Origin of the sequence: Martinezella lusitana (assembly GCF_010668395.1) — a bacterium.
Taxonomy (GTDB): Bacteria; Pseudomonadota; Alphaproteobacteria; order Rhizobiales; family Rhizobiaceae; genus Rhizobium; species Rhizobium lusitanum_A.
Map to the genome: position 1 here is coordinate 56,359 of NZ_WUEY01000021.1, position 51,542 is coordinate 107,900.

General features: G+C 61.4%; 46 protein-coding genes (1 of these 46 running past the window's edge). 27 read left to right on the top strand and 19 right to left on the bottom strand.

Annotated features, from left to right (window positions below; genetic code table 11):
• The 5 genes from benB to GR212_RS29770 all read right to left on the bottom strand — a co-directional run.
• Positions 1–270, bottom strand: the 5' portion of a protein-coding gene (gene benB, locus GR212_RS29750) for a benzoate 1,2-dioxygenase small subunit (RefSeq protein ID WP_163992343.1). Its footprint begins 219 nt before the window's first position; the window shows 270 of its 489 coding nt (coding positions 1–270); it begins with the start codon at positions 268–270; the stop codon falls past the left edge of the window.
• Positions 267–1,625 (bottom strand): Rieske 2Fe-2S domain-containing protein, encoded by a 1,359-nt coding sequence (locus GR212_RS29755; RefSeq protein WP_163992345.1) that lies wholly within the window; start codon positions 1,623–1,625, stop codon positions 267–269. The genes benB and GR212_RS29755 overlap by 4 nt, the downstream gene beginning before the upstream one ends.
• A 104-nt stretch (positions 1,626–1,729) precedes the next feature.
• Positions 1,730–2,668, bottom strand: coding sequence for a catechol 1,2-dioxygenase (gene catA / locus GR212_RS29760; protein ID WP_163992347.1), 939 nt, complete (start codon positions 2,666–2,668; stop codon positions 1,730–1,732).
• 84 nt (positions 2,669–2,752) lie between these two features.
• Positions 2,753–3,043 carry a muconolactone Delta-isomerase gene (gene catC / locus GR212_RS29765; RefSeq protein WP_163992349.1) on the bottom strand — a complete coding sequence of 97 codons (291 nt, stop codon included), beginning with the start codon at positions 3,041–3,043 and terminating at the stop codon, positions 2,753–2,755.
• 11 nt (positions 3,044–3,054) lie between these two features.
• Positions 3,055–4,236: a muconate/chloromuconate family cycloisomerase gene (locus tag GR212_RS29770; protein WP_163992352.1), complete on the bottom strand. Its 1,182-nt coding sequence runs from the start codon at positions 4,234–4,236 to the stop codon at positions 3,055–3,057.
• Positions 4,237–4,403: 167 nt separating this feature from the next.
• Between GR212_RS29770 and GR212_RS29775 the strand changes: the two genes are divergently transcribed.
• From GR212_RS29775 to GR212_RS29810, 8 genes are all read left to right on the top strand, one after another.
• The gene (locus GR212_RS29775) at positions 4,404–5,345 is read left to right on the top strand and encodes a LysR family transcriptional regulator (protein WP_163992354.1); all 942 of its coding nucleotides are present in this window, start codon (positions 4,404–4,406) and stop codon (positions 5,343–5,345) included.
• 295 nt (positions 5,346–5,640) lie between these two features.
• Complete coding sequence (locus GR212_RS29780; protein WP_432444420.1) at positions 5,641–6,363, top strand: L,D-transpeptidase family protein; 723 nt, start codon at positions 5,641–5,643, stop codon at positions 6,361–6,363.
• Between the two features lie 239 nt (positions 6,364–6,602).
• Positions 6,603–6,878, top strand: a complete 276-nt coding sequence (locus GR212_RS29785) for a type II toxin-antitoxin system ParD family antitoxin (protein WP_163992359.1) — start codon at positions 6,603–6,605, stop codon at positions 6,876–6,878.
• Positions 6,865–7,209: a type II toxin-antitoxin system RelE/ParE family toxin gene (locus GR212_RS29790; RefSeq protein WP_163992361.1), complete on the top strand. Its 345-nt coding sequence runs from the start codon at positions 6,865–6,867 to the stop codon at positions 7,207–7,209. Before GR212_RS29785 ends, GR212_RS29790 begins: the two co-directional genes overlap by 14 nt.
• A 150-nt stretch (positions 7,210–7,359) precedes the next feature.
• Positions 7,360–8,034 (top strand): response regulator transcription factor, encoded by a 675-nt coding sequence (locus GR212_RS29795; protein WP_163992363.1) that lies wholly within the window; start codon positions 7,360–7,362, stop codon positions 8,032–8,034.
• Positions 8,031–9,482 (top strand): sensor histidine kinase, encoded by a 1,452-nt coding sequence (locus tag GR212_RS29800; protein ID WP_163992365.1) that lies wholly within the window; start codon positions 8,031–8,033, stop codon positions 9,480–9,482. The genes GR212_RS29795 and GR212_RS29800 overlap by 4 nt, the downstream gene beginning before the upstream one ends.
• Before the next feature lie 184 nt (positions 9,483–9,666).
• The gene (locus tag GR212_RS29805; RefSeq protein WP_246726062.1) at positions 9,667–9,894 is read left to right on the top strand and encodes a hypothetical protein; all 228 of its coding nucleotides are present in this window, start codon (positions 9,667–9,669) and stop codon (positions 9,892–9,894) included.
• Positions 9,895–9,981: 87 nt separating this feature from the next.
• Positions 9,982–10,818: a bifunctional allantoicase/(S)-ureidoglycine aminohydrolase gene (locus GR212_RS29810; RefSeq protein WP_163992367.1), complete on the top strand. Its 837-nt coding sequence runs from the start codon at positions 9,982–9,984 to the stop codon at positions 10,816–10,818.
• A gap of 138 nt (positions 10,819–10,956) precedes the next feature.
• Here GR212_RS29810 and GR212_RS29815 read toward each other — a convergent pair whose 3' ends face one another.
• Positions 10,957–11,913 (bottom strand): TadE/TadG family type IV pilus assembly protein, encoded by a 957-nt coding sequence (locus GR212_RS29815; RefSeq protein ID WP_163992368.1) that lies wholly within the window; start codon positions 11,911–11,913, stop codon positions 10,957–10,959.
• 218 nt (positions 11,914–12,131) lie between these two features.
• The gene (locus GR212_RS29820; RefSeq protein ID WP_204326819.1) at positions 12,132–13,904 is read right to left on the bottom strand and encodes a tetratricopeptide repeat protein; all 1,773 of its coding nucleotides are present in this window, start codon (positions 13,902–13,904) and stop codon (positions 12,132–12,134) included.
• A gap of 416 nt (positions 13,905–14,320) precedes the next feature.
• Between GR212_RS29820 and GR212_RS29825 the strand changes: the two genes are divergently transcribed.
• Positions 14,321–15,286: a hypothetical protein gene (locus GR212_RS29825; protein WP_163992370.1), complete on the top strand. Its 966-nt coding sequence runs from the start codon at positions 14,321–14,323 to the stop codon at positions 15,284–15,286.
• Between the two features lie 125 nt (positions 15,287–15,411).
• Here GR212_RS29825 and GR212_RS29830 read toward each other — a convergent pair whose 3' ends face one another.
• Complete coding sequence (locus tag GR212_RS29830; protein WP_163992372.1) at positions 15,412–16,362, bottom strand: LysR family transcriptional regulator; 951 nt, start codon at positions 16,360–16,362, stop codon at positions 15,412–15,414.
• A 96-nt stretch (positions 16,363–16,458) separates the two neighbouring features.
• On the opposite strand from GR212_RS29830, the gene GR212_RS29835 reads away from it, so the two are divergent.
• From GR212_RS29835 to GR212_RS29875, 9 genes are read left to right on the top strand one after another with little or no spacing between them, the layout of a single operon-like run.
• Entirely contained in the window at positions 16,459–17,334 is an 876-nt protein-coding gene (locus tag GR212_RS29835) for a dioxygenase (RefSeq protein WP_163992374.1), read from the top strand.
• Positions 17,331–18,392, top strand: coding sequence for a maleylacetate reductase (locus GR212_RS29840; RefSeq protein ID WP_163992376.1), 1,062 nt, complete (start codon positions 17,331–17,333; stop codon positions 18,390–18,392). Before GR212_RS29835 ends, GR212_RS29840 begins: the two co-directional genes overlap by 4 nt.
• 56 nt (positions 18,393–18,448) lie before the next feature.
• Positions 18,449–19,729 (top strand): ABC transporter substrate-binding protein, encoded by a 1,281-nt coding sequence (locus GR212_RS29845; RefSeq protein WP_163992378.1) that lies wholly within the window; start codon positions 18,449–18,451, stop codon positions 19,727–19,729.
• Positions 19,730–19,779: 50 nt separating this feature from the next.
• Positions 19,780–20,499, top strand: a complete 720-nt coding sequence (locus tag GR212_RS29850; RefSeq protein ID WP_163992380.1) for an ABC transporter ATP-binding protein — start codon at positions 19,780–19,782, stop codon at positions 20,497–20,499.
• A complete protein-coding gene (locus tag GR212_RS29855) occupies positions 20,499–21,221 on the top strand; it encodes an ABC transporter ATP-binding protein (protein ID WP_163992382.1) in 723 nt (240 codons plus the stop codon). Before GR212_RS29850 ends, GR212_RS29855 begins: the two co-directional genes overlap by 1 nt.
• Positions 21,208–22,071, top strand: coding sequence for a branched-chain amino acid ABC transporter permease (locus GR212_RS29860; RefSeq protein ID WP_163992384.1), 864 nt, complete (start codon positions 21,208–21,210; stop codon positions 22,069–22,071). Before GR212_RS29855 ends, GR212_RS29860 begins: the two co-directional genes overlap by 14 nt.
• A gap of 7 nt (positions 22,072–22,078) precedes the next feature.
• Entirely contained in the window at positions 22,079–23,194 is a 1,116-nt protein-coding gene (locus tag GR212_RS29865) for a branched-chain amino acid ABC transporter permease (protein ID WP_163992386.1), read from the top strand.
• Positions 23,187–24,941 carry an FAD-dependent monooxygenase gene (locus tag GR212_RS29870; protein WP_163992388.1) on the top strand — a complete coding sequence of 585 codons (1,755 nt, stop codon included), beginning with the start codon at positions 23,187–23,189 and terminating at the stop codon, positions 24,939–24,941. Before GR212_RS29865 ends, GR212_RS29870 begins: the two co-directional genes overlap by 8 nt.
• Positions 24,942–24,948: 7 nt before the next feature.
• Entirely contained in the window at positions 24,949–25,833 is an 885-nt protein-coding gene (locus tag GR212_RS29875) for an intradiol ring-cleavage dioxygenase (protein WP_163992389.1), read from the top strand.
• 57 nt (positions 25,834–25,890) lie between these two features.
• Here GR212_RS29875 and GR212_RS29880 read toward each other — a convergent pair whose 3' ends face one another.
• Both GR212_RS29880 and GR212_RS29885 read right to left on the bottom strand, forming a co-directional pair.
• Positions 25,891–26,877: a LacI family DNA-binding transcriptional regulator gene (locus GR212_RS29880; protein WP_163992391.1), complete on the bottom strand. Its 987-nt coding sequence runs from the start codon at positions 26,875–26,877 to the stop codon at positions 25,891–25,893.
• 12 nt (positions 26,878–26,889) lie between these two features.
• On the bottom strand, positions 26,890–27,906 hold the full coding sequence (locus GR212_RS29885) for a Gfo/Idh/MocA family protein (protein WP_163992394.1): 1,017 nt from the start codon (positions 27,904–27,906) through the stop codon (positions 26,890–26,892).
• 174 nt (positions 27,907–28,080) lie between these two features.
• Between GR212_RS29885 and GR212_RS29890 the strand changes: the two genes are divergently transcribed.
• Entirely contained in the window at positions 28,081–28,827 is a 747-nt protein-coding gene (locus GR212_RS29890) for a ThuA domain-containing protein (RefSeq protein WP_163992396.1), read from the top strand.
• Between the two features lie 214 nt (positions 28,828–29,041).
• The gene (locus GR212_RS29895; protein ID WP_163992398.1) at positions 29,042–30,511 is read left to right on the top strand and encodes a glucosamine inositolphosphorylceramide transferase family protein; all 1,470 of its coding nucleotides are present in this window, start codon (positions 29,042–29,044) and stop codon (positions 30,509–30,511) included.
• Here the strand turns inward: GR212_RS29895 and GR212_RS29900 are convergent.
• Positions 30,464–31,606: a glycosyltransferase family 4 protein gene (locus GR212_RS29900; RefSeq protein WP_163992401.1), complete on the bottom strand. Its 1,143-nt coding sequence runs from the start codon at positions 31,604–31,606 to the stop codon at positions 30,464–30,466. The two genes, GR212_RS29895 and GR212_RS29900, sit on opposite strands and share 48 nt — an antisense overlap.
• Positions 31,603–33,015 (bottom strand): lipopolysaccharide biosynthesis protein, encoded by a 1,413-nt coding sequence (locus tag GR212_RS29905; protein WP_204326820.1) that lies wholly within the window; start codon positions 33,013–33,015, stop codon positions 31,603–31,605. The genes GR212_RS29900 and GR212_RS29905 overlap by 4 nt, the downstream gene beginning before the upstream one ends.
• 244 nt (positions 33,016–33,259) lie before the next feature.
• Between GR212_RS29905 and GR212_RS29910 the strand changes: the two genes are divergently transcribed.
• The 4 genes from GR212_RS29910 to GR212_RS29925 all read left to right on the top strand — a co-directional run bounded on the left by GR212_RS29910 (position 33,260) and on the right by GR212_RS29925 (position 39,218).
• Positions 33,260–35,422, top strand: a complete 2,163-nt coding sequence (locus GR212_RS29910; protein WP_163992403.1) for a GumC family protein — start codon at positions 33,260–33,262, stop codon at positions 35,420–35,422.
• A gap of 26 nt (positions 35,423–35,448) precedes the next feature.
• Positions 35,449–36,555 carry a glycoside hydrolase family 5 protein gene (locus GR212_RS29915; RefSeq protein WP_246726064.1) on the top strand — a complete coding sequence of 369 codons (1,107 nt, stop codon included), beginning with the start codon at positions 35,449–35,451 and terminating at the stop codon, positions 36,553–36,555.
• Between the two features lie 59 nt (positions 36,556–36,614).
• A complete protein-coding gene (locus tag GR212_RS29920; protein ID WP_163992407.1) occupies positions 36,615–38,171 on the top strand; it encodes a hypothetical protein in 1,557 nt (518 codons plus the stop codon).
• Positions 38,172–38,333: 162 nt separating this feature from the next.
• Positions 38,334–39,218: a GNAT family N-acetyltransferase gene (locus GR212_RS29925; RefSeq protein ID WP_246726066.1), complete on the top strand. Its 885-nt coding sequence runs from the start codon at positions 38,334–38,336 to the stop codon at positions 39,216–39,218.
• A 63-nt stretch (positions 39,219–39,281) separates the two neighbouring features.
• Here GR212_RS29925 and GR212_RS29930 read toward each other — a convergent pair whose 3' ends face one another.
• From GR212_RS29930 to mtnK, 7 genes are all read right to left on the bottom strand, one after another.
• A complete protein-coding gene (locus GR212_RS29930; protein ID WP_163992409.1) occupies positions 39,282–40,535 on the bottom strand; it encodes an FAD-dependent oxidoreductase in 1,254 nt (417 codons plus the stop codon).
• Positions 40,532–41,341: a WecB/TagA/CpsF family glycosyltransferase gene (locus GR212_RS29935; protein ID WP_163992412.1), complete on the bottom strand. Its 810-nt coding sequence runs from the start codon at positions 41,339–41,341 to the stop codon at positions 40,532–40,534. Before GR212_RS29935 ends, GR212_RS29930 begins: the two co-directional genes overlap by 4 nt.
• Positions 41,342–42,134: 793 nt before the next feature.
• Positions 42,135–43,253 (bottom strand): RuBisCO large subunit C-terminal-like domain-containing protein, encoded by a 1,119-nt coding sequence (locus GR212_RS29940; protein ID WP_163992414.1) that lies wholly within the window; start codon positions 43,251–43,253, stop codon positions 42,135–42,137.
• Positions 43,253–44,254, bottom strand: coding sequence for a transketolase family protein (locus GR212_RS29945; protein ID WP_163992416.1), 1,002 nt, complete (start codon positions 44,252–44,254; stop codon positions 43,253–43,255). The genes GR212_RS29940 and GR212_RS29945 overlap by 1 nt, the downstream gene beginning before the upstream one ends.
• Positions 44,255–44,256: 2 nt before the next feature.
• The gene (locus GR212_RS29950) at positions 44,257–45,192 is read right to left on the bottom strand and encodes a transketolase (protein WP_163992418.1); all 936 of its coding nucleotides are present in this window, start codon (positions 45,190–45,192) and stop codon (positions 44,257–44,259) included.
• A gap of 4 nt (positions 45,193–45,196) precedes the next feature.
• The gene (gene mtnA, locus GR212_RS29955; protein ID WP_163992420.1) at positions 45,197–46,291 is read right to left on the bottom strand and encodes an S-methyl-5-thioribose-1-phosphate isomerase; all 1,095 of its coding nucleotides are present in this window, start codon (positions 46,289–46,291) and stop codon (positions 45,197–45,199) included.
• The gene (gene mtnK, locus GR212_RS29960; RefSeq protein ID WP_163992422.1) at positions 46,288–47,559 is read right to left on the bottom strand and encodes an S-methyl-5-thioribose kinase; all 1,272 of its coding nucleotides are present in this window, start codon (positions 47,557–47,559) and stop codon (positions 46,288–46,290) included. The genes mtnA and mtnK overlap by 4 nt, the downstream gene beginning before the upstream one ends.
• A gap of 145 nt (positions 47,560–47,704) precedes the next feature.
• Here mtnK and GR212_RS29965 point away from each other — a divergent pair, with 145 nt between their 5' ends.
• From GR212_RS29965 to GR212_RS29975, 3 genes are read left to right on the top strand one after another with little or no spacing between them, the layout of a single operon-like run.
• Positions 47,705–49,222 carry a sugar ABC transporter ATP-binding protein gene (locus tag GR212_RS29965; protein WP_163992424.1) on the top strand — a complete coding sequence of 506 codons (1,518 nt, stop codon included), beginning with the start codon at positions 47,705–47,707 and terminating at the stop codon, positions 49,220–49,222.
• Positions 49,219–50,268 (top strand): ABC transporter permease, encoded by a 1,050-nt coding sequence (locus tag GR212_RS29970; protein ID WP_204326822.1) that lies wholly within the window; start codon positions 49,219–49,221, stop codon positions 50,266–50,268. Before GR212_RS29965 ends, GR212_RS29970 begins: the two co-directional genes overlap by 4 nt.
• Before the next feature lie 52 nt (positions 50,269–50,320).
• Positions 50,321–51,373, top strand: coding sequence for a substrate-binding domain-containing protein (locus tag GR212_RS29975; protein ID WP_163992425.1), 1,053 nt, complete (start codon positions 50,321–50,323; stop codon positions 51,371–51,373).
• The last annotated feature ends 169 nt before the right edge of the window (positions 51,374–51,542 follow it).

Sequence of the window (51,542 nt, forward strand, 5' to 3'; positions counted from 1 at the left end):
GTGGCTCGTCCGCGGCTCCGGCGTCGATGCGCCGGAGCGTTCGGTCTTGATGCGGAACACCCGGTCTTCCAGGCCGTCGCGGCTGGGATAGAAGATCAGGGATATCTGCGCATGCGGATCCTCTGTCAGCTGGTCGTCATCGTCCCAGGCCGGCATCCAGTAGGTTACATCCGGCGCATAACAAGTGAGCCATTCATCCCATTCGCGGTCATCGAGCAGGCGCGCCTCGCGATAGAGGAAGGCGCGAATCTCGTCGTCGGAAATGCTCATGACAGAACACCCTCCTTTTCGGCGGCGAGCGCCTCCCGCATCACCTTCGCCCAATATTCGTGCTGGCGGACGAACAATCCCTCGTCCTCGCTGCGCTCGCCCGATAGCAGCGGCTCGAGGCCCATCCTCCTGGCGTTTTCGTCGGGGCCGTCGATCCAGAGCGGCGCACCGCGCGACAGATCGTTCCAGAGCGCTGTCGTTCCGGCATAGCCGGCCTGGCAGGCGCGAAACTCCTCGAGGTCATCGGCCGTGCCCATGCCGGATACGTTGAAAAAATCCTCATATTGCCGGATACGGAGGGCTCGATCCGCTTCGCTTTCGCCCTTCGGCGCGAAGCAGAAGATGCTGATTTCGGTCTTGTCGACGCTGATGGGACGGGTGACGCGGATCTGCGTGCTGAACTGATCCATCAGGAACACGTTCGGATAGAGACAGAGGTTGCGGGTCTGGTTGATGATGAAATCCGCCTTGTCGGAGCCGACGCGGGCCTCGATCTCGTCGCGGCGATTGTAGACCGGCCTGACTTCCGGGTTCATTGCCCGCGTCCACAACAGGATGTGGCCGTTTTCGAAACCGTAGACGCCGGCGATGGACTTGCTCCAGCCGTTGGCATCGACCGCCTTCGTACCGTCCTCGTTGCGCCGGCCCATGGTCGCGGCATAATTCCAATGGACGGAGCTGACATGATAGCCGTCGCAGCCGTTCTCCATCTGGAGTTTCCAGTTTCCGTCGTAGATGTAGGACGAGTTGCCGCGCAGCACTTCCAGGCCTTCAGGCGCCTGATCGACGATCTGGTCGACGATGATTTTCGCTTCGCCGAGATAATCCTCGAGGGAGGCGACGTCTTCGTTCAGGCTGCCGAAGAGAAAGCCGCGGTAGCTCTGGAAGCGCGGCACCCGTTTGAGATCGTGCGAGCCGTTCTGGGCAAACTGCTGGGGATACTGGGTGGTCTTCTCGTCCTTGACCTTCAGCAGCTTGCCGGTGTTGGAGAAGGTCCAGCCGTGGAAGGGGCAGGTGAAGCTGCCCTTGTTGCCGTGCTTGCGCCGGCACAGCATGGCGCCGCGATGGGCGCAGGCATTGATGACCGCATGCAATTCTCCCGTCTTGTCGCGGGTGATGACCACGGGCTGGCGGCCGATATAGGTCGTGTAATAGTCGTTTTTGTCCGGAATCTGGCTTTCATGCGCCAGGTAGACCCAGTTGCTCTCGAAGATATGCTTCATCTCCAGCTCGAACAGGTCTTCATCGGTGAAGATGTCGCGGCGACAACGGAATATGCCGGCCTCCTTGTCATCCTGTACCGCAGTCGTCAGCAGATGATCGAGGTCTCGGGCCTTATCTATGATCGCGGACATGGTTTCTCTCCCGCTGCGGCGCCTCGGCGCAGCACAGCAACAATGTCGATGATGAAGGGTGATGAAGAAGGGGCGGTGGCCCCAGGGGCCACCGCGTCAATCGGTTACGCCGCCGCGCGCTTGCGCTGCTCGTTGACCTGATTGTCCACGCCGTTGACGAGGGCAGTGAGATGGAAGTCGAACTCGATCTCTGCAAACGGGCCGCTGAGATTGTTGGCCTTGATGCTGGCTTCGTCGCTCCGTTCCGTCACAGCCGGAACCAGGCCGTCCCGCGTGGCATAGGCGAAATCGTCGTTCACAAGCGGATCGCCGGCGATGTTGATCTGGGTCGTCAGCTTGCGATGATCGTCGGCGCCGATGAAGAAATGGATGTGAGCCGGGCGCTGGCCATGGCGGCCGAGGGCCGACAGGAGTTGTTCGGTCGGGCTGCCTGGAGGAACGCCATAGCCATGCGGCACGATGCTCTGGAACTTGTAACAGCCGTCGGCATCGGCGATGATCGTGCGGCGCATGTTGAACGGCGCCTGTTTCCCGGTGGGATCGAAATGGGAGTAAAACCCGCGCGTATCACAGTGCCAGACCTCGACGGATGCGCCGGGCAGCGGCTTGCCCCCGGCCCCATAGACGGTGCCATGCATGATGAGCGTATGACCGTTGGCATCGGTGCCGTCGTCGAGACGGGCAAAGCCCTGCGATACCGGCGCGCCGGCCACATAGAGCGGCCCCTCGATCGTGCGCGGTGTCTCGTTCTTGATGCCGAGCGCATCATCGATGGCATCGAGGCGTTCGTCGATAAAATGGTCGAGCCCAAGGCCGGGCGAGATGAGGCCCGCCTGCCCGGCGGCGCCGATTTCATTGAGCCACGCAATGGCAGTCCAGTATTCGTCGGGGGTAATGTCGAGGTCGTCGATGGCCTTGAACAGGTCGGACATCAGCCGATGGATAACCTGTTTGACGCGGGGATTGCCGCCATTGTTGGTCAGGCCGCTCAGAACTTTCAGGAAATCCTGCACGTCGGGTCTGTCAAAAATCCTCACACTCATGTCTTATTCCTCCTCTTTTCCGGTTGTTGCGAACATCGTTTCGAAAACCCGGCCAGCGGCAAGGTCCTCTTCCACGCCGTCGCCTCAGGTGTCGTCGTCGCGGATCGACGACGGATGCCGCAAAAGCGGCGTGACTTTGATGGTCATGAACTTGAACAGCGGCAGTCCCGTCAGGATCGCATGCAGCTCTTCGTTGTCCTTCACGTCGAAAATGCTGTAGTTCGCGTACTCGCCGGCAATTCTCCAGATATGCCGCCATTTTCCGCTGCGCTGCAGCTCCTGCGAATAGGCCTTCTCTCGGGCGATGATCTCGCCCGCTTCCGCCTGAGGCAGATCCCGGGGAATGTTGACGTCCATTCGCACATGAAAAAGCATATTCTACTCCTCTACCTGGCGGCGCTCACGGTTTTGCGCGGTCCGTCGCGCAGGAAGAATTTCACCCGATCATCGTCCAGTGCGATGCCGAGGCCGGGCCCTTCGGGAACGGCCAGCTCGAAGTCGCCATACTCCAACGGCGTTGCGAGGATTTCCTCGGTCAGCAGCAACGGGCCGAAGAGCTCCGTTCCCCATTGCAGGTTGGCGAAGGTGGAAAAGGCGTGGGCGGATGCGGCGGTGCCGACGGCACCTTCGAGCATGGTGCCGCCATAGAGCTCGATCCCGGCTGCATCGGCGATTGCCGCGACGCGCTGCGCGTTGAAGAGACCGCCGCTCTGCTCGATCTTGATTGCGAAGACATCCGCGCCGCTGACCTTCGCAAGCTCGAAGGCGGTCTCCGGGCCTTGCAGGGATTCATCGGCCATGAGGGCGATGGGGAAGCGACGCACGAGCCGCGTCAGCGCCGCCGCCGAAGCGACGGGCTGTTCCACCAGCTCGCAGCCCGCATCGGCGAGCGCCGCCATGCCGTAGGCTGCTTCCGTTTCGCTCCAGGCCATGTTGACATCGACGCGAACCGCGCCGCGGTCGCCGAGCGCGCGTTTGATGGCGGCGACATGCGCGATGTCCTCGCGCGGCGCCCTGGCGCCGATCTTCAGTTTGAAGATCCTGTGGCGGCGAAGGTCGAGCATCTTCTCGGCTTCGGCGATGTCCGTCGCCGTGTCGCCGGAGGCCAGCGTCCATGCCACGGACAGGCGGCTGCGCACCCGCCCTCCCAACAGTTCGCTGACGGGCAGGCCGAGACGCTTGCCATGTGCATCGAGCAATGCCGTCTCGATGGCGCATTTAGCGAAGCGGTTTTCCTTGATCCTCTTGCCGATGCGCGCCATCAGGATCTGGATGCGGGTTGCATCCTGTCCGACCATCGCCGGCTGGAAATAGGTGTCTATCGCAAGCTTCATGCCCTCCGGGCTTTCTGCGCCATAGGAAAGGCCGCCGATCGTCGTTCCCTCGCCGATGCCGACAATGCCGTCGCTGCAGTGAACCTTGACCAGCATCAGGGTCTGGCCGTTCATCGTCGCGACGGAGAGCTTGTGCGGGCGGATAGTCGGCACGTCGATCAGCAGCGTTTCCACCCGTTCGATAACGGGGGCGGTCGTTGCGTTCGGCGCAAGGGGTACAAAGGTCGTGTTCATGACTGAACTCTGCGCCGGGCAGGCGGCATACGTCCAACACCATTTGTATCTCAAACGATACCTTTAAGGTATGATAAGGAGAAAAATGGTAATATCTATAGACTTATCGCATCGCAGCATATCGAATGACGACGTTGAATGGCGTGCCAACCGGTAGGATATGGAGAATGGATCTTCGTCAGCTTCGCTATTTCGTGGCGGTCGCCCAGGAGCGAAATTTTACGCGTGCTGCCGAATTGCTGCATATCGCGCAGCCGCCTCTGAGCCGGCAGATCCAGCTCCTGGAGGAGGAGTTGGGAGTATCGCTGCTCATTCGCAAAAGCCGCCCCGTGCGTCTCACCGATGCCGGCCGGCTCTTCTACGAGCAGGCGCTGCAGGTTCTCGGCCGCGTCGAGCAGATGCGGGATGCGACGCGCCGTATCGGCCTCAATCAGAACAGCGTCTTCTCCATCGGTTTCGTCGCATCGACGCTCTACGGCGGACTTCCCTCGCTGGTCCGCAAGATGCGCCAGCATGCGCCCGAGCTGGATATCCAGCTGCTGGAACTGGTGTCGGTCCAGCAAATTCCCGCACTCAAGGAGGGGCGCATAGATGTCGGCTTCGGCCGGCTACGCCATAGTGATCCCAATGTGGTGGGGACTGTCCTGCGCGAGGAGCGCCTCGTGGCCGCCGTGCCCATGGGGACGGCACTTGCAGGGGCTTCCACCCCGTTGTCGGTGAAGAGTCTGCGCGGGCAGAAGCTGATCGTCTATCCGAAGGAGCCGCGGCCAAGCTATGCCGATCAGGTCTTGGGGCTGCTGCAGCGCCATGATGTTCGCCCGGCGGAAGTGCATGAGGTGCGGGAAATCCAGACCGCCCTCGGCCTGGTGGCTGCCGATGCCGGGGTATGCGTCATCCCTTCATCCGCGCGGCAGATGCGGTCCGATGTGCACTATCGGCTGATCGAGGAGGAGGCGATGACATCTCCGGTGATCCTCAACCATCGCGTCGGCGACAATTCCGTCTATATCGATCTCATCAAACGGCTGATTGAGGAAATGTACCGGGAAAACCCGCCATGGCTGGACATGGAACACAATGTCTTGCCCGGCCACTCGTTCGACAGCTAGGCGGCGCCCGTCGCGGGTAAGACTGCGAATTGTCGTTACGAGGCCGGAGATGGTGGTGGAAACGCAAAATCTCTGTGGGTTCAGGCCCGGCTCGGCCAAGAGGCCGCTCGGTCATGATGTCAGCAAACTTGCCATCATGGCGCGCAACTGGCTATGAGCTTATCACCACATAATGATTAGACATGTTTCATTTTTTGTCCTTCATCGGCCGAAGATGGGACACGGATTTGCGAGGCTCGTTAGGATAGGAATGCGCTTGACCAGGAACGAAAAGACTCTGTCCCGACGAGCTTTCATGCTCGGGTCTATCTCTGTGACGGCGGCGCTTGCGGGGTGTGCCACGACGGCCCCCGTTCCAACTCCGATTGCGGCTCCCGCCCGCTTGCCGCCGGTCGTTCCCGTCGCGTCCACCGCGGAGAGCGAAGCTGCGCCGAATGCCGAACTTGAGGCTCGCTATGCGTCGGCTGTCGATGGCGGTCACGTTCTTCCCGCCATACCTTATCGAAAGATGGACCCGAAATACTACCGGCAGCGCGTGACGGACCCGACCGGCGAACCGCCCGGGACGGTGGTTGTCGATACCGCGTCACGATTTCTCTACGTCGTCGAACGCGGCGGTACAGCCATGCGATATGGCGTCGGCATCGGCCGCGACGGCTTTGCCTGGGAGGGCGAGGGGGTTATCCACTGGAGGCAGCATTGGCCGCGCTGGAAGCCGCCGAACGACATGATCGCCCGGAAACCGGAACTTGCGAAATATTCCGTGGCAAACGGCGGAATGGATCCGGGCGTCAAAAACCCGTTGGGTGCGCGCGCCCTTTACATATTCCAGAACGGCAAGGACACGCTCTACCGCCTTCATGGCTCGCCGGAGTGGAATTCGATCGGCAAGGCAACGTCGTCGGGCTGCGTTCGATTGGTCAATCAGGACGTCATCGATCTCTATGAACGCATTCCCTATCACGCGCGAATTGTCGTTCATCAAACCGCGCTTCAAGGCAAGGGAGTTTCTGCCTGAACGGGCGGCTCCCTTGAAGATGGGAGCTGCCGTCTCCGCATGACGGGATGCCGACAACGAAATGGCGGCGTCATCCGGCCGGTAAGGAACATGGGCTATGGTGCCAGGCACCGGATCCGAAAGGCGTCAGCCCGTGCCGCGAGGCGGCAACGACAGCCCCGCGGCAGCAAACGATGCCGGCGCCGTGTCTTGACATATATGCGACTGGGTAGCATTTTGTACCGGAAGGAGATAGTCTCGTGAGCGTCAAATCGTCGATATCCCTGACCGATCAGCAGGATGCGTTCGCCCGTTCGCTTGTCGAGACGGGACGCTACTCCAGCTTGAGTTCGGTTCTCCAGCAAGGCCTGGAACTGCTTCGTCAGAAGACCGAGACCGAATCCGCCGAGACGGAAGGACTTCGCACGCTTATCCAGCGCCGCGTCGATGGGCCGAAGGTCTCGGCAAAGGATATGGAAGAGCGGATCGAGAGCATGATCGAGCGAAAGCGGCGAGCTCTTCGTGTGGACCCTTGAATATTCCAGCGCCGCGGACCGCGATTTCGAGCTGATCTTCGATCATCTGTTTGCGGCCTATATCGATCTGGGTGATCTGCCGGACGAAGCTCTGGAGCGTGCCGCAGAGCGTATTCGTGATCTTCGCCTCGCGATCCATCGACTGGTCGAGACACCGTATATCGGAACATTGCGGCCGGATATCCATCCGGGCATCCGCTTCTTGCGGCGCGACAAGGCTGCTGTCTGGTTTCTGCCGATCGAGGACCATCGGACGATCGTCGTCGCCGCAATTTTCTTCGGCGGTCAGGATCACATCAGGCGGATGCTGGCGCGTGCCCTTGCGGAATGAGAACGTCGTCGGCCGAAGCACGGGTCCGCTATCCGCAATCGTAGATACATCCCAAGGTGCGACTTCGCGGATCTGCGTGTAATGTAGCCGCAATCTTTGGCTGTCAGTGGGGGCAAAGGATGGCAGCGGCCATCCTTTGGGGAGAAGTCATTGCGAATCTTGCTTCTTGAGGATGAGCCCGAAATGGCCCGAGCGCTGCTCGAAGCGCTGAGGCGTCGCGATGTTCTCGCCGATCATGTCCGTACGATTGCGGATGCGGACGCCATGGCCCGCGTCGGGACCTATGACGTCCTGGTGCTGGATCGCCGCCTGCCGGATGGCGAGGGGCTGGATCTTGTTGCAGCGCTTCGCCAACGCAAGCATCCGGTGCCGATCCTCGTGCTGACCGCTCTTGGCGGTGTCGATCATCGCGTTGACGGGCTGGACAGCGGCGCCGACGACTATCTTGCCAAGCCCTTCGCAATCGAGGAGCTGCTAGCCCGCCTGCGAGCCCTGCAGCGAAGGGGACCTGCTGTTTCCGACAGATATCTGAGTTTCGGCAACCTCAGTGTCGATCCCCGAACCAACGAAGTTTCCATCGGCGGGGCGCTCGTCGAATTTCCGCGGCGTGAATATCTGGTGGTGGAGGCGTTGATGCGCCGTCCGAACCGGATCGTCACGAGGCCGAACCTGATCGAAGCGGTTTATGCTCTCGAGGACGAGATCGGATCGAACGCCTTGGATGCGCACATCTCACGGATCCGAAAGAAGCTTCTGCTGACCGAGGCCTCGGTCGAGATCCGGTCGGTGCGAAACATCGGTTACCTCATCCGGGCGAAGGCATGAACCCGGAACGCAGCCGATCGCTACGCTGGGGCCTGATAAAGCGCCTGATCGCATTGCAGGCCTTTCTTCTCGTCCTCTTCTTCATCCTCCTCGTCGGCTGGATCTGGATCATCAATCCGGAGCTCGAAGACGCCAACGAAGAGGCCGTCCGTGTCGTTGCGCAGCAGATAACCAGGGATGACGACGGGCAGCTGCAGGTGGCGGAGACGCAGGAGGTCGCCGAGCTGAAGCAGCGATATCCGGAGCTCTGGTTTACCGTCCGGGACCATAAGGGGATCCTCCTCCAATATGGAGAGATACCGTCGACCTCTCTCAACGAGAGCTTCCCCTGGACGGTGGATCGGGCGAGGCTGGAGGCGGGCAACGGGACGCATGCCACGGTCGAGAACCGGGAGACATCTGTCGGCAAGCTCCAGATCATCGCCGCCACCGAGCGCGGCTTCACCAATGATGGCTTGAATGTGTGGATCAATATCCGCGTCGAAGTTGCCAAAAGTGTCCATGGGGAAATCCAGTGGCTCAACGTATTGCCGGCTCTGGCATTCGTCATCTTCATCGGCGTCTTCCCGATACTGGCGCTCACGGGCGTGGCAACGCTGCTCGTGACTCCCCGTGCTGTCGGACGTTCACTGAGCGGGCTCGTCGAAACGGCGAGGCAAGCGCAGGCGATCGACTTCGATACCCGTTCCGCCCGCCTCGAGCGTTCGAAGGTGCCGACCGAGATCATTCCGTTGGTCGATGCGTTCAATCATGCCCTTTCCAAACTGGATGATGGATATAACAGGCACAATCGTTTCCTTGCCGATGCGGCGCACGAACTGCGAACGCCGATCGCGATTGCACGAACGCGGGCGGATCTTCTTCCCGAGGCCGAGGTCAGCCGGCAATTGCGGGACGATATCGACCGTCTCTCTCGCGTCGCGCATCAATTGCTGGAAATGCAGGCTATCGGCGCGGTGGAACTGCGCGCGGAAAGGAAGGATCTGAATGTGGTGGTCGAGGCCATCGCCGCCGATCTTGCTCCGATAGCCATGGATGCCGGCTATGACTTCGATTTTGAGCCGAGCCCGCAAGAAGCGGTCTTCGTAATCCAGACCTCGACGATCGAGATGGCGGTCGTCAACCTGATCCGCAACGCCATCGATCACGCCGGCGCGAAAGGTTCGATCGTCGTTCGGGTCGGCGCTGCCGGCACGATCGATGTTTGCGATCAGGGTCCCGGCATACCGCCATCGGAGCGTGATCGTGTCTTCGAGCCGTTTCGCCGCATCAACGCCAGCTCCTCCGGGGCGGGTCTGGGGCTGAACCTGGTCAAGAAGGCGGCGGAACTCCACGGTGGAAGAGTCTCGTTCCTGGATACCGGCCACGGCTTTTGCGTGCGGCTGCAGATCGGCTCCATACCACCGTCGGTCGTGGTGGCGGACATGGGCTGGCGGCAAAAGGGGTGAGGGCGTCGCCGAACGGCGGGCGGGCGCATTTCATCAAGGCCGTCGGCACGGTCCTCTCGCTGGCTATTGCCACACAAAATCCTGAAAGTGTTTTTCTTTTCCCGGCGGTCTGAAGCCGGATATTTGATTTTCTGAAGTCGAGTTCCCTGCTAGTTTCGGGCGCGAGACACCAACGGGATGGGGCATGTTGAAAATTTTGCTGTCGGCTTGGCTTTCCCTGGCAGCTGTCTGCACTCCCCTCTCTGCTTTTGGCGATACCATGGATTTTCGACTGCACAAGGCGGTTGCCGGGCGGATGCCGATGGCAATCACTGCAGATGTCTATCGTGGCGGCGGGATGCGGCTGCATTGCGCCGGTCGCCTCGGCTATGATGACATCGTGAGGCTCCGGGAGGAAACAGGGGCGACCTAACGCGGCATTCCGATTTCAACGCTGTCCAACTATCGGGGAGGCAAATGTTTTGGCCTCTCGAATCTACGAGAATGAAGGGTCCAGACAATGCAAAGAAACTATTACTCCTCCCTTGGCGGCCATTCGCCGCAAAGCGATCTGCTGACGGGGCGGGCCGTATTCACCGAGGCCTATGCCGTTATCCCGAAAGGGGTCATGCAGGACATCGTCACCAGCTTTCTGCCCTTCTGGAACGATACGCGCTGCTGGATTATCGCCAGACCACTCTCCGGCTTTGCGGAGACTTTTTCGCAATACATCATGGAAGTGGCGCCCGGCGGTGGCAGCGACAGGCCTGAGCAGGACGCGGAAGCCGAAGGAGTCCTCTTTGTCGTCGATGGCGAGATCGAGTTGACGCTGCCCTCCGGCAAGCATGTTCTGCAGCCGGGCGGCTATGCCTTCCTGCCGCCGGGCTTGAAATGGTCGCTGCACAACCGTAGCGGCGCTCATGCCCGTTTCCACTGGATCCGCAAGGCTTACGAGGCTGTCGACGGACTGGACCATCCGCAGCCGCTGATCCTCAACGAGAAGGATATCACGCCCGCAGCCATGCCGGGCACGGAAGGGCGCTGGGCGACCACCCGCTTCGTCGATCCATCCGACCTTCGCCATGACATGCATGTAACGATCGTCACCCTGCAGCCAGGCGCCGTCATTCCTTTTGCGGAAACGCATGTCATGGAACACGGGCTCTATGTGCTGGAAGGCAAGGCCGTCTATCGCCTCAACCAGGACTGGGTGGAAGTGGAGGCCGGAGACTTCATGTGGCTGCGCGCCTTCTGCCCGCAGGCCTGCTATGCCGGAGGCCCTGGCCCCTTCCGCTACCTGCTCTACAAGGATGTCAACCGCCACATGGCGCTTCGTCCTTTCGGATCGCGCCATTAAGCCAGCCGATATCGACTGGATCCGGCGTCCCTTGCGCCGGATCCCGCTTTTTCGATCGCGCGGCCGGCTGGGTGATTGGCGAAGCCAGACTCATCGTTCAGACAGCCCCTATTGGGTGGCTGTCTGATAGTCGTTGCATCAGTTCGTAAGGCGCACCGCATCGCCGTCGGACGACGAGCACTGCGACGAGATCGTGTAGAAGAAGTCCTGCCGATCCCAACCGCCGCCATCTTCCCAGGCATGCTTCTGCGCGGCCTGGCAGCCGAAATAATTCTCGATAGGCAATGTCACGCCCTTTGGAAGTTCGCTGCCGTCGACGAATAGATAGTTGGAGGTATTCGGGTCGTCCGTTCGCAAGGTCAGGTCGTACTTCGTGCTGGCCGAGTTCTTGCTGCTGCAGGTGACGGTGTTGTTGCTCGATACCGATGCGGCCTTTCCGAGCGGGCAGCCGTCGTCCTTGACATCCATCTGCAGTACCAGCTTGGTATATTGGCCAAGGGTAATCGGCCCGGTGGGCACGGCTGTCATCGTTCCCTGACCGTCATTGTTGTGCGTCGTCGGCTGATAGGTGACTGTGCCGACGACCGTTTCGGTCGTCGCATTGGGCCGGACGACGCGGATGGTGATCACCTTGTAATACCAACCTTGCGCCTGGGTAGGCGTGAGCGTCACGACATCGGGTTTTGCCGGTGCCGTCGCCTGGGAATTCACGCCGATGTTGATGCTGTTGATATTGGCGATGCGCATCAGGCTCGTCGGAACGGCACCGGTCAAGTTGACCGAAAGAACCCGCCCGCTCGCCGTGATGGTATAGCTGAGGTTGGCGGGCGTCGTGTCGGCGTAGGCCGTGATGAAACGGGTCGCCTCGGCCTGCGCCGTGGCAAGATTGGTGCCGTCGAAAACCTTTCCGCCCGCCAGCGCCGCACCGTCGGCGATTTCCTGCAGATTGGCCCGCTGATGTGTCGCCGACGAGTAGTCGACGGCCATCCCCGCTACGGCAACCAGAGGAACGGCGATCAGCGCCGTCATCGTCGCGAAATTGCCGCCGCGGTCGCCTGCCAGGCGGCGCATATGCCGGAGAAAATCGATAGCCATTATCTCAACCAAAAAAGATTTAAACTTTGGTCGGACAATGCGCAGAAATTATAAAGGCATGGTTTAAAACGTGGATTAATTTCTATCGAATGAGCTTTTATGCAAGCTGAACTGGTTGCAATACTTTAGTTATTCTACTTTCTGTACGGATAAAATTACCTAAAGTAGATATTTTTAGATAAACAACCAAAGATAGTCTTTGCTGGCGGCGCATTTTATCAGTTCTGACTGGCTGATTTTTGCTCATCATCGCCAGTTGGCAGTCCCAACTCAATCAGCGTCTGGCTAATTTTCCGTCGTGCTTCGATAAAGACCGGACTGGTATTGCGAGAGGGGAGGGAGATGTTGGCGGTTGTCGAACCTGGGCGCAACTCCAGGCCCTTGGCAAGAGCTTGCTTGGCCTCGTCCGGTTGACCCGATCGCTGATAAGCGACCGCCAGGAGCATGTGGGCGCGTCCGGTTCCCGGTGTGATCGCGATGGAGCGTCGCAGCCACCTGACGGCGTCCTCATTGCGGTTTAACAGCACATCGGCCCATCCGGCTCCCAACAGCCAGGTCCAGCGTGAAACGTCGGGAGTATCGAAGCGGTCGGCTTGTTCGAATGTCGCAAGGGCATCCTCGAAACGCCCCAATTGAATCTGCGTAAGGCCGAGATGGAACAACGCCGTGCCATCCCACGGATTGAAGCTCAGTGCCCTCGCACACGCGACGAGACTCTCCGAAAACTGGTTGGTTACGGTCAGAAAGCGGCAATAGACCCCAAGCACCGGGCTGGCGGTTGGCCTGCTGCGCAGGGCACGCTCAAGCAGGGATCTTGCCTCGCTTTCTGCTGCCTTGCCCTCGGCAGGACTGTACCAGGCGAGCTGAATCCCGCGCAGATGCAGTGCCGCAAGCGCGATCTGGAGATCGACATTGTCCGGTTGATCGGCCAGATACTTTTCGAGGATAGTTCGCGCCGTCGCGAAACGCTCCTTCGTCGTCTGATTAATCGATGCGGTTGCCTGTTGTATTGCGATGTCGGCGGCGCCTGCCTGCGGTTGGCTCTCGGCCTCCCCGAATTTGTTCAGGCGGATTGCGAGCTCATAGCCGGCGCCGGCGGCGAGCCGGGATGCGAGACGCTGCTGGTCCGGTTCGCCGGCATCCAGGGTTACTTCGGCAACGGATTCAATTTCGCGGCTGGTTACATTGATGAGGCGTGTCTGGAAAATCCAGGATTGCGGCCCCCTCTGCAGTTCCCCCTGAAGGAGGAGGCCCGCACCATGGGCTCGCGCCGGGATCGTTTCTGTGGTGGTCACCGGCCCCTGTTCCTTGGACGCTATCAAGCGGATGCCGTCGATCTTGGCAAGGCCGTTGATCATCTCCGCCGCGACAGCCTGCGCGAGCGCGGTGCTTTGGGGATCGGTGGCACTATCGACAATCGGCAGGACTTCGATGACCGGTTTGCTTGAGCCGAACACATCGCCGCCTCTGAACGAAAAGATCGCAAGACTGAATGCGACGGCCACACACAGCACGGCGAATGCCCAGAAAGCCAATGCCTTGCGTGAGCCGGGCCGGCGCTCCGGTGCGACGAAATCGGCCATCGGCTGCGCGCCCGATACCGGTATATTGCCCGCTCCGGACCGGAGATCCGAGCCTTCCTCTTTGACGGATACCTCGGCAGTGAAGAGATAACCGCGGCCGGACACAAGCTTGATCATGTGTCGTTCCGAGTCGTTCAATGCCGCGCGTATTTCCCGGATGCATTGAAACAGGCTGTCTTCCCCGACGTGTATCGCGGGCCAGACTGCTTCCATCAGCTCCTGCTTGCCGACGGCGCGCCGATTATTCGTGACGAGGAATGTCAGCAGTTCAAAAGCCTTGGGGCGCAGCCGGATCACGGAGCCGTCAGGCCCATGAAGCTCGGCACGATCTGGATCAAGAACGAACCCAGCGAAACAAAACACCTGCTCCCAACGATCCTCAACCGCAGCATTTAAAATATGGTGCAATATAAAGAGAGCTCAGTTCGACAGTCAACGTACCCATGCCTGTATCCGGGAAAACAATCGGGACCTGTATATGCAGGCCGACCATGTCCGGAGGAGGCGGCTAAGTATCGATTTTTTCGGCAAAAATCGCGGTTATCAGAAAAATATCAGAAAATATCAGAACTTTGCCGGAGCCCTCTCAGGACTTGGCCCGACGGGTCCGACTATTGTTTGAGCAGTTGCAACTAGTAAGAGTTTACAGCGATTGCTCGCGAATTGAGGGTGTATGCTCGGTATCGTGGAGAAAAAGTCTAGGGTATTCTTTCGGTTACATGATGCTTCCCGGGATTGGATGTTTCGAGCATTCATGATTGTCCCTGAACGGCATAGCGGCACCTTGCACGTCAACCAGTCGACAATCTTGAAAGAGCTTCCCCATGGGAAAGGTGCTTGATTTCCCGGCCCATCGGCCGGCGGACGCCACGCGCGCGGCTCGGATGGCACCGGTCGAAGAGACAGGCGGTCTGATCGACGCGGAGGCGTTTTCCTGCGCGGTCATGTTGCTGGCACGGAGCTTCGTCTCGGTGCATCAGGCTTCTCCCCGGACCGCGGCGCTTTTTGCCACCCAGCAGCGCTGGCTCCTGTGTCATGCCGCATTGGGCAACTACTTTCGAACGGTGCGTACGGCTCAGGCCGGATTGACCAGACGAGATCTCGGTAATCTCGCCTTGCAGTATGGAATTGCCAGCCGCAACACCGCCTACGCGTTTTTTGACGAAGCATTGAAATATGACGTCATTCGCCCGCTCGGTGGTCGCACCGGCGAGCAATCGGATCAGGCAGCACCGGCCCCGGTGACGCTTTCGATGCTGATCCACTGGTACGATGTGCATTTCCAGGCCCTCGATCTCGTCGATGGAGGGAGCAGGTCGAACCGATTTCTGTCCGAGCCGGAAACCCTGCTGACCCTGGTCCAGCCGATTGCGGCGCATGCGCTTCTTTCCAGTCCCGAGGTGCGCAGCCCCGGCCCGCTCTACACGATCTTCACCTGGGCCGATGCCGGCGGTCTTTTGATGGACAGGCTGATTGCGGGAATAGATCCCGAGGCATTGGCGGGGCGGGACAGGCTGCTGACGGATGTGAGTTCGATCTCCTATCTGGCGCAATCGTTCGGCCTGTCGCGGGCCCATACCAGCCGCAAGCTTGCGGCAGCGGAGTCGATCGGCGGCATCGGTTGGAGCGGCCGGCGTGGTCGCTCGCACATCTGGCTCTCGCGAGGCTTTTATGACGAATATGCCCGGGCGCACGCACGCAAGCTGCATATTCTGAACGATGCTTTCGCGGAGGTCTTGTCGACCTTGCCGCCGCTGTCGGAAAGATCATTGGCCACCAGCGATATCTGAAGACCTTGCCAAGCCAATCCGATGCAAATGAAAGAGCCTTCCCGGTGGGGAACGCCCTGCTTACCGACGATGACCGTAATTTCCGGTACCGAGAACGAACGGTCGAAAGGGGCCGGCTGCAATCGTCAGAGGCCCCAGATGACCGACTCTTCATGGCGCTTGATGAGATGCCGCAATTCCTGAAAGCCCAGGCGAACGAAATCGGCAAACTGATCGACGGCAGGCGCGCGCGGCGCATCGACGCGCTTGAGGATTGCCAGCGCGCGTTCGGGATGGGGAATGGTGATCGGCAGAGCCGTGATCGTCTTTTCCTTGCGTTGCGCGAAGACGACGCTGTGCGGCATGATGGTCAGCGCATCCGCCGATTTCAGGTAATTGATCACGCTCATGAGCGAGCTGCCGGAATAGCGGATCTTGATTTCGGTTGCGCCGAAGGAGAGAAGCAGGGCGCGCAGGTCGGCCAGCAGCGGGCTTCCCGGCGGCGGCGCTATCCAGGGATAGTCGAGAAGGTGGCTCGGCTGCGGCCGGCGCTTCAGCAACAGCGGGTGGGTCACCCGGCAGGCGACGACGTTGCGCCCGGGAAGGATCTGCTGGAATTCGAGACCGGAGCCTTCGTCGAGAATATCGATCGGGCAGATGGCAAGATCGATCTGGTCGGCCTTGAGCGCGGCGCGAAGGTCGGGGAAATAGCCATAGCTCTGATCGATGCGCACGTCCGGATGGCTGGCCTGGAATTCGGCGCACAGCCGGGCGATCAACGCGTCCATGAAGAAAGGCGTGCCGCCGATCCGCACGACCCCGCTCTTGCCGACGCGGAAGCTTTCCACCAGATCGGAAGCCTTGCGCGAGGCCGCGAGCATTACGAAGCCATGCTCGGCGAGCGACAGGCCAAGCGGCGTCGGCTGCAATGGCCGGCGTCCTTTGATGAAGAGCGGTTCTCCCACACGCTTCTCCAGCATGGACAAGGTGCGTGACACGGCCGGTTGCGCCAGCCCCAGAAGAGCAGCGCCTTCCGTGACGCCACCCGTCTTCACGACAGCCGCAAGCTGGATGAGATGTCGTTCATCTATCTTCATAGCGATCTGTTATATTGATTGGCAACAAAATCATCAATCCACTCGTATCTGGCTGCTAGTGTTCTTTCACATGCACGAAGATCTTGGAGGATGAGCATGGCGGAGCGTGCTAAAGCGCTCACATTCAGCGAAGCGACGTCGGCGGAGGTTTTCGCCGAGCGCTTCCCTGCAGGTGGGGAGGGCAATCTGCCGCGGCTTATTGCGGCTGCCGTCTCCCATGTTCACGACCTTATCAAGCAGTTTCGCCCGACCCAGGACGAGTGGCGCAAGGTGATCGCATTTCTGACGGAGGTGGGTCACGCCTCCGACGAGCGGCGGCAGGAATGGGTGCTGCTGTCCGATCTCATCGGAGCGTCCGCATTGGTCGAGGAGATCAATTGCCGGCGGCCGAAAACCGCGACACCGAACACCATCCGCGGGCCATTCTTCCGCAGCGATGCGCCCGAGCGGGCTTCAGGGGCTTCGATCTCGCTGGATGGCATCGGCGAACCGCTGATGGTGTCCGCGCGCGTGCAGGATCTCGACGGTCTGCCGATCTCAGGCGCCGAGGCGATTACCTGGCAGGCCAATGCCGAAGGCTATTACGAAAATCAGCAGCCGGACCTGCAGCCGGAGCACAATTTGCGCGGTCTCTTCCGCACGGACGCCGATGGACGCTTCCACTATCGCTCGGTGATGCCGTCTGGCTACGGCGTGCCGGATGACGGGCCGGTCGGACGGCTGCTTGCCGAGGCAGGCTATCCGCTGCATCGCCCGGCGCATCTGCATTTCGTCATCCGCGCCAAGGGCTTCGAGACGATCACGACTCATATCTACGATGCGAGCGACCTACATCTGGCCGAGGATGCCCTTTTTGGCGTGCGGCCGGAACTCGTCGTCTGCTTCGAGCCTGCCGAGATCGATGGGAAGCGCGCGCGGGCCGTCAACCTTACATTCGTCATGGTGCGGACAAAGCCGGGGAGGGCAGGATGACGCAACCTTTTTCCTACGCGGGTAGTCCAGCCCAGATCGTCTTCGGTTCCGGCAGCCGGAACAGCGTTGCGGAATGGATAACGAAGGCAGGCCGCAAGCGGGCCCTGGTCCTGTCGACACCGCATCAGAAGGCCGATGCCGAGGCTTTGGCCCGAGAGATCGGCCCGCTCGCTTGCGGCGTGTTCACGGGTGCCACCATGCACACGCCCGTCGAGGTGACGGAAGCGGCGATGAAGGTGGTGGCGGAGACCGGAGCGGACTGTGTCGTGTCCCTCGGCGGCGGCTCGACGACCGGGCTTGGCAAGGCAATCGCCTATCGCACCGACCTTCAGCAGATCGTGGTTCCGACGACCTATGCAGGTTCGGAGGTCACGCCGATCCTTGGCCAGACCGAGGGGGGCCGCAAGACGACGGTGCGCGATGCCCGGATCCTGCCGGAGATCGTCATTTACGATCCCTCGCTGACGCTCGGACTGCCGGTCGCCATGAGCGTCACCAGCGGCCTCAACGCCATGGCGCATGCCGTCGAAGGGCTTTATGCGCGGGACCGCAACCCGATTTCGAGCCTGATGGCCCTGGAAGGTCTGCGTGCCTTTGCGCGGAGCTTGCCGGTTATCGTGAGCGAGCCGAAGAACACGGATGCTCGCAGCGATGCGTTGTATGGCGCCTGGCTCTGCGGCTCGGTGCTCGGCACCGTCGGCATGGCGCTGCATCACAAGATCTGCCACACGCTCGGCGGCTCTTTCGACACGCCGCACGCCGAAACCCACGCGGTGATGCTGCCGCATACGGCCGCGTTCAACGCGGCGGCCGCCGCGTCCGAACTGGCGGAAGCGGCCGGTATCTTCGGCGGCTCGATCGGCGGCGGGCTCTGGGATTTCGCCAAGGCAATCGGAGCGCCGCTGTCGCTCAAGGATTTCGGACTGACGGAAGCCGATCTCGATCGCGCAGCGTCGATCGCCGTTGAGAACCCATACTGGAATCCGCGGCCGATCGACCGGGGCGCGATCCGCCTGCTGCTGCAGGACGCATGGGAAGGCCGGCGGCCAACGGACTGAGATATAGGCGCCCGCAGGCGCGCTCTTTGGGAGGAGAGACAATGAGGGGAGGAAACATGTTCACGAGACGCGATTTTCTGAAGACGACGGCTGCCGGCGGTGCGCTGCTTGCGACCTCGGGGCTGGCCATGCCCGCCATCGCCAGGAATGCGGCCATCAAGCTCGGCTATGTCAGCCCGCAAACCGGGCCGCTCGCCGCATTCGGCGAAGCCGACAAGTTCGTCATCGATGCCTTCCTGGCAACGACCAAGGTAAAAGGCCTCAACTACGAGGTCGTGGTCAAGGACAGCCAGTCGAACCCGAACCGCGCCGCGGAGGTCGCGAAGGAACTGATCGTCGACGACCAGATCAATCTCATGCTGGTTTCCTCGACGCCGGAAACGACCAATCCTGTCTCCACGACCTGCGAGGGCGAGGAGATGCCCTGCATTTCGACGGTGGCGCCCTGGCAGCCCTGGTTCATCGGCCAACAGGGTAATCCGGGCGACCCCACCTCGTGGAAACCTTTCAATTATGCCTATCATTTCTTCTGGGGCCTTGAAGACGCCATCGCGGTCTATACCGGCATGTGGAGCCAGATCGAGACGAACAAACATGTCGGCGGCCTGTTTCCGAACGATGGCGACGGCAATGCATGGGGTGACAAGGTCGTCGGCTTCCCGCCGGTTCTCGATAAGCTCGGCTACGGGCTGACGGATACCGGCCGCTATCAGAATCTCACGGATGATTTTTCGGCACAGATCAACGCCTTCAAGCAGGCAGGCACCGATATCCTGACCGGTGTCATGATTCCGCCCGACCTCACCACATTCTGGAACCAGGCCAAGCAGCAGGGCCTCAAACCGAAGATCGCCTCGATCGGCAAGGCGCTTCTCTTCCCGCAGACCGTCGAGGCGCTGGGAAATGCCGGGCACAATCTGTCGACGGAGGTCTGGTGGACGCCAACGCATCCGTTCAAGTCGTCGCTGACCGGGGAAACCGCCCTGGCGGTCGCGGATGCCTTTACCAAGGCCACCGGCCGCCCGTGGACGCAGCCGATCGGCTTTGCGCATGCGCTGTTCGAACTCGCCGTCGATGTCATGAAGCGGACTGAGGATGCGGGTGATGCCGAGGCAGTCGCCAAGGCGATCGGCGAAACCAAGCTCGACACGCTTGTCGGGCCGGTTGCCTGGGGCAATGAGAAACTCCCGCCATTCGCCCGGAAGAACGTCGCCAAGACGCCGCTCGTCGGCGGGCAATGGCGGCTGAAGTCGGGCGGCGGTTACGATCTCGTCGTCGTCGAAAACGGGCTGGCGCCGAATGTGCCGCTCGGCGGCAAGCTCGAAGCCCTGGCGTGAGAGGAGAATTGCCCGGCGCCTCGCCGGGCAGCCTTCAACGGAGAACGGCAATGTCCATACTCGAACTGAACGGAGTCTCGAAATCTTTCGGCGCGCTTGTGGTTGCCGAGGATATCGGCTTCTCTGTCGAAGCCGGTGAGGCACTCGGCGTCATCGGGCCGAATGGCGCCGGCAAATCGACGCTGTTCAACCTGATCAACGGCAATCTCTCCGTCGCGCGTGGGTCGATCCGGTTCGACGGCGGGGATGTGACCCATACGCCGCCGATGCAGCGGTGCCTTGCCGGCATGGGCCGCACCTTCCAGATCCCGCAACCTTTCGAACGGTTGACGACCTACGAAAACCTGCTGGTTGCCGGCGCATTCGGGGCCAGGACGAGGGAAAGCGATGTTACCGCCCTTTGCGCGGACATTCTCGTCGAGACCGGCCTGATCGCCAAGGCCAATACGCCCGCCGGATCGTTGACCCTCCTGGAACGCAAGCGGCTGGAGCTTGCCCGCGCGCTTGCGACCCAGCCGAAGCTGCTGCTTCTCGATGAGATCGCCGGCGGCCTGACGGAAGGCGAGTGCCGCCAGCTGGTCGCGACCATCAAGCGGGTGCACCAGCGCGGCATCGCAATCATCTGGATCGAGCATGTGCTGCACGCTCTGACGGCGGTGGCCGAGCGCATTCTCGTGCTCAATTTCGGCCGGGTGATCGGCATCGGCAAGCCCGACACGATCATGGCGTCAAACGAGGTGCGCGAAATCTACCTGGGGATGGACGTCTGATGGCAAGCCTCATCGAGACCCGCGGGCTCACCGCCGCCTATGGCGATTTCCAGGCCGTGCTTGGCGTTGATCTGCGTCTGGAAGCCGGCGAGACCATCGCCGTCATCGGCGCGAACGGCGCCGGCAAGTCGACGCTGATGCGTTCCATTGCCGGGGTGATCGCCAACCGCCCGGACATGGTCCTGTATCGCGGCGAACCGATCGGGGCATTGGCTGCTTCCGATGTGGTTAGACGCGGCATTGCGCTCGTGCCGGAAGGGCGCAAGCTCTTTCCCTCGCTGACGGTCGAGGAAAACCTGCAGATCGGCCGCTATGGCCGCCGGATCGCGGGGCCGTGGACGCTCGACAGCATCTATGCGCTGTTTCCGGTCCTGAAGGAACGGCGCCGCAACCCGGCGACGGCGCTTTCGGGCGGGCAGCAGCAGATGGTGGCGATCGGCCGGGCGCTGATGTCCAATCCGGAAGTCCTGCTCTGCGACGAGCTGAGCCTCGGCCTCGCGCCCGTCGTCATCAAGGACATCTATGCCGCCTTTTCTCATATCCGGGCCGCAGGCGCGGCCATCGTCATCGTCGAGCAGGATATCGCGCAGGCGCTGAAGGTCGCCGACCGGGTCTATTGCATGATGGAAGGCCGCATCACCCTGACCGGACGTCCGGCCGAGCTCGATCGCGCCGAGATCCATGCGGCCTATTTTGGAGCGGAAACCCATGAGCTGGCTTGATACGCTTCTTCAAGGTGTGCTGCTCGGCGGCCTTTATGCGCTATTTGCCGCGGGCCTCAGCCTGGTCTTCGGCATCATGCGGCTCGTCAATCTCGCCCATGGCGATCTCATCGTGCTGGCGGCCTTTCTGATCCTCGTGCTGGTTTCCTTCCTCGGCCTTAATCCTTTCCTCGCGGCGCTGATCGCGGCGCCTTTGATGTTCGCCGCCGGCTGGTCGCTGCAGTACCATCTGCTGAACCGGACGCTCGGCAAGGACATTCTGCCGCCCCTGCTCGTGACTTTCGGTCTGTCGATCGTGATCCAGAACGGCCTTCTGGAGGGCTTCACCGCCGATAGCCGACGTATCTCCGCGGGGGCTCTGGAGACGGCCTCGGTGCAGTTCGGCGGCATCAGCGCCGGCTTGATGCCGCTCCTCACCTTTGCCTCGGCCGTTCTCGTCATCGTCGCCCTCAATCAACTCATCTACCGCACCGAGCTCGGCCGCGCCTTTCGCGCCACCTCGGACGACGTGGTGACGGCGAGCCTGATGGGTATCCGGCCGAATTCGATCTTCGCCATCGCGACAGGGCTTGCGATGATGATCGTGACGGTCGCCGCCCTCTATCTCGGCATGCGCGCGAATTTCGATCCGACGGCGGGACCGGCGCGGCTCATCTACGCCTTCGAAGCCGTCATCATCGGCGGTCTCGGCTCGCTCTGGGGCACGCTTGCCGGCGGTGTCATCCTCGGGATTGCCCAGACGATGGGAGCGGCGATCAACCCCGAATGGCAGATCCTAGCCGGGCATATCGCCTTCCTGATCGTGCTTCTCTTCCGGCCGCGCGGCCTTTTTCCCCGGGCAGTCGATTGAGGGCGCCATGACCACAGGTTTCGAAACAATGTCGACCGAAATCGAAGCACCTGCAGGCTGGCGGGTGGAGACGCGGACACGCCTTTCCGGCGTCTTCGCCATCCTTTCCCTCGTTGCCGTGGCCGTGCTGGCGGCAGCGCCATTTCTGGTGTCGCGCGGCATCGTGCAGGATCTCTTCTTCATCCTCACCATGCTGGCGCTGGCGCAGAGCTGGAACCTGCTTGCCGGCTATGCCGGCCTGATCTCCGTGGGACAGCAGCTCTTCGTCGGTTGCGGCGCCTATGCGCTGTTCGGCTTCGTCATCCTCGCCGGCGTCGATCCGATCCTTGCCATTCCGCTGGCTGGGCTCTTTGCCATGGTCATCGCCGCACCGGCCGCCTTTTTCTCCTTCCGGCTTTACGGCCCCTATTTCGCGATCGGCACCTGGGTCATTGCCGAGGTGGGGCGACTGCTGTTTGCCCAGTGGAAGATGCTGGGGGGCGGGACCGGCACCTCCCTGCCGCGCGAGGCCACCAGGGACATGCTCGGGATCTCGCTGCTGCAGGACTGGTTCGGCATGCGCGCCGCTGCCGCGGCCGATGCGATGGCCTATTGGCTGGCGCTGGTTCTCACGGCGCTGACGATCGGCTTCATCTACCGGCTGCTGCGCAGCAAGCAGGGGCTTGGCCTTGCCGCCGTGCGCGACAATGAGACGGCAGCCCGCGCGCTCGGCGTCGATGCGCGCCGGTTGAAGATTGCCGTATATCTGGCGACGGCCTTTCTGACAGGCATGATCGGAGCGCTCATTTATCTGCAGAAGGCGCGCATATCGCCGGATGCGGCTTTTTCGCTCACCGACTGGACCGCTTATGTCGTCTTCATCGTCGTGATTGGCGGCATCGGCACCATCGAAGGGCCGCTGGTCGGCGTGCTGGTCTTCTTCCTGCTGCAGAATGCCTTTTCGAGCTACGGCTCCTGGTATCTGCTGGCTCTCGGCGCGTTGGCCATCGTCACGATGCTGTTCGCGCCACGGGGTCTCTGGGGGCTCATATCCAGCCGCACCGGCTGGGAACTCTTTCCGGTCCGCCGCCTGCTGAGAGGCGGATCAATGCTACATGGTGAAAAGGGAGGGCCAAATGGCTGACATTACAACCGACGTTCTGATCATCGGCACGGGACCGGCCGGCTCGGCGACGGCTGCGCTGCTTGCAAGCTACGGGCTCGAGCCCATCGTGATCAACCGCTATCGCTGGCTTGCCAATACGCCCCGTGCGCACATCACCAACCAGCGTACGATGGAGGTCCTGCGCGATCTCGGTCGCGATGTGGAGGAGGAGGCCTATATCTTTGCGACCGAGCAGGATCTGATGGGACAGAACGTCTTCTGCACGGCGGTTGCCGGCGAGGAAATCGGCCGCATGCAGAGCTGGGGCAATCATCCGCTGTCGCGTGCCGAGCACCTTCTTTCGTCGCCCGCCCATATGAACGATTTGCCGCAGACCTACATGGAGCCGCTGCTGTTCAAGACGGCCTGTTCGCGCGGCGCACAGGCCCGCATGTCGACGGAATATCTGCACCATGTTCAGGATGCCGAAGGCGTCACGACGACCTGTCTCGACCGCCTGACCGGCAAGGAGCTGACCGTCCGCTCGAAATTCCTGATCGGCGCCGACGGCGGCAACTCCAAGGTCGCGGAACATGCCGGCCTGACCTTTGAGGGCAAGATGGGTGTTGCCGGCTCGATGAACATCCTGTTCGAGGCCGATCTTTCCCGCTACGTCGCGCACCGTCCGTCCGTTCTCTATTGGGTGCTGCAGCCTGGCGCCGATGTCGGCGGCATCGGCATGGGCCTGGTGCGCATGGTACGGCCGTGGAACGAATGGCTGATCGTCTGGGGCTATGACATCAATCAGCCGCCACCCGAGGTCGACGACGCCTTCGCCACCAAGGTCGTGCGCGAGCTGGTGGGCGTCGCCGATCTCAAGCCCAAGATCAAATCCGTCTCGACCTGGACGGTCAACAACATGTACGCGACCACGATGTCGAACGGCCGGGTGTTCTGCATGGGCGATGCCGCCCATCGCCATCCGCCCTCGAACGGCCTCGGCTCCAACACCTCGATCCAGGACGGCTTCAATCTTGCCTGGAAGCTGGCGATGGTCCTGAAAGGTCAGGCCGGCATTGGCCTGCTCGACAGCTACCAGGCCGAGCGCGCGCCGATTGCCAAGCAGATCGTCACCCGAGCCAATAAATCGATCGAGGAGTTCGGTCCGATCTTCAAGTCGCTGGGTCTGCTCGATTCCGTCGATCCGGTGAAGATGCAGCAGAATATGGACGCGCGCTGCGACAATACCGCCGATGCCGAGCGCCAGCGCACGGCGATCCGCGAGGCGATCGCCCATAAGGTCTACGAGTTCGACGCGCATGGCGTGGAAATGAACCATCGCTATGCCTCGAATGCCGTGGTCAAGGATGGGCAGCCGGAACCCGCCTTCGAGAAGGACGCGGAACTGCATTTTCAGCCGACGACCTGGCCCGGCGCGCGGTTGCCGCATGTCTGGTTGTTCAACGACAGCGGCGAGAAGGTATCAAGCCTCGATCTCACCGGTCACGGTATCTTCACGGTGCTGACCGGTATTGGTGGCGACGGCTGGATCGCGGCGGCAAAGGCGTTGTCGAAAGAGCTGAAGCTGCCGATCGCCGTCCACAGGATAGGTCCCCGGCAGGAATGGCAAGACCTGACCGGAGACTGGGCGCGGGCGCGGGAAATCCGCGACTCCGGCGCGTTGCTCGTGCGTCCCGACCACCATGTCGGCTGGCGCGCGCATGCCGCCGTCGCCGATCCCGAGAGCGAACTGCGTCGTGTATTGAAGACAATTCTGAATAGGTGAAGCAATCATGAGCATCGAAGAAAAAGGCTATTTCACAGAGGAAAATTCCGTCGAGGTTGTCACCAGCCGCAACGTGAATGCCCGGGACGCCCGGCTGAAGCAGGTAATGGAAGTCGTCACCCGCAAGCTGCACGAGGCCGTGAAGGAACTGGAGCCGACCCAGGACGAGTGGATGGAGGCGATCCTCTTCCTCACCCGCACCGGCCATACCTGCACCGACTGGCGGCAGGAGTTCATCCTGCTCTCGGACGTGCTTGGCGTGTCGATGCTGGTCGACGCGATCAACAACCGCAAGCCGTCGGGCGCTTCGGAGAGCACGGTTCTCGGGCCCTTCCATGTCGCGGATGCGCCGGAGCTTCCCATGGGCGCCAACATCTGCCTCGACCAGAAGGGCGAAGACATGGTGATCAGCGGCCGCATCCTCGACACCGAAGGCAAGCCGATCGAGAATGCCGTGCTCGACGTCTGGCAGGCCAATGACGAAGGATTCTACGACGTTCAGCAGAAGGGTCTTCAGCCCGATTTCAACCTGCGCGGCATATTCCGCACCGGCAAGGACGGGCGATACTGGTTCCGGGCGGTGAAGCCGAAATACTATCCGATCCCGGACGATGGCCCGGTTGGCCAATTGCTTGCCGCCCTCGGCCGCCATCCCTACCGGCCCGCTCATCTGCACTACATCATCAAGGCGGACGGGTTCGAGACGCTGACGACCCATATCTTCGATCCCGATGATCCGTACATCCATTCCGATGCGGTGTTCGGCGTCAAGGAAAGCCTGCTTGCCGAGTTCAAGCTGACGGATGATCCCGCCCGCGCCAGGGAACTCGGTTTCCGCGGATCGTTCTGGCAGGTCGAGCACGATTTCGTCCTGGCGCCCGAGCGGGAATGAAATTGATTGTGTGGTGCGGTGCTCATACATGAGCGCCGCAAGCGCCCGACAGGGATTTTAGCAGGTGGAGCCCCAGCGAATGAAATATTCATGCGTCACGGAGGTAGTTCCCTCCTTGTCCTCCGCCTGATCTTCGATGAAGCCGATAATCGTATCCATATAGGCTGCGAAATCGAGCGCCAGCGTGGTCAGGTCGGTACACTCCCACATTGCGAGATTGATGCCATCCTGGCCGATAATGGCCAGATCCTCGGGAACTTTCCTGCCGAGAACGCGCGTGGCTGCGTCGCGGACGCCGATCGCCATGACGTCGTTGCCGCAGACCACGGCATCGACCGATGATCGGCGAAGAAGCACCACGGCCTCCTTGAACCCGGAATCGTAGGAATAGTCGCCGTGGCTCTCCGCGACAAAGCCGAGGCCATGCGTGGTGAGCGCATCGGCAAACCAGCGCTTTCGCTGCTTGTCGATCCAGCTGGAATTGCGGCCGGTCAAATAGGCGAAACGGCTGCGCCCGGAAGAGACCGCCTTTGCGACGACTTCAGCTGCCGCTTTCGACCCATCGAGCAGGAGTTGCGCGATGCCGGGGTCGGCGATCGGCTCGAAGGAAACCATGATCGGGCGGGCCGTTCGAAAAATCTGGATGGCGTCCGCCATGGATACCATATCGGAAAAGATGACGGCGTGGTCGACCTGATAGGCCGACGCCATGCGCATCAGCTGCGCTCGGTCATCGTAGCCGGCGCAGCAAAGCAGGATCGGCAAAAGCCCGCGCTCCTGCAAGCGTTGCACCAGATATTGCAGTTGTTGCGCCTCGCAGGGATTTTCTATCGAGTTGACCACGAGGGCGACGAGGCGCGACTTCTGGCTATTCAGCGAGCGTGCAATCGCATTCGGGCGATAATCGTGCTCGTCGGCGATGGACATGATGCGTTTTCTCGTCCGCTCGCTGATGCGCGCATCGCCTGAGAACGCCCTGGAGATCGTCGATGAAGAGACGCCGGCGAGCTTTGCGATTTCCCTCGAGGTGATGCGCTTGTTCATGTTCGCTTCCTGTTAGCCGATGTCGGAGATCCTCACCGATTCTCCGTCTCGCGCAGCCGATGCCTTGATAGCATCCCAGAGGCGGGCAAAGCGAAGTCCATTCTCCACGGTGGAGGGGTTCTCCTCCTCGCCGCGCCGCACGCTGAGGAAGGATTTTAACGGATTCTCCTGATGGGCGGCTTCTGCAACTTCGCGAAGGCCGGGTTTTCCCTCGATTTCGATCTCGCGCCATGCGCCCCAGGCGTCAATTCGCACGATCGCTTTCGAATAGAACAGGGTCATGTGCGAGGCGCAGCCCGGAGGGCCTTCGCCGGCGGCATTGAACGTGACCAGCGCGCCGTTTTCGAGGCGGGCGGCCACCGCGCAGGCAATGTCGACCGGCTTGGCATAGTTGTTCATGTAGGCGGAGACACGGTCGAAGTCCGAACGCACGAGAAGACAAACGGTGTTCATCATGTGCGCGCCGGTGTCGAACATGAAGCCGCCGCCCGACAGTTCCGGCTTCTGTTTCCATTGGCCGTCATATTTGGAGGACCAGCCCTCCCATATGCTGGCCGAAACGCTGAACAGCTCGCCGAATTCGCCCGCAGCTGCGCGCTTGTGCGTGTCGCGCACCAGTGGCGACAATGCCCCATTGAAGGCGATGACGACGGTGTTGCCGGATTTCGAGCGGGCTTCGATCAGCGCCTTCGCCTCGGCTACGGTCGTCACCATGGGCTTTTCCAGGAACAGGTCGAGACCGGCCTCGATCACCGCCAGCGCCTGCTCGGCATGGAAGGCGTGCGGTGTCGATATGTAGACCGCGTCGAGATCCCTTTTGCATTGCGCGAGCATGATCCGGAAATCATCGAATTCCCGCAGGGGTGCCCGTCCGGCAGCCGCGCAGATGTCGGCGAACCGGCGGCGCGAGGCGGCGCTGACATCCGCTGCGGCAACGAATTCGATTTCGGGCATCCGCACCCAGCTATGGGCATATTCCGCAGCTTTCAGCCCGGTTCCGATGACGGCCAGGCGAACCGGCTTTGACATGAATTCCTCCATTTGCGCACACGTTTGCGCAACATCCATCTAACTAGATATCGAAATATTTTCAATATAACCAAATGTATCAAATATTCTCCGGAATGATTTCGTCGTGGCATTGAAATTTTTGAGCATACGTGTGAGCAATCGGTACGCTGGAAACCGGAGGAGGATAGCGCAGTGCCAATCAAGGTGACCATCTGGAATGAAGGCCGGCACGAACAGACGGACGCGATCGTGCGGAAGCTCTATCCGGACAGGATGGATGGCGCGATCGCCGGCGGTATCGAAAGTCCGGATTTCGAGATCCGGCGCGTAACGATGGACGATCCGGAGCAGGGGCTGTCGGATGCGCTTTTGGAGGATACCGACGTTCTGCTCTGGTGGGGACATGTCGCCCATGATGAGGTGAGCGACGCCTTGATCGACCGGGTACAGCAGCGGGTGCTGAAGGGCATGGGGCTCCTGATCCTGCACTCCGGTCATCACTCGAAGCTCTTCCGCCGCCTGATGGGCACCAACGCCAATCTATCCTGGCGCGAGCTTCCCGAAGGCGATCTCGAACGTGTGTGGGTCATCAATCCCTCGCATCCGATTGCGGAGGGGTTGCCGCCCTATTTCGAAGTGGAGGCATCGGAAATGTACGGCGAGCCCTTCGATATCCCGCAGCCGGACGAGCTGATCTTCATCTCCTGGTATTCCGGCGGTGAGGTGTTCCGCAGCGGCTGCACCTTCCAGCGCGGCCGCGGCCGGATCTTCTTTTTCAGTCCGGGCCACGAGAGCTATCCCGTCTATCACAACAAGGATGTTCTGAGGGTGATCTCCAACGGCATTCGCTGGGCGCATCAGAAACACACCGACGGCCGAATTCTCGAGAACTGGCACCGCAAGGAGCCGCTGCATGGGAAGACGGCGCCCCGATCCTAGTCGCGGGGGCTGACCAAGGTCGTCGGCATCATTCGCTTGTTGGCGGATGCCTCTGGGCTTGGTCGCTTTCCATTGCGCGCACCCTTCATCGTCGGTAGAGAAGCTCGATTCTTCAATACAACCAAAGAATAACGTGAAAGTAAGCTTTCTCGAATAAATATAGCTTCTCTGGTTTCTTGCGGCCCGGGTGATGCTGCCGCGGATGGGAAGTGCCATGCCGTCGATCGATATCATCGTTCCGAAATCCGCTCCGCGCCGCTGGCAGGAGATCGTCATCCGGCGTCTGCAGGCGGATGGATACGACATCGCCATCCTGCATGAGCCCCGGTCAGCCGCTTGGCCGGGGGCGGTCGATGCGGCTTTGGCCTTCGAGCGAACGATTTTCCGCCGGCGCGATCCGGCCCTTGCCGCGCCGCTATCGGAAATTTCCGAAAACCCGCGCAACAGGCCCGCGGCGTTTCGGCTGGATCTGACAGGCAGCGCCGTATCATCGGGCGTTCCGACCATTGCGTTGAGGTTCGACGGCTTCACCTCCGACCTTTCGGTCGCAAAATCGGTCGCGTCGGGCACTTTGCCCGTCATCGAAGCCGTGCTGGATGGCGAGACCGTCATAGACCGCGCCTGGCCGATGGTCGATCGACGGGAGGCCGCATCGCTCGGCGTCGAGGATGTCTTGGCGCGCGCTATTACGCTTTCTGTTTCCGTCGTTCACGCCTTTGCCGGAAACCGGCTCGCCTTGAGCGAACAAACCTCCCCGAAACCCAGCAGTTCCGTTGCCGGAACGACCGGATTTTCTCATGCCTATCTGACCAGCGCCCTGCCGCGCCTCGGCCGTGAAGCGATGCGCCGCGCGCGCTATCGCCACGCGCATTGGCGCGTCGGTTATCGCTTTGCCGAAGGGCCGGGCGTGGCAAGCACCCATGCGCTGGGCAGCGGCTGGTCGGTCCTGCCGGACCGGGGAGATCATTTCTATGCGGATCCCTTCCCGCTGCAGTGGCAGGACCGTTTCTTCCTGTTCGTGGAGGATTATCCGCATGCGACAGGCAAGGCGGTCATCTCCGTCGTGCCCTTCGATGCCGCCGGCGTGCCTCAGGAGCCGCGATGCGTGCTGGAAGAGCCGTACCATCTTTCCTATCCGCAGGTCTTCGAGCGCGATGGCTCGGTCTGGATGCTCCCCGAAGCCAGCTCAGGCGGCAAGCTCGTCCTTTATCGCGCGACGGAATTTCCGGATCGCTGGGCTCCCGAGGCCGTTCTCATCGAAGGCGAGATCTCCGATGCCACCCTGCTGGAACATGGGGGGCAGCTATGGCTGTTTGCGACCGACCGCGACGGCTATGGCAGCACGTCCGATACGCTCGTGGTTTTCCATGCGCCCCGGCTCACGGGTCCCTGGACGCCGCATGTATTGAACCCTGTTCTCATCGATCGCCGCATGGCGCGCCCCGGTGGCGCTTTCATCCGCGAAAGGGATGGCCGCGTCTGCCTGCCGGTCCAGGATGGAACCCTCGGCTATGGCGGTGGCCTCGGTATCTCGCAATTGCTCGAGCTCGATGAAAAGACGGTTCGGCTGTCGCCGCCGCGACCGATCGCGACCCAAGGCGACTGGCCCTATCCGAAAATCCACACCCTCAATCGCTCAGGCCGACTGGAGGTGATCGACGGGATTGCAGCCGTGCGGAAGTGAGCGGGAGAGGAGCAGCGCTTCGTATCCGGCGCACATGCGCGCCGGGGAATACTGCTCCTTCAGCTGTCGGCCGGCTGCGGCAAGTCTTGCTGCCAGCTCCGGCCTGGCGACGAGCTCGGCGAGCCCTTCGGCAATTCCCTTCGCATCGGCATCGACGAAGAGCGCGGCGGCTTCGCCGTCGTCCGTCGTCAGCACTTCCCGCAGCACGTCCAGCTTGTTCGCGACCACCGGCAGGCCGCAAATGGCGGCTTCGACAGCGGCAAGGCCGAAGGTTTCCGTCAACGACGAAAAGGCATAGGCGTCCCCGGCCGCGAGGAACTCGAAGATTCGGGATGGCGGTACTTCGCCGACCAGATGCAGTCTGTCGGCGACGCCATTGGCTTGCGCAAACGCCGTGATCGCATCCCGCTCCGGGCCGGTGCCGGCGATAGCGATGTGAATGTCGGGAAGATGGACGAGGACGCCGGCAAGCGCGATCTGGTTCTTCGAAGGCGCCATGCGGCCGGAGGAAACGGCAAGCCATGCCTGCTGGGGAAGTCCGAAGGCCGTGCGCGCAGCCACCTTATCGGGTGTGGTCGAGGGGGCGGGAACGCCGTGATCGATGCGCGACGTCCGCCGCCGATAGGCCTTCGGAAAATTGTCGAACTGCGCTTCGGTCCAGCTCGAATTGACGACGTTGGCATGGTAGAGGCCGAGAGTGCCCATCAGCTTGTCGATTTGGGTGAGAACACCCCTCATGCCCGTGCTTTGCGGCGCTCCGCTCTGGTTGGCGATGATCGGGTTTGTGCCGGCCAGCCGCGCGCCGATGGTGCCGAAAACATTGCCGTAATGCTGGAAGGTGATGACGGCATCCGGCCGGGCATTGCGCAAGTAACCCGCAAGCCCGAAGGCCGCCCGCAACTGCCCGGGCAATCCGCGCGGCGGCGCCATGAGGATGAAATCCGCATAAGGGTCACGGTCGTAGACGTCGGTTTTCCTGTACATGAAAACGGTGCGTATATCGTGGCCGCGAGCCCGCAGCCCCTCGCCGATCATGTCGGAAATGCGCTGGGCTCCGCCGGCTTCCGCCTGGGTCTGCACCTGGACGATTTTCATGAGCGACCTTTCAGGAAGGAGCGGGCGGCCAAGGCGTCTTCGCCGGCGAAGAAGCCGAGGATCGACGGATTGATGCCTATGGTGCGCCGCGCAATGGACACGGCCGTCACGCACCATACGATGATGGTGCCGGCAATGCTGAGCGCGGCGCCAATCGGGCCGAGCCAATAGGTCAGCACCGCCGTCGCGCAGAGCCCAAGCGTGTTGACGATGACCAGCAGCTTGAAAAGAGCGTGCTGAAGGCCCGTCAGCTGCATGAGGATCTCGGTCGGGCCGCAGGCGGTTCCGACGGTTGCGCCGATCCCGAAGATGATGAGCGTTACCTGCATTGTCGGCGTGGCATAGGCGGGATTGAAAATCGACAGGATCAGATTGCCGAAAAACAGGAACATGATCAGCACGAGCAAGGCGATCGCGAAGCCACCCAGGGCGGCAAGGCTGGTGATGCGCTGCACATGCGCCTTGTCGCCGGTATAGAACGCGCCGGAAATCTGGGGCGCGAGCGCCTGGTTGATGCCGTTGAGCGCCAGCACGACCAGTCGCATCGTCCGATCCGCCACGAAGATCGCGCCTGCGGCCTCCGGGCCGAGAATGGCCGCAACGAGAAGCGTGCTCGCCTGGCTGAGCGCCGGCGGCAAGGCGGTGACGCCCCAGAGCCCGAAGGTCACGGTCCTGAATTCATCCTTCTGCTCTTTCGTGAGCGGGCCGCGCCGGGCGCGGAGCGTATCGCGGAACAGGACGACCGTTTGCGGGGCGATCATGACAAGCAGCAATCCGGCCGTCAGGTAGGTTGCGGTCACCGCGCTCATCTCGATGTGCATGAAATGGGCGAGAACGAAGACCGGAATGGCGACTGCCCGCCACAGGACGTCGCGCGGGAGCAGCGCGAATATCAGCGCATTCTTGGCACGAAGGGCGCAGGCCACGAATTCCGACCAGCCGAGCGCAAAGGCGAGCACCATGGTTGCCACGCAGATCGGCAGCCATTCGGGCGTCCGGGCACCCGCGAATGGCAAGAAGCCGATGATGAGAATGATCAGGCTGGAGCCTGCGAGCCCGGCCAGCGCGACAAGGATGGAGCGCGCCATCATGCCGTTTGCCGAATTGAGATCGTTGTTGCCGGCATATTGGGGCCAGAACCGCAAAACCGCGCTCTGCTGGCCGACCACGGCGAAGAAGGAGGCCAGGCTCGCCCCGGCATAGGCGGCGCTGTAAAGACCGAACTGTCGTCCGTCGGTCGTCATGGCGACGGCGACGAACATCAGGAACGACAGACCGGCGCTCGCAAGCTTGATGACGCCCGCAACGGCGCCGCTCTTTGCAAGCGCGCCGATCGACAAGCGCAGGTTGCTCGCAGGCGTCGCCGCTTCGGCCGATATACTATCAAAACTGCGTGCTTTATCGCTCAACGTCGTAATCCTGCGTTGATTGTTATCCGGTCGGAAGGCCGGCAAGTCCTGAAATAGAATGTATCTCTAATATCGTAAGTTCTTATGGTCGCGCCAGAACGAACTCGCAACATGGTTACTTGCGGTGTCCCGTTTCGATCACACGCTGCGGTGTAAATTCAACGGATGATTAACATTATTCACTAATACTGAATTTAGTGATGTACGATGAGCCGGAAGTTGCGCGGCTGCGGAGAACCTTTGGATGAAGCCGTTTAGCATGGACGAGCGCACGCTTCCGCCGCTGTTCGATGTAGGCGCCGCATGGACTATCCTCTGGCAACGCCGGATGACGGTGCTGGCATGCACTTGCGCCGTGTTTCTCGCGACGGTTGCCTATCTCGCCGTCGCCAAGCCGAGCTATACCGCCACGGCCTCGGTCATGATCGATCCGCGTGATCTGCACGCGACGAATTTGAACAACGTGCTTCCCGGTATCGGCAGCGACAGCGCCGCCATCGCCAGCCAGGTGTTCGTCATCGAGTCGCGCGACCTGCTGATGAAGGTCTTTGAAAGCGAGAACATCGAGAGCGATCCCGAGTTTTCCGGGGGTGGGCTGCTGTCGCGCGTCGGTCTGGCCGCTCATCCCACGAGGGATTCGATCTTCAAGAGCTTTCAGCGCGGCGTGACCGTCGAGCGGGCAGGGCTCACCTATGTCATCGATGTCAATTTCGTATCCCGATACCCCGACAAGGCGGCGCGGATCGCCAATGCCATCGTCGATCGTTACAAGGCCGGTCTTTCGGGCGAGCGGGAAACGGCCAATAGCGATGTGAACTCGCTGCTTGCCACCAAGATCGACGCTCTTCAGAAGAATGTCGGCGATGCGGAGCAGGAGGTCGGGGATTTCAAGGTCACGCATCAGATCCTGGACGCATCCGCCGGCGGCACGCTGCAGTCCCAGATCGACAAGCTTACCGACCAGCTGATCACCGCGCGAAGCGATGCCGACCAGGCCAAGGACAAATATGCGCAGGCGATGGCCGCAGGTACTTCGCCGGCCGGCCTTGCCAAACTCTCCGAAATCCTCTCGTCGGAGGCGACGGTGAAGCTGCGCGAGAACTACAATCAACGCGCCGCCGATCTTGCCAACTACGAAGCCATGTACCAGCCGCGCCATCCGATGATCAAAAGGCTGCGCTCGGAACTGGACCGGATGCAGGACCTGATGGCGGTCGAAGCGCAACGCATCACGCGGGAGTTGAAGGCCAAGTCCGACCTGGCTGGGCAGAATGTCTCCGCGCTCCAGGCAAAGCTCGACAACCTTCGCCAGAAGCTGGAAGGTTCCGATGCCGCGCAGGTGCAGTTGCGGCAGCTGGAGGCCAAGGCAAAGGCAGCTCGCACCGTGCTTGATGACTTCCTGAAGCGCGCCGAGGAAACTTCGCAGATGCAAGGCCTGCAATTGCAGGAGGCACGGGTGATCAGCGCCGCGGCTCCGCCGGTGCAGCCGACCTGGCCGAAGCCGTTGTTGCTGTTGCCGGTCAGCGCGGTGCTGGGTCTCATCATCGGCTGCGGGCTTGCTCTGGTGCGCGGCCCTAAAAATCGGCCGGAAGAGGATCCGACAACGCCTCTGCGTCGCAGCCTGCTCGACGTCGAGCCCCGTAAGGACACCCTGACGGAAATCGCAAAGCCGGAGCCGGTCCCCGTCAGTCTCGGAGAATATCGCCTGCCGGGCGTTGCGGGCGCTGGCGCCTATTTGAGCATCCGCGCGATGCGGCGGCGGTTTTTCCAGACCGGAAACGAGGCTTTCTCGCGGGATGTCCTGCAGCTCATACGACGCATCATTCTGCACCTCACCGAACATCCGAAGCCTTATGTGCTGCTGATCTCGCCGCTCCATACGCCGCTGGCGGCGAGACTGGCGGGGGCTATGGTGGGCATCGGCCTGCAGCAGGCCGAGCAGAATGTGCTTGTCGTCGAGTTCGATGGCCAACCGGGCCTGGAGGCGCCGGCGCGCAACGGCAACGGCGTTTTTGTCAGCGGCGCGAGCGGCCTGCGGACCATCGTCTATAACAGGCCGGCGCCGGAGAATGGGGAATCGGTGACGCGCCCCGGCCTCGACGATATATTGGCCGATGCCGGCACGTTCGATTTCGTGCTTTTGATGGGGCCTTCCATCGTCGACAGCAACTGGGATCCGGCACTTTTCGCCGAGGCGGACCTGATGCTTTTTGCGCTCAGCCCCACCGAAGAGACAGCGGAAGTCGCCAACATGCTTCGCCAACGCCTCGATGCCGACCAGATCGGACGCAGCGCAACGCTCGCGATTACACCGGAGCACGTTGAGACGGGACGCAGCCAGGTGGTGCGGCCGATCCGATCGTCCGGCGACGGCGAACAGAGCGACAGAATGTCCGCGAGGGGATGATCGTGGGGCGAGGCTTGCGATCATCGATGCTGATAAGCCGCCGTAGCGCACTCAAGCTCGCAGGCGGATCCATTCTTGCGGCCATTCCTGCCGCGGGCGCGGCGAAGGCCGCAGAAAAACGCGCAGTCCCCACCCGCGGCGTCAATCTGCCGGGATGGCTGGATCGAAAAGACGGGATTGCGCCGGGCGAGGAAGCGCTCGAAAGGCTTCATCGTCTGGGTTTCGAGACGATCCGCCTGCCGGTAAACGCCGATCTCATATCGGCGGGCGACACAGCCGAGCTCCGCCGTATCGATGAGGGCATGAAGATGCTCATGCGGCGGGGATTTGCCGTCCTGGTGGATATGCATCCCTCCGAAAATCTTCATACCGCTTTCCGCCGGGATTTCGAGACCGGATCGAAAAGGGTCGCCGACGCCTGGGCGGCGCTGAGCAAACTTGTCGCCGATCTGCCGGATAGCTCCGTCTATCCGGAACTGTTGAACGAGCCGCCCATGCGAAGCGATGCCTGGCTCGCATTGCGGGATCGGCTTGCCGAGATCGTGCGATCGAGATGTCCAGGCCACACGCTGATCTGGGGTCCGTCGCCCTCCCAGGGGATTTGGGAGATCGGGGAGACGCCGCCTCTTGCGGACGACAACCAGATCGCCGCCATTCATTTCTATGCGCCCATGGCTTTCACCCATCAATGCGAGACCTGGGACGCCTCTCCGCTCGCACGGATATCGAATTTGCCCTTTCCGGCCACCATCGCGACACCGCGCATCCAGGAAACCATCGACAAGCTGCGTGCTGCCGGGGATGAGAAGGCCGTGAGCCTCATCAAGGAACAGCTATCGACGCCATGGACGGCAGCGGCGATCGCGACGGAGTTCGCGCGGCTTAAACGTTGGTCGGAAACACATGACTGCCCGGTGATGCTGAACGAGTTCGGCGTGCTCAATTTCTGCGTCGATGCCGCAAGCCGCGCGTCCTGGGTTCGGGCTGTCCGGCAGGCGGCGGAGGCCAACCAGGTCGGCTGGACCTACTGGGAGCTCGACCAGGGCTTTGGCTTCATCGAAAGCAGGCGCAGCACGGAAGGTTTTGACAGTTCGATGATCGCCGCTCTGCTGGGCGGGCACGGCGGCGGCTGAGATGCGGGAGGATATCGCGTTGTGGAGCGACGATTGATGCGGAACGGTAGGGATCGGTCATGAGCGTTGCGGGAGGTCAGCTCGGTTACGGGGCGCCTGCGTCGAGTTCGTTGCGCTCGGATGCCATGTTCCATCTCTGCATTGCCATCCTTTCGGTTATCGCCTCCGTTTCGGCATTCGCCGTCTGGACTCCTTTCGGCGTCGCCGCAACGTTCGTATTGACGCTTGTCCTGTCGATCGCCCAGCCTGGCTGCATCCCCATCGTCATCGCCTGTTCCTTTCTCTATCAGAACCTCGTGGTGGCCTGGTTCACCCCTTTCGTGCCCGATCACAATACCTTCGATGCGTTGCGTGGTGCCAACTTCGTCATCCTGATGACTGCCTACGGCGCCTTCGCCATGGCTTCCTTTCAGTATCGCGTGCGCGCTTTGACCGAACTGCGACCCTGGCTGATCTTCAGCTTCGTGCTGTGTGGAACCATTTGCTTCTATTTTGCCGTCGGTGTCGTGCATGGCGGACCGAAGGACGCCGTCATCTATTTCCGCAATACGATTACGCCGCTTGCGTGTTTCCACATCGCCATCCTGGCGGCCAGTCTGTATCCCGTCGATCTGCGCAAGGGCATCTTTTGGCTCTGTGCCGGCGCCATCGTCTACGGCTACCTGGAGCAGATCTTCCGGATGGACTTTCTCAGCCTGTTTCACGGTGATCTCTATATTCACCGTGGCCTCAAGGCGCAGATCGAGGCTGGCGTGTGGGAAAAGAAGCTGAGGGAAACCGGTTTCGTGCTTCGCGGCATCGAAGATACGATGATGACGACGTTCTTCAATACCAAGCTCCTGAGCGACCTGTTTCCCCCGATCTTCCGCAACGGCGGTCCGAATTTTCATCCCATCAGCTATGCCTACGGCCTGAGCATCATGTCGGCCTGGCTTCTCTTCAGAGGGCGCTGGCTGCTGCCTATGGCCGCGCTGCCGCTGTTGCTTGTCATCGGCTCCAAGGGCGCGACCTTCATGTTGATCGTGGCGCTGGGTGCGCGGCTGATCTATCGCCCGGCCCGGGCGGAGCTGACGCTGCTGGCCGTCGTTGCGCTGGCGGTCGTATGGACGCTCGCCGCCATCGTCTTCGGCGCCACGCATGGCGATTACCATGTTCTGGGCCTGATCGCCGGCGTTCGCGAATTCATGCACAATCCATTCGGGCAAGGCCTGGGGATCGGAGGGAACCTGTCGAGCACAAGTCTCAATCTGGATTGGGACCGTGCGCAGGACGAGGGCGTTGCCTCGGTTCCGGTCGAAAGCGCCGTCGGTGTGATGCTCTATCAGATGGGCGTGGGGAGCATCGTCTTTTTCAGCTTTCTCGCCGCGCTCGCTGTATCGGCACGCAGGCAATTGATTGCGACCGGAGACCCGGATTTCCTCTTCGCCTTCGTTGCGGTCGTCACGATCGCATCCAACGCGGTATTGCAGGAGGAAGCCTTCTTCTCGCCTCTCGCCCTCGGCTTTTGCCTCCTGCTTGTCGGTATCTCCTTCGGAACGCGATGGCGTTCGCTCGGCATTTCGAGGGGCCTGCTCACGCATCCGGGCAAACCGGCGCCGGCGCCAGCATCCGAATAGCTGTCCTCGAGGCGCCGGTTGCCTGACTTCCGTGGCGGGATGGAGGTCCTCCGCAAAAGTGCCCGCAACAGGGCGATCGACAAATATTCATTAATAGAAATATAGTATGTTTCTAAAATGTGAAGCATGCGTCGCCGTGTCGGTAATATTGCGGAGTTGATCATGGCAGTTTTAGGTGCGTTTCCCCCTGGACTTACTTGCCGGCCGATCGAGGAGGGCGATTGGAGTGGCATCATCGATTGCCTTCGGCGGAATTTTCCGACACGCGAGCGGGACTATTGGGAACGCGCCGTCACGCGCATGGAGAAGCGGCCCTTCGTGCCGGATCTGCCGAAATACGGCTTTGTCCTCGATATGTCCGGCCGCATCGTCGGTGTTTTGCTGGCGCTCTATTTTCGGCATCAGGGGCAGGAGGGCGAAGAACTCCGCTGCAATCTGTCGAGCTGGTCCGTCGATCCGGAATATCGCGCCTTTGCCGGCAAGATGGTGATTGCGGCATTGAGGAAGAAAAACGTCACCTTCATCAATGTCTCGCCAGCGCCGGGAACCATAAAGGTCAATGAGGCGCTGGGCTTCCGCCGCTATGCCGACGGGCAGCTTGCTTTCCTGCCCATGCTGAGTTCGTCGCGACGGCCGTATCGCGTGCTCGAGGCGCGCCCCGATCTTCCTGAAATGTCCCTGCTTTCCGAAGGAGAACGGGAGATCCTTCTCCAGCATGCAGCGCTCGATTGTCTGTCATTGATCTGTGTCGACGGGGGGAAGGCATTTCCCTTCGTATTCAAGACACGCCGCATCTTTCATGGTCTCGTTCCAAGCTGCCAGGTCATCTATTGCCGATCGCCGGAAGAATTGGGCCAGTGCGCCGGCGCTTTCGGCCGTTATCTATTGCGCAAGGGCATATTCCTCAGCGTCGTCGATGCGAATGGACCTGTCGCCGGCCTCGTGGGGCGATACTTTGCCGGAAGCGGGACGAAATATTTCAAAGGTCCGAAGCCGCCTTCGCTTGGCGATCTGACATTCACCGAATTGGTCATCTTCGGCTTCTGATCGCGGCGGGACGAAGATGCCGGGGCTTCGGGCGAGCGCAAGGCGCCTGCGTTCGCTTCGCTCCTACATCGTCGATTTCAAATCCAGCGCCGGTGATGGCGCGGCCGATTTGGCGCGCAATGTCCTGAGTTGATGAAGCTTTGCAGCAACGGTTGGGCTCAGGCTTTCCATGCCATGCAGCATGCGCCGCCCCATGAAATGCCACTGACGGCGCACACGCCACCGCATATCGGTGCTGGTTGCGAGGCTGAGGTGATGATCGCCCATGCGAAGGGCGCGAGCGTCCATATCGCGCTTGTCCGGATCGTCATAATAGGCGGCGATCCTGGTGCCGTCGACGGAGGCCTCTGCCATCCACCGCGGGATGAAGTCGCCGCACAGGCGCTCGACGTCGGTCAGAAGCCGGCTGACACCGAGGCCGGTTGCAGGGGAGGAAGTCAGAAAGGCATCTCCGATCAACACCACGCCGTCCTGCCGGTGGTTTTCGGCCACGGCGATGTCGGTGAGCCAGCTGTCGATCCGGCTGCTGATCTCAAAGTCGCCAAGGATATCGGCGAGCGACGGAAAGGCGGCTGTGAGCACCTGCTTCGGATGCTCATGCAGCGATCTTACCCAGGGGTCGCGCGGATCTCGGAACAAGAAGAGATTGGCCCGCGTTGCGCCGGGAACCGGGAACAGATCGAGATGGTCGATGCCGTCGCCGGCACCGTGATAGGTGAGGGCCGTGTGGTGAAATTTATTCGATCGCAGCGGGCGAATGTTGAATCCGATTGCGAGCGGACGCCTCTCACCGATCGACTTGTGCGCAATGCCGATGTCGCGGCGCAATATGTCGCCCATCCCCGTTGCGAGCACCAGCAGCCGCGCGGTGATCTCGTCCTGGCCGAGAATCGATATTCGCTGTTGCGTTGCGCTGGTGCGTAAGCCACTGACCTGGCCGACGACGAACTTCACGGTGTCCGGCAATGCGGCTCGCATCGCGGTGACGAGCCTGTTGTAGAAGAAGCCGTAGTGCCGGTCATGCGTCCGGTCCAGCATCCGCCCCTTATGCATGTTGACGATGTCGTCGAAGGGGATGCCGGCGGCCGACAGGGGCGCGAGCAGCTGAAGCCGCTGAAGTTTTTCGATCGCCTCGCCGCCGATCCGCTCGACGCGGAACTCCTGGGGAAAGACGCGATGGCGGTCGATGAGCGTCACCCGATAGCCGGCTCGACCGAGCATGCAGGCGGCAAGTGTGCCTGAAAGCCCGCCCTCGACGATGGCTATGTCGCTATCTGTTTCGACTGCCGGTGGTTCGATGTGTCGTCCGTTCATCATTTCGAATACCTCAGGATTGCGTAGATGGCGTAGGGATTGGTCGTCAGATATCGCCAGAACAGCCGGCGAGGTTCCATCAGCATCCGCCAGAACCACTCGAAGCCGGCCCTCTGGATCCAGATCGGGGCCCTCGTCGTCCTTTCGGCCAGATGGTCGAACAGCCCGCCCGATGTCTTGATGACGCCGACATTGGCGAGCCGTGCGGCAAAGTCGTGAACGAAGAGCTGCTCGCGGGGAACGCCGAGACCGATCCACAGGATGTCGGGCGCCAGCGCGTTGATCTCGTCAAGCCTTGCTTCCAAGGCCTCTCCCGCGAGATAGCCGTGGCAGTGCCCGACGATGCGCAGATCGGGATAGCGTGCCTGCACGGTCGCGACGGCTTTGGAGTTTGTCGCCTCGGTTGCTCCGAGCAGGTAGAAGCTTATGCCTTCCCTCGCGGCAAGTTCCGCCACGTCGTGAAAAAGGTCCGTCGTCGCCACGCGCTCCGGGAGCTGCACCCTGCATAGCAGGCGTGAGGCCATGACGAGCGGCTGGCCGTCGGCCAGGATCTGGTCGGCCTCCTGAAAGAGCCTGGCGATGTTGGCGTCGGCATGAACGCGGGCGACGACCTCGCCATTGGCCGAGGTGAAGTAGTAGGGGCGGCTGTCGCGGCGGCGTTTTCGCGCCACGGCGATCATGAATGAAGCGGCATTTCGCCGATTGACCACGGTGATGGGCAATCCTCCGATCAATACGCTTGGGAGCGCAAGAGGATGGTCTTGCGTCGGAATGGTGGATCCATGCTCGGATGCATCTACCGGCTGCATTTGGCTCTCCTGGTTCGAAATCTACCCCTCGAAAGCAAGGCAAGCACCGGCGGCGCCAGCCCCTCTCGAGGCTGGTATTGAACCGCCATTTTTGATTGAGTAAGCTCTCTCTGAATATCGTCGAGAGCCTGTATCAATATCGTGCAAGCCATTACTTCCGATTGCGTAATGGGTAGCTAATATGATCCGGAAAGTTAAGTCGTTTATTAGTATTCGGTTAATATGTAAATTTCTAAAGAAATAATATACGCATGGACTTAAAGAGGGAGGACGGCGACAGGTCGAGAGGGGTCGGATAATTTATAAGTAATTTCAATTACTTAAATTTCGTGGATTTGATCTGTCCTGACGCTGTTCGCAGTCGGGGCAGAATTCGCCTCGTCGGCGGGAGGCTCGGCCACCAACTCGGCTTCACGAAATACGATGACGGAGGCGTGCTAGATTCAAACAGTATACGACCTTGGCGCGGGTGCGGCTTTGGGTGCGTCTGCGCTCTTATTTTTCGCCGTGAGCCTTCAGGTGCAACCATGGAGATTGTATCTGCAATTGCTAAACGAATGGATGATCCGGCTTGGACAGACGCCAATATGGCACAGGGGAGAGGGCCACGCGGCCTGGCCGGCCACTGTAGACCCGCAGGCCGGCAACGCCGGAAAGTGGCTATGGCTTGCCGGAGATCTGCCGGGTCTTCATGCGCATCGGGCATGCCGATCGCGCGGGCGAAAACCTTGTGCAATCCGAATATCGTTCGCGGCGGCAATACAAGCGGCGCTTCATGCCGCGCGCTCGTCCGTCACGCATGCACAGCCGCAAACAGACGTCGGCAGGCCTCGACAAGGCTGGTTTCCTGCAGCAGCGCCCCGCCGACGAGATACATGATATCGTTGCCATAGGCTTCGCGCATCTCCGCCACCCGGTTCAAGGTCATGCCGCCGCCCGGGGCGGGCACGATCGCCTTCAGCCCACCGAGCTCGGCTGAACAGGCGCGGGCGATCGACAGGCATTCCTCGCGGGTGAAGCCGAAGCGACCGCCGAAATTCGGATAGATGACCGCATCCGCTCCCATCAGCCGGTGCAGTGCCCCGAAGAAGGCGCGATGGCTGAATCCACAGTCGGGCGAGACGACGTTCGCCCCGGAGAAGGCCGGATGCGAGATGATGGGCAGGGTGAAATCCGGATCGGCGGCGAGCGTGCGTATCACATCGTAGCCGGCAAGGGCAGGCGCGATCATCACGCCGCCGGCGCCGACCTCCTGAGCCTGTTTTGCCCGCTCGATAACGGCATTGGCAGGTCCTGTCACATTGGGCACGAAGCTCGTCTTGCCGCCACTCTTGGCGTTGGCTTCGCCGACGGCCTCGACGCAAGCCCTCAGGCGCTCATCGAAGCGTGAGGTCTTCTGGTCGACAAGACCATGGTCGTCCTTGACGAAGTGCATGCCGCCGAGCGCAAAATCATGGGCAAGACCGGCAAGTTCCTTCGTCGACAGGCCGACCGGCTTGATCGCCGACATGAGCAAGGGGCTTTCTCCGATGCCGGCGCGGGCGCGAAGGCTGGCTATTCCGTATCGCGGCCCCTTGCAGAGAGCGAGGATGCCGGGCGACAGCCCGATGTCTTCGACCTTCAGGCCGGGCTTTATGGAGCTGTTGCCGAAGACGATGTTGAGAAATTGCGGAAAATCGCCGCCGATATCGTCGTCTGAATAGGAGATGGTTGCGAGAAAACCCGGCCGGCCGTCAGGAGACTTCTCCAGGGATTCCAGCCTGCCGAGAATCTCTTCCTCGACATAGCCTTTGGGAACGACATCGCGCGGGATCTCGACGGTTTGCTCGAGTGCGATATCGAGCGCACGGGCCTTTGCCTCCCCGGCATCGGCGGCCCGGACGAAATAGGTGACACTAAAGCGCGGAGCCATCAGAGCGCCTCTGCCTTCTGCGCCGAATGGACGTGGTCGAGACGCACTTCGGACAGTTCCTCTTCGCCGATGGAAAGCGGTTTGCCGAGGAGACCTTCGATGGCTTTCACCAGGGCGCCCGCGTCGAGCCCATATTTCTTAATGAGGTATGGCTTGGAGGCGCCGTGCGCAAACGTGTCGTTGAGGCCAAGCCGCTTCAGCCGGATGCCGAGGCCCTCCTCGGCGAGGATCTCCGCCACCAGCGAGCCGAGGCCGCCGACGATCGTGTGGTTTTCCAGGGTGACGATGCCTTTCTTTCCGCGCGCGGCTTTGAGCAGGCCATCGCGATCGAAGGGCTTCAGCGTCGAGGCGTGCAGATGATGGACGCCGATCCCCCGTGCGGTCAGCGGCCCGCTCGCGCGCAGCGCCTCTTCGGTACAGACACCTGAACTGACCACGAGGATATCGTCGCCTTCCGACAGCGTGCGCAGCCTGTTGAATTCAAAAGGCGTGGAGAACAGGCGCGGCACCTCGCCACGCAGGACGCGGACGTAAACGGGGCCATCGATTGAATCCGCGACTTCGAGGACGGTCTCGACCTCCGTCGCATCGCCCGTTTCGAGCACCGTCATGTTCGGCACCGCACGCATCACGGCGATGTCTTCGATTGCCTGATGCGTAATGCCGCCGGGCGTGGTGATCCCTGGCAGAAAGCCCATGAGCCGCACCTTGCGATTGGAATAGGCGATGGAATTGATCAGCTGGTCGTAGGGCCGGCGATACAGGAACACCGAAAACGTGTGGAGGAAGGGACGATAGCCCTGCATCGCGAGGCCGCCGGCAAAGGAGAGCATGTTCTGCTCCGCCATGCCGAGCGAAAGAAACTGGTCCGGATGCCGATCGCGGAAGCCATCGACCTCGCAGGAGGAGGTGAGATCCGCCGAGAGGCAGAGCACTTCGGGTCGCGCTACGGCAAAAGCCTCGAACGCCTTGGCATAGGGACGGTTGACGATCTCGACCATGTTCAGGCCCTTTCCACTGCGTAGATGTCGACGCCAAGTTCGGCTGCGAGCGCCGCCTGCATTTCCTGCCGCTCGTCGGCGCTCTTGAAGCGGACGTAGTGCAGCCGCGGGAACCGCTTCTTGAGGAAATTCATGCCCTGATAGGGCGAGGTATTGGCGAGGATTACCAGCGGCTTGCCCACTTCCGCGCTGCCGGCCGCCTCTCTCAGGGCATCCAGATCATGACCATCGACCGAGCGGCATGTCACGCCGAACGCGCTGACACGCGCGGCGAGGTCGCCGAGATCGAGCACGGACGACATGGCGCCGTCGCATTGCTGGCGGTTCACGTCAACGATCACGCGGACGTTGTCGATCCGGTGATAGGCCATGGCTGCAAGGCATTCCCAGGTCTGGCCCTCCTGGAACTCTCCGTCGGACATATAGACCCAGACCTTGCCCGGCTCGCCTTTCTTCCGTCGCGCCCAGGCGACGCCCGACGCCATGGAAAGGCCTTGCGCCAGCGACCCGGTCGTCACTTCCATGCCGGGGCTGTGTTCGGCGCCGATCATCTCGACCGAACCGCCGTCCTTGTTGAAATGATCCAGCGCATGCTCGTCCATCCGTCCCGTCTCGATCAGGGCGGAGTAGATGACCAGGGCGTAGTGCGCGGGGGAAATGAAGAACCGGTCGAACTCAGGCGCGAACGGACCGTGGTAGCCGGCGCCGGTGAAGGCATCGGGATTGTGTGCCGACGGTACGCCGCGGAAGGGCAGCGGCACTTTCGGAAGCGTGGGCTCGCCGAGCTTGAGGAATTCGTTGTAGAGCAGCGCAAGGCTTTCGGCGGCGGAGCAGGCCTGGCTCAGATAGCCGCCATTGTGTTTCATCGTGTGGAAGAAGACGCGACGCCGGATTCCGAGCGCGATGCCTTCGGTGGATTTCTGATTGGAGAGGGTCATCGTCTCAGCTCCGTTCGGGGAAAAGTGCCTTGAGGCCTTCCGGCGACGGCGTCGCGATGCCGCGCTCCGTTATCAGGCCGGTGATCAGGCGGGCAGGCGTGACGTCGAAGGCCGGATTTGCCGCAGGGCTTCCTTCCGGGGAGATGCGCACGCTCGCAATCGAGCCGTCCCGCGCTCTGCCCTGCACGAAGCTCACCTCGTCGGCGGACCGCTCCTCGATCGGAATTTCCTTGATGCCGTCGTGAACCGTCCAGTCGATCGTCGGTGAGGGCAAGGCGACGTAGAAGGGCACGCCGTTGTCGCGGGCGGCAAGCGCCTTGAGATAGGTTCCGATCTTGTTGCAGACATCGCCGTTTGCGGTCGTGCGATCGGTCCCGACGATCACCATATCGATATCGCCGTGCTGCATCAGGTGGCCGCCGGCGTTGTCGACGATCAGCGTGTGCGGCACGCCATGGCCATTCATCTCCCAGGCGGTCAGATAGGCTCCCTGGTTGCGCGGGCGTGTTTCGTCGACATAGACATGAACGGGAATGCCGTCCTCGATCGCCATGTAGATCGGCGCGGTCGCGGTTCCGTAGTCGACGGTCGCAAGCCAGCCGGCGTTGCAATGCGTGAGGATGCGCACGGGTTCGCCCGGCTGCTTTTTCGCGGCTATTTCACGGATGACCTTGAGGCCGTTTGCGCCGATCGCGCGGTTGAGCTCGACGTCCTCCTCGGCAATCTCGGCGGCGCGCTTGTAAGCGGCGGCGGCGCGTGCGCTTTGCGAAAGCCCGCGCAGGTGATCGCGCATCGCGTTCAGCGCCCAGCGCAGGTTGATGGCGGTCGGCCGCGTTTCGTTAAGCTCTTCCCAAACGGCGTCGAGATGGGCGTCGGAGGGGTCTTCGGCCATAGCGATCGCAACGCCATAGGCAGCCGTGACGCCGATCAGCGGCGCGCCGCGCACCCACATGTCGCGGATCGCAACGGCGACTTCGCCCACGGTTTTCAGCGTGACGACCCTGAACTCATGCGGCAACCAGCGCTGGTCGATAATGTCGACGGAGCGGCCGTCCTCGTTGAGCCAGATAGTATGGTAGTGGCGTTCCCCGACTTTCAAGCGAGTGTCTCCTTTTCAAGCCGCTCCGCCGTGGCGCGGACATCCTTGAGGCTATGGATGCGATGCCGGTTGACGGCGAGATGACGCCCGAGTTTCAGTGCCTTCCGCTCACAGGTGGCACGACGGTCGGGGTCGGCGATGGTTTCGAAATCGGCATTGTGGGCAAGGCCGAGGATGCGGCGATGCATCTCTATGCCGGCAAAACCCAGCATTTCGCGATAGATCTCGTCGAGGACGATATTCAGCGCCTGTTCCGCGCCGAGGAGATCGCCTCGATCCTCGAAGAGGCTTGCCGGGTAGAGGATCCCCGCTCTCTCGCTGCGCCAGAGATGGGCGAATTCGGCGCGGAAGGTCTCCCAGATGGTTTCGATCGTATCGAGCAAATAGGCGCGCATGTCGTCGCGTCCGGCACTCCCGCTCTCGTGACCGCTTTGCGCGAAATAGCTCATCCAGAAATTGGCAAGCAGCATGCCGACATCGAAACTGATCGGCCCGTAGAACGCGAATTCCGGATCGATCACCCGCGTTTCCTCGTCGGTGACCATCACCGAGCCGGTGTGCAGGTCACCATGGCAGAGCGTCTCGGCCTTGGCGGAAAAGAGATGTTTCAGCCGCTGCGCCTCGACCTTGAGGTCGCGGTCTGCTCGCAATTCCGCAACGAGCGGGTCGAGCTGAGGCGAGGTGTGGCGGTTGAGCTTGGCCTCGAAATAGGGATCCGAGAACACCAGGTTCTCTGTGATATCGCAGAGCTCGACATTATCGGCGAAGAGAGCCATGTCGGCCTTCTTTTCACGCGTGACCATGGAGAGATCCGAGCCGCGGAAGAGCGTTCGCGCGCAGAAGAGGCCGAGATCGCGCCCGATCTTCGGAAGAGCGCGACCATCGATCAACGCCCGCCGCAGGATGACGTGCGGCGTCAGATATTCCATGACGATGATGGCCTGGACGGCATCGAAGAAGAAGATCTCCGGCACCATGCCCGGATCGCGCGCGGACTGGCGCACGAGCGCGTGATACTCGAAATAGGACCGCTTCAGGGGAAGCGGCCAGCTTTCACCGACGAGGCGCACATAGGGAAGCGCCTGCTTGACGATGGCAGCTCCCTTGTCGCCGGTGACGATGAAGACGAGATTGAGGTTGCCGTCGCCGACCTCCGTGACCTGCCACCGCGCCGAATCGCCGCCGATCTTTTCCTTGAGAATGGTGTTTCCGCCAAGCCGGGCCGGCAAGGTTTCGGCGCTGAGCGCCGCAAAGACTTGCGTGTCCATAGTGTTCTCCTCCTGCGCATGTCGCGGCCTCCACCGCGTGTCGACATGCCGTCACGGGCACAACTAAGGCAGCATTCTGTCAAATGTCAATGGCCTTGACATTTGACGAAAAGCAATCTTAACCTGTGTCCATTGGGAGGAGAGAATGAGCGAACATGCAGTGTTTCGCATCGAGGGCGTGCGCAAATCCTTTGGTGCAGTGGCGGTGCTCCAGGGTGTGCATCTCGACCTCAAAGGCGGCTCCGTTACGGCTTTGATGGGTGCCAATGGCGCAGGCAAATCGACGCTCGTGCGCATCTTGAGCGGGGTCTATCCGCGGGACGCCGGCACGATCACCCTTGCAGGCGCCCCATTCGAACCCTCGACACCGGCGGAGGCGATCCGTGCCGGCGTCGTGACGGTGCACCAGAATATCAATGACGGCGTCGTTGCCGATCTCGATGTGGCAACCAATTTGACGCTCGACCGGCTGAATGGCCGCGGTGCTCGGCTTTTCTTCAATCCGCGCCGGGTTCGGCGTGAAGCCGCCCTGGTTGCCTCACGCATGGGGCTGGCGATCGACCTCAAGGCCAGCATCAACGATCTGAGCCTTGCCGACCGCCAGATGGTGGCGATCGCGCGTGCGATGGCGCATGAGCCGAGGGTCTTGATCCTCGACGAGCCGACCTCGTCCCTGTCGAGCGCTGAAGCCGATCGGCTGTTCGATCTCGTCGACCGGTTGAAGGCCCGGGGCGTTGCCATTCTTTATATTTCGCACCGCATGTCGGATATCCGCCGCCTTGCGGACAGTATCCTGGCGCTGCGGGATGGCCGCATCACCGGTCATTTCGAAGGGCCGGACCTCGACTATGAAGGTGCCGTCAATGCCATGCTCGGCAGGAAAGTCTCCGCAGACGCAATCTCCGTGCGCGAGGCAAGCGTTGCCGTTTTCCGCGCGCAGGGCCTGAAGCTGTCCGAGCAATCGAAGCCTTTCGATTTCCAGCTCGGCGAAGGCGAGATTGTCGCGGTAACCGGTCTCGTCGGCGTCGGCAAGTCGGCGCTCGCCGAGACGCTGGCCGGAGCGCGCATGCCAGCTGCCGGTCAGATGATGCTGGACGACGCCCGCTACGCTCCGAAAACAACGGGCCAAGCCATTGCTCGCGGCGTGTTCCTCATCGCCAAGGACAGGGCGATCAGCGGCATCGTGCCCGATTTCAACATCTATGAGAACATCAGCCTGCCGTTCCTTCGGCGCTTGTCGCGGTTTGGAATATCGAGCCGCGGGACCGAGCGGGTAAGGGCCCGCCAGCAGATTTCCTCGCTCGGCGTCGTCTGCCGCAGCGAGCGGGATGAGATGCAGACACTGTCCGGCGGCAACCAGCAGAAGGTCATGGTCGGCCGATGGCTTTCGGAGCCGTCGCGGCTTCTCGTCCTCGACGAGCCGTTCCAGGGTGTCGACATCGTGGCCCGGCGCGACATTGGCGAGAAGCTGCGCGCCTCGTCCGGTGGCAGGGCCACAATCCTCTTTCTAACCGAACTCGATGAAGCCTTCGAAGTCGCCGACCGCATTCTCGTCATGTCCGAACAGACGATCGTTGGCGAGCATCGCAATTCCGGCATCGATGTCGAGCGCCTGCTGTCCGAAATCGCAGGTCAATCCTCTCAACAGGTCAGTCCATTATGAGCAGTGAACAGAGCAAATCCACGGCTGCGGCCCCGTTGCCCCAACCGGCCGTGAGCTTCAGGGATATTGCGATAAAATACGGTTTCCTCGTGCTGCTTTTCGGCATGATTCTGTATTTTTCGATTGTCACGGGCGGTTTCGCTTCGCCGCAGAGCGCCGTCTTCATCCTGCAGTCGGTATCGATCACCGGCATCCTTGCGCTCGGCGTCACCGCGACATTGGTGGTCGGCGGCTTCGATCTTTCCATCGGGTCGGTCGCCACGACCGCGATGATGGCTTCTTCCTATGTGATGGTCGTCATGGGTGGCGATGCTGTCACGGCGACGCTCGTCTGCCTTGCCGTCGGCGTGCTCGTCGGGCTCATCAATGGCATCATCATCGTCTACATGCGCGTGCCGGACCTTTTGGCGACGCTCGGCATGATGTTCCTCTTGCTCGGCCTTCAGCGAATTCCGACCGAGGGACGCTCTATCGCCACCGGAATGACGCTGCCCGATGGTTCGGTTGCAAACGGCGCGTTCAGCCCCGGCTTCCTTGCCCTTGGCCGTCACCGCTTCGACTTCATCCTGCCCAATCTCGTGCCCGTTTCGGTCGTGGTGCTGATCGTGCTGGCGATCCTGATCTGGTTCTTTCTCGAATATACCCGGTTCGGACGCATGATGTATGCCGTCGGTTCGAATGAACGCGCGGCCGGCCTCGCCGGCGCACCTGTCAATGCCTACAAGATTTCCGCCTACATCATCTCGGGCATCTTCGCCTCGATCGGCGGCATCTTGCTGGCAGCCCGTCTCGGCCGTGGCGATATCGCATCGGGCAACAACCTGCTGCTCGATGCAGTCGCCGCCGCGCTGATTGGCTTCGCGGTTCTTGGCGCGGCCAAGCCCAATGCCTTCGGCACGGCGATCGGTGCTCTCTTCGTCGGGATCCTGCTGCAGGGTCTGACGATGATGAATGCGCCCTACTACACCCAGGATTTCGTCAAGGGCGCGGTTCTCGTCATCGCCCTGATCTTCACCTTTGCATTCTCGAAGAGGAGCAAACGCTAAGGGCTGCGTCTCTTGGCGGACAATCATAATTTCACCGGAGGAGGAGACTGACATGAACATAACACGCAGAACGCTGGGGCTATTGACGCTCGGGCTGATGGGGGCGGCGGCGTTTGGCGCGCCATCCTTTGCCGCGGACATGCCGAAGCCATTCGACAAGCCGGGCGATGTGAAGATCGCGCTGGTGCGATATCTCTCGACGGGCGACTTCTTCCAGTCCTACCTGTCCGGCGTCGAGGCGCAGGCAAAGGCGCTGGGCGTCCAGCTGCAGGTGTTCGACAGCCGCCAGGATGCGGCGCTTCAGGCCGATATGGTGGATCAGGCAATCGCGCTCGGCGTGCAGGGGATCATCATCCAGCACGGCCTGACGGAATCGATGAAGGACGCCGCCCAACGCGCCGTTGACGCGGGCATCAAGGTCGTTGCCTTCGACGTGAACGTCGAGAACCCGAAGATTCCCCAGATCGAACAGTCCGACCGCGATCTTGCTCGCCTCTCGCTGGAGCAGGCCATCAAGGACAATGGCGACAGCTTCAAGGCCGGCTACGTCTACGTCGCCGGTATCGCGCCGCTCGACCGACGCGACGAGACCTGGAAGGAATTCAAGAAGAAGTACGCGGGTATCAAGGAGGCCGCGCAGTTCGGCACCATGGACAACCCGATCGCCAACTCGGTCGCCAACCAGGCCCGTTCGGTGGTCTCGGCCAATCCCGACATTACCGTGATGTTCGCGCCCTATGACGAGTTCGCCAAGGGCGTGAAGATCGCCGTCGACGAAGCCGGGCTTTCCTCCAGCGTGAAGATCTATTCGGCCGATATTTCGACGTCCGATATCGCCGCGATGCGTGAATCCGGTTCCGCCTGGGCGGCGACGGCGGCAACAAACCCGGCCGTGGTCGGCCAGGTTTCGGTCCGCACGCTTGCCATGCTGCTTGCCGGCGAGGATCCCGGCCACCAGGTCATCGTTCCGCCGACGCTGATTACCCAGAAAGAGCTGAACGATCAGGACATCAAGAACATGGAGGAACTCGGAGCCAAGCTGCCGCAGTTCGCGCATGCGGATGTCGCCATGCCCGGCTGGATGCCGAAGGCTGCAGCCAAGTAATCAAACTCTTCCCCACCAGCTGGCGGTGCCTCGGCACCGCCTTTTTTATATCAAGAATAAACCTCCACCTACGGTGGAGGACTGGACGAGTTTTACACGGTAGTTGAGAGACCTCCTGCTTGAACCGCTGGCGTGGCCCAGACTTCAAACAAGGAGGTTATATGGATGA

Excerpts from the sequence above, each read along its gene's own strand:
- GR212_RS29755 (WP_163992345.1), bottom strand. The coding sequence starts at position 1,625 with ATGTCCGCGATCATAGATAAGGCCCGAGACCTCGATCATCTGCTGACG.
- catA (WP_163992347.1), bottom strand. The coding sequence starts at position 2,668 with ATGAGTGTGAGGATTTTTGACAGACCCGACGTGCAGGATTTCCTGAAA.
- catC (WP_163992349.1), bottom strand. The coding sequence starts at position 3,043 with ATGCTTTTTCATGTGCGAATGGACGTCAACATTCCCCGGGATCTGCCT.
- GR212_RS29770 (WP_163992352.1), bottom strand. The coding sequence starts at position 4,236 with ATGAACACGACCTTTGTACCCCTTGCGCCGAACGCAACGACCGCCCCC.
- GR212_RS29775 (WP_163992354.1), top strand. The coding sequence starts at position 4,404 with ATGGATCTTCGTCAGCTTCGCTATTTCGTGGCGGTCGCCCAGGAGCGA.
- GR212_RS29780 (WP_432444420.1), top strand. The coding sequence starts at position 5,641 with ATGCTCGGGTCTATCTCTGTGACGGCGGCGCTTGCGGGGTGTGCCACG.
- GR212_RS29800 (WP_163992365.1), top strand. The coding sequence starts at position 8,031 with ATGAACCCGGAACGCAGCCGATCGCTACGCTGGGGCCTGATAAAGCGC.
- GR212_RS29805 (WP_246726062.1), top strand. The coding sequence starts at position 9,667 with ATGTTGAAAATTTTGCTGTCGGCTTGGCTTTCCCTGGCAGCTGTCTGC.
- GR212_RS29810 (WP_163992367.1), top strand. The coding sequence starts at position 9,982 with ATGCAAAGAAACTATTACTCCTCCCTTGGCGGCCATTCGCCGCAAAGC.
- GR212_RS29815 (WP_163992368.1), bottom strand. The coding sequence starts at position 11,913 with ATGGCTATCGATTTTCTCCGGCATATGCGCCGCCTGGCAGGCGACCGC.
- GR212_RS29825 (WP_163992370.1), top strand. The coding sequence starts at position 14,321 with ATGGGAAAGGTGCTTGATTTCCCGGCCCATCGGCCGGCGGACGCCACG.
- GR212_RS29830 (WP_163992372.1), bottom strand. The coding sequence starts at position 16,362 with ATGAAGATAGATGAACGACATCTCATCCAGCTTGCGGCTGTCGTGAAG.
- GR212_RS29835 (WP_163992374.1), top strand. The coding sequence starts at position 16,459 with ATGGCGGAGCGTGCTAAAGCGCTCACATTCAGCGAAGCGACGTCGGCG.
- GR212_RS29840 (WP_163992376.1), top strand. The coding sequence starts at position 17,331 with ATGACGCAACCTTTTTCCTACGCGGGTAGTCCAGCCCAGATCGTCTTC.
- GR212_RS29845 (WP_163992378.1), top strand. The coding sequence starts at position 18,449 with ATGTTCACGAGACGCGATTTTCTGAAGACGACGGCTGCCGGCGGTGCG.
- GR212_RS29850 (WP_163992380.1), top strand. The coding sequence starts at position 19,780 with ATGTCCATACTCGAACTGAACGGAGTCTCGAAATCTTTCGGCGCGCTT.
- GR212_RS29855 (WP_163992382.1), top strand. The coding sequence starts at position 20,499 with ATGGCAAGCCTCATCGAGACCCGCGGGCTCACCGCCGCCTATGGCGAT.
- GR212_RS29860 (WP_163992384.1), top strand. The coding sequence starts at position 21,208 with ATGAGCTGGCTTGATACGCTTCTTCAAGGTGTGCTGCTCGGCGGCCTT.
- GR212_RS29865 (WP_163992386.1), top strand. The coding sequence starts at position 22,079 with ATGACCACAGGTTTCGAAACAATGTCGACCGAAATCGAAGCACCTGCA.
- GR212_RS29870 (WP_163992388.1), top strand. The coding sequence starts at position 23,187 with ATGGCTGACATTACAACCGACGTTCTGATCATCGGCACGGGACCGGCC.
- GR212_RS29875 (WP_163992389.1), top strand. The coding sequence starts at position 24,949 with ATGAGCATCGAAGAAAAAGGCTATTTCACAGAGGAAAATTCCGTCGAG.
- GR212_RS29880 (WP_163992391.1), bottom strand. The coding sequence starts at position 26,877 with ATGAACAAGCGCATCACCTCGAGGGAAATCGCAAAGCTCGCCGGCGTC.
- GR212_RS29885 (WP_163992394.1), bottom strand. The coding sequence starts at position 27,906 with ATGTCAAAGCCGGTTCGCCTGGCCGTCATCGGAACCGGGCTGAAAGCT.
- GR212_RS29895 (WP_163992398.1), top strand. The coding sequence starts at position 29,042 with ATGCCGTCGATCGATATCATCGTTCCGAAATCCGCTCCGCGCCGCTGG.
- GR212_RS29900 (WP_163992401.1), bottom strand. The coding sequence starts at position 31,606 with ATGAAAATCGTCCAGGTGCAGACCCAGGCGGAAGCCGGCGGAGCCCAG.
- GR212_RS29910 (WP_163992403.1), top strand. The coding sequence starts at position 33,260 with ATGAAGCCGTTTAGCATGGACGAGCGCACGCTTCCGCCGCTGTTCGAT.
- GR212_RS29915 (WP_246726064.1), top strand. The coding sequence starts at position 35,449 with ATGCTGATAAGCCGCCGTAGCGCACTCAAGCTCGCAGGCGGATCCATT.
- GR212_RS29920 (WP_163992407.1), top strand. The coding sequence starts at position 36,615 with ATGAGCGTTGCGGGAGGTCAGCTCGGTTACGGGGCGCCTGCGTCGAGT.
- GR212_RS29925 (WP_246726066.1), top strand. The coding sequence starts at position 38,334 with ATGGCAGTTTTAGGTGCGTTTCCCCCTGGACTTACTTGCCGGCCGATC.
- GR212_RS29930 (WP_163992409.1), bottom strand. The coding sequence starts at position 40,535 with ATGATGAACGGACGACACATCGAACCACCGGCAGTCGAAACAGATAGC.
- GR212_RS29935 (WP_163992412.1), bottom strand. The coding sequence starts at position 41,341 with ATGCAGCCGGTAGATGCATCCGAGCATGGATCCACCATTCCGACGCAA.
- GR212_RS29940 (WP_163992414.1), bottom strand. The coding sequence starts at position 43,253 with ATGGCTCCGCGCTTTAGTGTCACCTATTTCGTCCGGGCCGCCGATGCC.
- GR212_RS29945 (WP_163992416.1), bottom strand. The coding sequence starts at position 44,254 with ATGGTCGAGATCGTCAACCGTCCCTATGCCAAGGCGTTCGAGGCTTTT.
- GR212_RS29950 (WP_163992418.1), bottom strand. The coding sequence starts at position 45,192 with ATGACCCTCTCCAATCAGAAATCCACCGAAGGCATCGCGCTCGGAATC.
- mtnK (WP_163992422.1), bottom strand. The coding sequence starts at position 47,559 with ATGGACACGCAAGTCTTTGCGGCGCTCAGCGCCGAAACCTTGCCGGCC.
- GR212_RS29965 (WP_163992424.1), top strand. The coding sequence starts at position 47,705 with ATGAGCGAACATGCAGTGTTTCGCATCGAGGGCGTGCGCAAATCCTTT.
- GR212_RS29970 (WP_204326822.1), top strand. The coding sequence starts at position 49,219 with ATGAGCAGTGAACAGAGCAAATCCACGGCTGCGGCCCCGTTGCCCCAA.
- GR212_RS29975 (WP_163992425.1), top strand. The coding sequence starts at position 50,321 with ATGAACATAACACGCAGAACGCTGGGGCTATTGACGCTCGGGCTGATG.